The organism is Xanthomonas sp. NCPPB 3959 (genome assembly GCF_056675575.1).
Genome location: NZ_JBWWVR010000011.1, coordinates 57,672 through 114,479, shown reverse-complemented (window position 1 = coordinate 114,479; position 56,808 = coordinate 57,672). Strand labels below are relative to the sequence as shown.

52 protein-coding genes and 1 pseudogene (2 of these 53 running past the window's edge) are annotated in these 56,808 nt (G+C 61.8%); 38 read left to right on the top strand and 15 right to left on the bottom strand.

Features of this window, described 5'->3' with window-relative positions:
- The 3 genes in view from AC1KVG_RS14270 to AC1KVG_RS14260 are tightly spaced (at most 53 nt apart) and all read right to left on the bottom strand, a layout consistent with a single transcriptional unit that may run on beyond the window.
- Positions 1–1,575, bottom strand: the 5' portion of a protein-coding gene (locus AC1KVG_RS14270) for an AAA family ATPase (RefSeq protein ID WP_481094837.1). The gene continues 1,032 nt to the left of window position 1, outside the view; only the first 1,575 of its 2,607 coding nucleotides appear in the window; it begins with the start codon at positions 1,573–1,575; its stop codon lies off the left edge, out of view.
- Positions 1,576–1,628: 53 nt separating this feature from the next.
- Positions 1,629–2,033 (bottom strand): hypothetical protein, encoded by a 405-nt coding sequence (locus AC1KVG_RS14265; protein ID WP_481094836.1) that lies wholly within the window; start codon positions 2,031–2,033, stop codon positions 1,629–1,631.
- A 31-nt stretch (positions 2,034–2,064) separates the two neighbouring features.
- Positions 2,065–2,424 carry a helix-turn-helix domain-containing protein gene (locus tag AC1KVG_RS14260; RefSeq protein ID WP_481094835.1) on the bottom strand — a complete coding sequence of 120 codons (360 nt, stop codon included), beginning with the start codon at positions 2,422–2,424 and terminating at the stop codon, positions 2,065–2,067.
- A 111-nt stretch (positions 2,425–2,535) separates the two neighbouring features.
- Between AC1KVG_RS14260 and AC1KVG_RS14255 the strand changes: the two genes are divergently transcribed.
- The 3 genes from AC1KVG_RS14255 (at position 2,536) to AC1KVG_RS14245 (ending at position 4,313) form a co-directional block, all read left to right on the top strand.
- Positions 2,536–3,354 carry a hypothetical protein gene (locus AC1KVG_RS14255; RefSeq protein ID WP_481094834.1) on the top strand — a complete coding sequence of 273 codons (819 nt, stop codon included), beginning with the start codon at positions 2,536–2,538 and terminating at the stop codon, positions 3,352–3,354.
- Position 3,355: 1 nt separating this feature from the next.
- Positions 3,356–3,739: a hypothetical protein gene (locus AC1KVG_RS14250; RefSeq protein WP_481094833.1), complete on the top strand. Its 384-nt coding sequence runs from the start codon at positions 3,356–3,358 to the stop codon at positions 3,737–3,739.
- Between the two features lie 76 nt (positions 3,740–3,815).
- Positions 3,816–4,313 (top strand): hypothetical protein, encoded by a 498-nt coding sequence (locus AC1KVG_RS14245; protein WP_481094832.1) that lies wholly within the window; start codon positions 3,816–3,818, stop codon positions 4,311–4,313.
- A gap of 55 nt (positions 4,314–4,368) precedes the next feature.
- Here the strand turns inward: AC1KVG_RS14245 and AC1KVG_RS14240 are convergent, their stop codons facing one another.
- Complete coding sequence (locus tag AC1KVG_RS14240; RefSeq protein ID WP_481094831.1) at positions 4,369–5,058, bottom strand: hypothetical protein; 690 nt, start codon at positions 5,056–5,058, stop codon at positions 4,369–4,371.
- A gap of 7 nt (positions 5,059–5,065) precedes the next feature.
- Positions 5,066–6,991 carry a type 4 pilus major pilin gene (locus AC1KVG_RS14235; protein WP_481094830.1) on the bottom strand — a complete coding sequence of 642 codons (1,926 nt, stop codon included), beginning with the start codon at positions 6,989–6,991 and terminating at the stop codon, positions 5,066–5,068.
- A 166-nt stretch (positions 6,992–7,157) separates the two neighbouring features.
- Between AC1KVG_RS14235 and AC1KVG_RS14230 the strand changes: the two genes are divergently transcribed.
- The 8 genes and pseudogenes from AC1KVG_RS14230 (at position 7,158) to AC1KVG_RS14195 (ending at position 11,661) form a co-directional block, all read left to right on the top strand.
- Positions 7,158–7,352 (top strand): hypothetical protein, encoded by a 195-nt coding sequence (locus tag AC1KVG_RS14230; RefSeq protein WP_180313345.1) that lies wholly within the window; start codon positions 7,158–7,160, stop codon positions 7,350–7,352.
- On the top strand, positions 7,349–7,822 hold the full coding sequence (locus tag AC1KVG_RS14225; RefSeq protein WP_481094829.1) for a hypothetical protein: 474 nt from the start codon (positions 7,349–7,351) through the stop codon (positions 7,820–7,822). The genes AC1KVG_RS14230 and AC1KVG_RS14225 overlap by 4 nt, the downstream gene beginning before the upstream one ends.
- A gap of 197 nt (positions 7,823–8,019) precedes the next feature.
- Positions 8,020–8,604, top strand: coding sequence for a ParA family protein (locus tag AC1KVG_RS14220; protein WP_481094828.1), 585 nt, complete (start codon positions 8,020–8,022; stop codon positions 8,602–8,604).
- A complete protein-coding gene (locus AC1KVG_RS14215) occupies positions 8,601–9,179 on the top strand; it encodes a hypothetical protein (RefSeq protein WP_481094827.1) in 579 nt (192 codons plus the stop codon). The genes AC1KVG_RS14220 and AC1KVG_RS14215 overlap by 4 nt, the downstream gene beginning before the upstream one ends.
- A gap of 79 nt (positions 9,180–9,258) precedes the next feature.
- Positions 9,259–10,254: an HNH endonuclease gene (locus AC1KVG_RS14210; protein WP_481094826.1), complete on the top strand. Its 996-nt coding sequence runs from the start codon at positions 9,259–9,261 to the stop codon at positions 10,252–10,254.
- Positions 10,255–10,531: 277 nt separating this feature from the next.
- Positions 10,532–10,999 carry a hypothetical protein gene (locus tag AC1KVG_RS14205; protein ID WP_481094825.1) on the top strand — a complete coding sequence of 156 codons (468 nt, stop codon included), beginning with the start codon at positions 10,532–10,534 and terminating at the stop codon, positions 10,997–10,999.
- Positions 10,996–11,316, top strand: coding sequence for a hypothetical protein (locus AC1KVG_RS14200; RefSeq protein WP_481094824.1), 321 nt, complete (start codon positions 10,996–10,998; stop codon positions 11,314–11,316). Before AC1KVG_RS14205 ends, AC1KVG_RS14200 begins: the two co-directional genes overlap by 4 nt.
- Positions 11,317–11,384: 68 nt before the next feature.
- Positions 11,385–11,661, top strand: a pseudogene (locus tag AC1KVG_RS14195) (hypothetical protein).
- 25 nt (positions 11,662–11,686) lie between these two features.
- On the opposite strand, the gene AC1KVG_RS14190 reads toward AC1KVG_RS14195, so the two are convergent.
- A complete protein-coding gene (locus AC1KVG_RS14190; RefSeq protein WP_481094823.1) occupies positions 11,687–12,154 on the bottom strand; it encodes a hypothetical protein in 468 nt (155 codons plus the stop codon).
- A gap of 53 nt (positions 12,155–12,207) precedes the next feature.
- Positions 12,208–13,275, bottom strand: coding sequence for a hypothetical protein (locus AC1KVG_RS14185; RefSeq protein WP_481094822.1), 1,068 nt, complete (start codon positions 13,273–13,275; stop codon positions 12,208–12,210).
- Positions 13,276–14,270: 995 nt separating this feature from the next.
- Between AC1KVG_RS14185 and AC1KVG_RS14180 the strand changes: the two genes are divergently transcribed.
- From AC1KVG_RS14180 to AC1KVG_RS14135, 10 genes are all read left to right on the top strand, one after another.
- Positions 14,271–14,678 carry a hypothetical protein gene (locus AC1KVG_RS14180; RefSeq protein ID WP_481094821.1) on the top strand — a complete coding sequence of 136 codons (408 nt, stop codon included), beginning with the start codon at positions 14,271–14,273 and terminating at the stop codon, positions 14,676–14,678.
- Positions 14,679–14,708: 30 nt separating this feature from the next.
- The gene (locus AC1KVG_RS14175) at positions 14,709–15,335 is read left to right on the top strand and encodes a hypothetical protein (protein WP_481094820.1); all 627 of its coding nucleotides are present in this window, start codon (positions 14,709–14,711) and stop codon (positions 15,333–15,335) included.
- 65 nt (positions 15,336–15,400) lie between these two features.
- A complete protein-coding gene (locus AC1KVG_RS14170) occupies positions 15,401–16,579 on the top strand; it encodes a hypothetical protein (RefSeq protein WP_481094819.1) in 1,179 nt (392 codons plus the stop codon).
- Positions 16,580–16,644: 65 nt separating this feature from the next.
- Complete coding sequence (locus AC1KVG_RS14165) at positions 16,645–17,154, top strand: hypothetical protein (protein WP_481094818.1); 510 nt, start codon at positions 16,645–16,647, stop codon at positions 17,152–17,154.
- Complete coding sequence (locus AC1KVG_RS14160) at positions 17,151–20,060, top strand: TraM recognition domain-containing protein (RefSeq protein ID WP_481094817.1); 2,910 nt, start codon at positions 17,151–17,153, stop codon at positions 20,058–20,060. The genes AC1KVG_RS14165 and AC1KVG_RS14160 overlap by 4 nt, the downstream gene beginning before the upstream one ends.
- Before the next feature lie 88 nt (positions 20,061–20,148).
- Positions 20,149–20,679 carry a hypothetical protein gene (locus AC1KVG_RS14155; RefSeq protein WP_481094816.1) on the top strand — a complete coding sequence of 177 codons (531 nt, stop codon included), beginning with the start codon at positions 20,149–20,151 and terminating at the stop codon, positions 20,677–20,679.
- Positions 20,680–20,849: 170 nt separating this feature from the next.
- Positions 20,850–21,032: a hypothetical protein gene (locus tag AC1KVG_RS14150; protein ID WP_180313092.1), complete on the top strand. Its 183-nt coding sequence runs from the start codon at positions 20,850–20,852 to the stop codon at positions 21,030–21,032.
- Between the two features lie 101 nt (positions 21,033–21,133).
- Complete coding sequence (locus tag AC1KVG_RS14145; RefSeq protein WP_481094815.1) at positions 21,134–21,256, top strand: hypothetical protein; 123 nt, start codon at positions 21,134–21,136, stop codon at positions 21,254–21,256.
- Between the two features lie 144 nt (positions 21,257–21,400).
- Positions 21,401–22,912, top strand: a complete 1,512-nt coding sequence (locus tag AC1KVG_RS14140) for an ankyrin repeat domain-containing protein (RefSeq protein ID WP_481094814.1) — start codon at positions 21,401–21,403, stop codon at positions 22,910–22,912.
- Entirely contained in the window at positions 22,896–24,800 is a 1,905-nt protein-coding gene (locus tag AC1KVG_RS14135) for a type IV secretion system DNA-binding domain-containing protein (RefSeq protein ID WP_481094813.1), read from the top strand. Before AC1KVG_RS14140 ends, AC1KVG_RS14135 begins: the two co-directional genes overlap by 17 nt.
- A gap of 5 nt (positions 24,801–24,805) precedes the next feature.
- Here AC1KVG_RS14135 and AC1KVG_RS14130 read toward each other — a convergent pair whose 3' ends face one another.
- Positions 24,806–25,303: a GIY-YIG nuclease family protein gene (locus AC1KVG_RS14130; RefSeq protein WP_481094812.1), complete on the bottom strand. Its 498-nt coding sequence runs from the start codon at positions 25,301–25,303 to the stop codon at positions 24,806–24,808.
- A gap of 75 nt (positions 25,304–25,378) precedes the next feature.
- On the opposite strand from AC1KVG_RS14130, the gene mobF reads away from it, so the two are divergent.
- On the top strand, positions 25,379–28,291 hold the full coding sequence (mobF, locus tag AC1KVG_RS14125; RefSeq protein WP_481094811.1) for a MobF family relaxase: 2,913 nt from the start codon (positions 25,379–25,381) through the stop codon (positions 28,289–28,291).
- Positions 28,292–28,367: 76 nt separating this feature from the next.
- Here mobF and AC1KVG_RS14120 read toward each other — a convergent pair whose 3' ends face one another.
- The 5 genes from AC1KVG_RS14120 to AC1KVG_RS14100 form a co-directional block, all read right to left on the bottom strand.
- Complete coding sequence (locus AC1KVG_RS14120; RefSeq protein WP_180313087.1) at positions 28,368–29,069, bottom strand: hypothetical protein; 702 nt, start codon at positions 29,067–29,069, stop codon at positions 28,368–28,370.
- A gap of 256 nt (positions 29,070–29,325) precedes the next feature.
- On the bottom strand, positions 29,326–29,805 hold the full coding sequence (locus tag AC1KVG_RS14115) for a GIY-YIG nuclease family protein (protein WP_481094810.1): 480 nt from the start codon (positions 29,803–29,805) through the stop codon (positions 29,326–29,328).
- A gap of 132 nt (positions 29,806–29,937) precedes the next feature.
- Complete coding sequence (locus AC1KVG_RS14110; RefSeq protein ID WP_481094809.1) at positions 29,938–31,638, bottom strand: YadA-like family protein; 1,701 nt, start codon at positions 31,636–31,638, stop codon at positions 29,938–29,940.
- A gap of 67 nt (positions 31,639–31,705) precedes the next feature.
- Complete coding sequence (locus AC1KVG_RS14105) at positions 31,706–32,476, bottom strand: M15 family metallopeptidase (protein ID WP_481094808.1); 771 nt, start codon at positions 32,474–32,476, stop codon at positions 31,706–31,708.
- A gap of 205 nt (positions 32,477–32,681) precedes the next feature.
- A complete protein-coding gene (locus AC1KVG_RS14100) occupies positions 32,682–33,914 on the bottom strand; it encodes a tyrosine-type recombinase/integrase (protein ID WP_481094807.1) in 1,233 nt (410 codons plus the stop codon).
- A gap of 509 nt (positions 33,915–34,423) precedes the next feature.
- Between AC1KVG_RS14100 and cyoA the strand changes: the two genes are divergently transcribed.
- From cyoA to AC1KVG_RS14065, 7 genes are all read left to right on the top strand, one after another.
- Positions 34,424–35,374, top strand: a complete 951-nt coding sequence (gene cyoA, locus AC1KVG_RS14095; RefSeq protein ID WP_233367706.1) for a ubiquinol oxidase subunit II — start codon at positions 34,424–34,426, stop codon at positions 35,372–35,374.
- Positions 35,374–37,374 carry a cytochrome o ubiquinol oxidase subunit I gene (gene cyoB / locus AC1KVG_RS14090; protein WP_006450193.1) on the top strand — a complete coding sequence of 667 codons (2,001 nt, stop codon included), beginning with the start codon at positions 35,374–35,376 and terminating at the stop codon, positions 37,372–37,374. Before cyoA ends, cyoB begins: the two co-directional genes overlap by 1 nt.
- Positions 37,371–38,000, top strand: a complete 630-nt coding sequence (cyoC, locus tag AC1KVG_RS14085; protein ID WP_006450194.1) for a cytochrome o ubiquinol oxidase subunit III — start codon at positions 37,371–37,373, stop codon at positions 37,998–38,000. Before cyoB ends, cyoC begins: the two co-directional genes overlap by 4 nt.
- Positions 38,000–38,335 (top strand): cytochrome o ubiquinol oxidase subunit IV, encoded by a 336-nt coding sequence (cyoD, locus tag AC1KVG_RS14080; protein ID WP_006450195.1) that lies wholly within the window; start codon positions 38,000–38,002, stop codon positions 38,333–38,335. Before cyoC ends, cyoD begins: the two co-directional genes overlap by 1 nt.
- Positions 38,336–38,505: 170 nt before the next feature.
- Entirely contained in the window at positions 38,506–40,386 is a 1,881-nt protein-coding gene (locus AC1KVG_RS14075) for a M61 family metallopeptidase (RefSeq protein WP_317060225.1), read from the top strand.
- Between the two features lie 383 nt (positions 40,387–40,769).
- The gene (radA, locus tag AC1KVG_RS14070; RefSeq protein WP_023903137.1) at positions 40,770–42,161 is read left to right on the top strand and encodes a DNA repair protein RadA; all 1,392 of its coding nucleotides are present in this window, start codon (positions 40,770–40,772) and stop codon (positions 42,159–42,161) included.
- Between the two features lie 434 nt (positions 42,162–42,595).
- Complete coding sequence (locus AC1KVG_RS14065) at positions 42,596–42,982, top strand: DUF805 domain-containing protein (protein ID WP_023903138.1); 387 nt, start codon at positions 42,596–42,598, stop codon at positions 42,980–42,982.
- 122 nt (positions 42,983–43,104) lie between these two features.
- Here AC1KVG_RS14065 and AC1KVG_RS14060 read toward each other — a convergent pair whose 3' ends face one another.
- Entirely contained in the window at positions 43,105–43,890 is a 786-nt protein-coding gene (locus AC1KVG_RS14060) for a winged helix-turn-helix domain-containing protein (RefSeq protein ID WP_023903139.1), read from the bottom strand.
- A 923-nt stretch (positions 43,891–44,813) separates the two neighbouring features.
- Here AC1KVG_RS14060 and AC1KVG_RS14055 point away from each other — a divergent pair.
- From AC1KVG_RS14055 to AC1KVG_RS14045, 3 genes are all read left to right on the top strand, one after another.
- Positions 44,814–46,169 carry a helix-turn-helix transcriptional regulator gene (locus tag AC1KVG_RS14055; RefSeq protein ID WP_174556022.1) on the top strand — a complete coding sequence of 452 codons (1,356 nt, stop codon included), beginning with the start codon at positions 44,814–44,816 and terminating at the stop codon, positions 46,167–46,169.
- 217 nt (positions 46,170–46,386) lie between these two features.
- The gene (locus AC1KVG_RS14050) at positions 46,387–48,258 is read left to right on the top strand and encodes an ATP-binding protein (protein ID WP_481094806.1); all 1,872 of its coding nucleotides are present in this window, start codon (positions 46,387–46,389) and stop codon (positions 48,256–48,258) included.
- 24 nt (positions 48,259–48,282) lie between these two features.
- Positions 48,283–50,607: a hypothetical protein gene (locus tag AC1KVG_RS14045; RefSeq protein ID WP_481094805.1), complete on the top strand. Its 2,325-nt coding sequence runs from the start codon at positions 48,283–48,285 to the stop codon at positions 50,605–50,607.
- 1,124 nt (positions 50,608–51,731) lie between these two features.
- Here AC1KVG_RS14045 and AC1KVG_RS14040 read toward each other — a convergent pair.
- Complete coding sequence (locus AC1KVG_RS14040; RefSeq protein ID WP_481094804.1) at positions 51,732–52,832, bottom strand: NADH:flavin oxidoreductase/NADH oxidase; 1,101 nt, start codon at positions 52,830–52,832, stop codon at positions 51,732–51,734.
- A gap of 440 nt (positions 52,833–53,272) precedes the next feature.
- Here AC1KVG_RS14040 and AC1KVG_RS14035 point away from each other — a divergent pair, with 440 nt between their 5' ends.
- The 6 genes in view from AC1KVG_RS14035 to AC1KVG_RS14010 are tightly spaced (at most 1 nt apart) and all read left to right on the top strand, a layout consistent with a single transcriptional unit that may run on beyond the window.
- On the top strand, positions 53,273–54,115 hold the full coding sequence (locus AC1KVG_RS14035; protein WP_317060220.1) for an STAS domain-containing protein: 843 nt from the start codon (positions 53,273–53,275) through the stop codon (positions 54,113–54,115).
- A 1-nt stretch (position 54,116) separates the two neighbouring features.
- Complete coding sequence (locus tag AC1KVG_RS14030; RefSeq protein WP_023903148.1) at positions 54,117–54,479, top strand: STAS domain-containing protein; 363 nt, start codon at positions 54,117–54,119, stop codon at positions 54,477–54,479.
- Positions 54,476–54,871 (top strand): anti-sigma regulatory factor, encoded by a 396-nt coding sequence (locus tag AC1KVG_RS14025; protein WP_006450589.1) that lies wholly within the window; start codon positions 54,476–54,478, stop codon positions 54,869–54,871. The genes AC1KVG_RS14030 and AC1KVG_RS14025 overlap by 4 nt, the downstream gene beginning before the upstream one ends.
- On the top strand, positions 54,862–55,872 hold the full coding sequence (locus tag AC1KVG_RS14020; protein WP_481094803.1) for an ATP-binding protein: 1,011 nt from the start codon (positions 54,862–54,864) through the stop codon (positions 55,870–55,872). Before AC1KVG_RS14025 ends, AC1KVG_RS14020 begins: the two co-directional genes overlap by 10 nt.
- Entirely contained in the window at positions 55,869–56,744 is an 876-nt protein-coding gene (locus tag AC1KVG_RS14015) for a sensor histidine kinase (protein WP_104550301.1), read from the top strand. The genes AC1KVG_RS14020 and AC1KVG_RS14015 overlap by 4 nt, the downstream gene beginning before the upstream one ends.
- Positions 56,734–56,808, top strand: the 5' portion of a protein-coding gene (locus AC1KVG_RS14010; protein ID WP_481094802.1) for a response regulator. It continues 1,884 nt past the right edge of the window; only the first 75 of its 1,959 coding nucleotides appear in the window; the start codon lies at positions 56,734–56,736; its stop codon lies beyond the right edge, outside the window. Before AC1KVG_RS14015 ends, AC1KVG_RS14010 begins: the two co-directional genes overlap by 11 nt.

The following is a 56,808-nucleotide window of genomic DNA, read 5'->3' as shown; positions in this document are numbered from 1 at the left end:
AGCCTTCAGCTCGCGAAGGCGGGCTTCCTTCTCCGCACGGCCCTTGGGGTCCAGCAGGACCGCCAAGGCATTGCGCTCTGCGGTCGTCGACTTGACCTTCTGATCATAGGCGTTGGTCCACACCGACCACTCCACCGCCGGAGCCGCCGTGGCCTCGGTCATGGCTTTCAACCTTGCATGGATGGCTTTGAGAAGCTGCGTGGCTTGCTCGGTTTCCAGACCAATGGCAGCGCACTGGGCTTGCCAAGCAACATCGGCGAGGGGGGCCGGCAGCGCTTTCTTCAACGCCTCTAAGGCGTCTTCTGCTGACTTTGCTTCCGTCTGCAGCGTGTCGTTGAGGTAGTGCTCAAAGCTGGCCAGCCGTGCCTTGCCGTCGTCGCCCAACGGTTGCTGGCAAAGGACACAACAGGCCCCCTCACCGACGTGCGGGAAGGGGTGGGCAGGGTAGGCGTGACCGGTCGAATACGCCTTGGCTGCCTCCCAAAGGCTTCGCCACACCTTCTCCCCGACCCCCTCCAGCGGCAGACCGTTGAGGAAGGCCGTGGCGTAGGCTGTGGCGGCTTGGCGTTTGACCTCCGCAGCGGTGCGCGCCTCTGTAAGCGCTTTGACCTTCCCATCGCTCAGGTTGTCTTTCAGCGCCGAGAGGCTCGTGGCCATCTGCGACAGGCGCTCCAGCTCCCCGACAGCCTTGGCGTGGGCCACTTCTGGATTGGCCTGTGCCAGCGCCGTCTCCAACGCCAATCGCTCTTCATCCAAGGCGGACGGGAAGGCGCAAGCCTTGTTGACATCGTCCTCGGTCAGTTTCGCTGTCAGCTTGCGTAGCAAGGTGGCAGCGCTGCTTTGGGAATGCTCCGCCGGGATGAGGGGCAGGCTGCTGGTGAGCTTGGCTGCGCGGGCCTTCAGTCGAATGGCAATGCCATCGGAAATCTGGATGAGCATGCCCACAAACCGCATGGCGCGTGGAAGGTGGGTGGCGGTGGTGGCGGTGTCCCCGAACTCCAGCGCCGTAGCCGAATCAAAGACCGGGACCGCTTTTAGCTTCGGATGGGGGCCGTGTGCCTCTTCCCATCCGAGATCGGCAGACGCAGTGGTGCCGTCGGCCCGCGTCGCTGTGATCTTGATGAGGGCGGAAGCGGCTGCAGAGCCCTGCTTGAACACGTTCCCGTGGATGGATCCCTTGGCCCGTGCCCCGCAGACGTGTTTCATCAAGCGCGCGTAGCCCGATTTTCCGGCTCCGTTGGGCCCGTAGACCACGGTCATCTGCCCCTGGCTAAGATCCAAGGTGGCGTCTTCCCCGATGGCATTGACGCCGCGGATGGTTGAGACCGAATCGATGCGAAGATCTGCCGCCGATGGCGTTCCCAAGATGGTCCCAGGCGTCAATGGCGGGTGTGGCGCGTCCAGCGTGTTGGCTGCTTCTGCCAGGCAATGGGCAGCCAGGGCCTCCATCTCTTCTTCCGTCGGCACGTGACGGTGCTCGATGAGGATGGCCGCCGCCATGCGTAGCCAGCTTGGGCGGCCATTCAACCAATCTTCCAGCGCCGTGGGCGCAGTGGCCCCGTCCTTCTTCGCCATGGATCACATCCCCTGTGTTCGGCGGTGAGCCAGGAAGGCCCCCTCCCCCTCATTCAATGGTGACGCTGGTCAAGGCACGGGGCAAGTGGGCGTCCGTCGTTGGCGTCAGGACATGCCTTCGGCGGAGGAGAAGGGCTCAGTCCGTCGAGTGATTCGGGGAAGGAAGCAGGAGTTGTCGCATGGAGGATAGGTGCCAGCTCGCGATTCAATGCCCGGGCTTCTGCCTTCAACTTGGCCCAGTCGTGGGAAACGTTCAGGCCCTGACGCCGGAGGGTGGCCAGCCAGGCGCGAATTCGAGTGCTCACTGCCTCGTTAAACGCCGCCCGGGTCCGACGGCTGTCCAACGTGGCCAACTGGATTTCCAACAAGTTGATTTCCACCAGGGCCTGCATCTGCTCAGGAGCCATGGGGCGCGGTGGGCGTCGCTGGGACCACAAGTGCTTCAAACGATTCAACATGAGGGCTCTTCCTTGGGGCCGATGAATGCCGCTACTCGGGAGTCGGATCGACATCTACGCCATTGCTGAGCGCGTAGGCTCTGACCTTCTCCAGCAACTCACGTTGCTGGTCGGGGTTCAAGCGAGACATCACCAGCAGCGTCTCGGCCATCAAATCGTTGGCAGCATGAAAATAGGCCACTGGAAGACCCAGAGCTTCGGCCAGCTTTTCCATGCTTGCAGGATCCGGCACCCGATCGCCTCTCTCGTAACGAGAAATTCTGGGGGCAGCGGAGTTCTCCTCGTCCAACCCAAGCACGGCCCCCAGGTCCGCTTGTGTCAGCCCCTTGGCAAGCCGGGCCTCGCGTAAGCGACGACCGAACGGATGAGCAGGGGCGAGAGGAGCAGGCATGGGAGATCAACGGATCCATAACGACCCCACAGTCTGCCGCTTCCAATGCTGCACTGCATTTGCCAAAATGGCAAATATGGCCAGGGCGGCCGGACACACAGGGGGGCGTGCATGAAGCAGTGGATCGGAGGTGTGGCGATAGCCTTGGCGTTGACGAGCGGGAACGTTGAAGCCCAAGACGGTTTATTGGGAAGGATCGGCAAGGGCGTGCTGCAGGCAAGCAAAGACGCGGTGTCCGCGCCGGCGACGAAGCGTTACTTGGAGCCTGCAGGCACGTATTGGGACGACGGCGATCCCCCGGTTGTGGATGGCTACACCCGCATCCGGTGGGGCTTGGCGGCCACGGCCTCGGGCGGCTTCGGCATGTGCGAGGACGACCTCTTTACCCAAGCTAAGGCGGGCGTTGCCATGACACCGGCCACGCGCAGCCGCTGTATTGAATCGTGGGGACACCAATTCCAGCGCGTGGGGGAGCGGGGCGATCCGGCGTCCGGTTTTGAGGCCAAGGCCCAGCAGATTGCCTCCACCGATGCGTTCTACCTGAGGCCCTATCTCGACGTAGAGATCGACCCCAAGACCAACATCCTTCACGCCTACGTGCTGGTAATGAACCAGAACTGGTATCCCCGATCTCCGGAGTTTTTGCCAGTGTCTGTCATCGGTCCTTCTCCGCTGGGAAAGGGCAACGCGGTGGTTGGGGTCGAGCACGGCGGGCGCTACCACGCTGCATTGCGCCTGAAGCCGGAAGATGCAGTCGAGTTGCGACGGGTGGGGCGCGATGCCACCGGGGACCGAATCTTTTTCAAGGCGCTGAGGGGCGGCCTCCAACCCAACGGCATTCCTGACATTGTTCTCCAGATCGACCGGTTGGAGATCGGCTACAAGAACCAAGTCATCGGCATCACTCCCTCCAAAGACAAGGACGCATGAAATGAGCCGAGAGATGAAGGTTTTCGCAGCGCTCACCGTGTTGGCCTTGGCGGGGTGTTCGGGAGACAAGGGACCAACGAACCAAGACGCCGTCAAAGCGGTGGAGGCTTACTTCACCCAGCAAGGCAAGGAAGCGACGCTGCAGCGGACATGGCGCTTTGAGGTGACCGACGCAGGCGATCTGTCGCTGAAATGCGAGAAGAAGCCCAATGGCGACCACGCTTGCGACGTGTCGGGGACCGTCACCGCCTTGGGCCACTTGGGAGGGCAGCCCACGAGCCAGGAAGGAAAGAACATGAAGGTGAAGATGCACGTCACTTTCCGGCCGCAAGGCGAGGGCTGGGAGCCGGTTGAAGTGAAGGACGAAGGGACGTCTGCAGGCTGAACGTCTGGGGCGGGGGAATTGACTGCATGCGTCTTTCGATCAAGCGTGCAGCCATCTACATCAGGGGGAGAGAACGATGAGCAACTACGCACCGCACCATCGCATGATGGCTCCTCCGGGTCCGTCGCAGATGATCCTGCCCATGATCATTCTCGGTCCCCTGGGCTTGCTGGCCCTGGCCGCGGGCTTGGAGGTGATGAAGCGTGATTTCTTCGTTGGCCTGGTCTGCTGCATTCCCGGAGCGGGCATGTTTGCTTTCTTGGCCTTCTGCCTAGCGCTCCACGTTCGAGCCCAGCGGCTTTGGGGCTGGCACGTCCAAACCGGTCGTGTGCCGACGTTCCGGAACCGTAGCTTCCTGGAGGGGGCGGCGGTTGGCACGTTGCTGGGCGGCGGCTTGGTGATGTCGGCGGCGTGGCTCGGCATGCGGTTGATGGACGACCCGCTCTATGGGACGTTTGCCAACTACGCTTTTTACGGAGCCTTCCTCTACGGATTGCCGGTGTTGGTTGTAATGGCCGTGGTGGCCGGCTGGGCGAAGCGGGCGTGGGATCGCACCGCTGTTCCGGCGCTCTGATGCCTCATTCCTCACGCGACTGATAAGGGGCGGTTTTCAGCGGGGATGAGATCGACTACGGCCGCTCTACCTCAATACGGTGCCGCAGGTGATCGTGGTGGGCTGTGCGCCCAAGCCTTGCAAAGAACTCGTCGAGGAATGCGGTGGCTGAGTTGATTGCCCATGCCGCACAATCGGGCGACAGAAACCTGGGGATGTAATGCACTGTTGTAGGCAGGAACTCGAAAGCCGCCTCCAGCCGTGACTGGAGCGGGCTGCCATAGAGGCGGTTTTCACCCACCATGTTTTCAGTGCCTGCATCCAGCCAGTCGTGCTTGTAGTGGATGAGGCGGTTTCGAAGGTCGATGACGGTCTGGGCGTCCATCCAAAGGGGATCGGTGTAGTCGAGCTGCTGAGCATTGGCGTCCTCCAGCAACTCATTGAGCCGCAACAAAGACGCAGGAACACCCTTGGCGCGGTTTCGAGGGTGCGCGTCGTTCTCGGCGACCTCGTTGGCAGTGGCGTCGATGAATGCCCCAGCAGAGATAACGGCAGCGGATACGTGAGCCTCGAGCGCGATCGCCATTTCCTCCGTCCCATCTAGGTCCAAATTCCGAGACATTCGCGCGTGATAAGCCGCCATTTGCGCATGATGTAGCGAGAAATAGGAGCGCAGCAGCATTCCGGTTAGCACTGGCAGGCCTTGGAGTTGGGGCACAGAGGTATCATGCTCATCTGAATCCGGAAGCTGGGCAAGCGGCAGCATCAGCCTCTCAGGGCGCTGGCCCTCGGCAGGTGACACTAAACTCTTGCACTCCGATCCTTGGTGGGCTGTAGAACTGCCGATACCAGCGGTAAGCGATGGCTTGGCCCACGTTGCTCTCAGTGCATGCAGGCAATCCAGCTTGGCTCCCATACCCGCCGTTGGGCGTGCACCCTGGCTGACCCGTGCACGTAACGGAGGGGATGGAAGAAACCATCGCGGTGCTCGGCCACTCCCAGTGGTAGGGATTGTTTGTTTTCCCAACCAAGTCTGAGGCGCAGGCCTGGCGACAAACCGCCATGGAAGTGCCCCCACCGCTCGAGTTGTAGTCGCAGTAGTGCATGCCCATGTTGGACACGCATTCGAAGTCGTAGGAATAGGCGTAGGTGATGTTTCCAACGTCTCCCAACGCGTTGCACTGCTCTGCGTAGCTCGCTGACTCGCTGACGTTCGCCGGCCAGTTCCCTGGTATCGGGGCAGGGGTCTCCACGCGGGTCACCGGAACGTTGTTCAATGCCCATTGCAGCCGTGCACTCTCCGATGGAGTCAAACGAACCACTGCGTCTGGATACCAGTATTGGTTCGCTGAAGACCCCGACGCAGGTGGAAGATCCACATAATCTGAGGAATACCACGCCGCAACCTGTAGGCTTCCGTCACTGCACCGCGGGGTTGTGGGAACGCACGTATTGACCGGATTGCGCCGGTTGCCGGTATCCGACCAGGCGGACCATCCGCCGACGGTGGGCGATGGTGCCGTGGTGCGTCCAGCAGGGCACGCGTAGGTGATATCCCGCGAATGGACCTGCTCCCAGTCCTGCGACACGTTTCCGGTCATCCCGAAAGGGCATAACCCCGTGCGGGTGACCCACTGGGCCTGCGTTTGCCGCTCTTTGGTGGGGCATGCCTGGCAGCTGCTGGCAATCGTTGCCGTCACCACAACAGGGCTGACCCACGCTTCCGGATGCGCCCACGCCGCGTCGGTGTTGGGATCGACGCCTTCGTCCGAACAAACGGTCCGGGTCCGTAGCGTTTCCGTCCCCCACGTTCCCGCCGGGCACGTGCTCGTCTGCGTCTGTGCCTCTGCCTGCTTGCAAGGCACCAAGGCCGGTGGCAGCGGGTAGGGAAGGCCAATGGGCGAGGGCTGCGGCACCAAGGGAGTCGACGCGGCCGGGGGCAGGGCTGGGACTGCAGGAGGAGCCGGAGGCGACATGCCGGGCAAAGGAGCGCCGGGTGCGCCTGGCAACGCATCGCCCACGTCTGGCGCCGAGCCAATCGGACCAACCGGCATCGCCTGCGGGGGATCAAGGGAAGAACGGGCCGGTGGAACGGGTAGATCAATAAGGGCGGCCACAGAGCCACCGCCGGCCAGGCCGGAATAATAAAGCACCTCCAGTCGCTGGCCTCCTTCCTCACACGCGGCCGCCAGCGTTGGCACGTCCAGCTGCCCGCCCGTGTTTCGCTTCGCACTGGTGTTGTCCACGATCACGTCCAGCACGGTGGGATCACCGGCCATCGTCGAAAGGAAGGGCACGCAGGCGCGGCGAGGCACGCCGGTGAATGCCACTGTGTAGCTGTCTCCAAAGCGTCGAACGGTAGTCGGTGTGATGGCGATGGGCCCGCCCCAAGCGTTGGTCAGCGCCGACACAGACGACGCTTTCCGGAAATCAGTGGGGGCCAGGTTGTCCTCCACCACGCTTGACGCACTGACGTTTCGATAGGTGCCAATGACGCCGTAGGACCGGTCTATCGCGCTGGACAAGGCGCGCAAGTTCTCCACGTCCGTTGCTACAAACACGCGCGTTTGAACCCGGGGATAGAAGATCAGAGCTGCCGCTCCTATGGCTGCGCTTGCGCCCAGCGCGATGAGCAGTTCTACCAGGGCAAAACCGTGGGGAAGGAAGGGGCGACGGCGCTGGAAAGAGACTGTGTTCATGCTGTCCAGCATGTGACAGGAGACGGATTTGGCAAGTCCCTCCCGCGATTGGATGTTTTTAGTCAAATATCTTTCAAATCAGTGGGTTGACAATCGTTGTGTGCATGGTTGCATGGGTTGAGTCGGTTTAATGGGTAAATCGACCAACTCATAAAAAGGATGCACCATGAAGGTATTTACGATGAGCTCCATCGACGCGATCACTGATGTGGCGTCGTTTCAGCTCCTGACCCCCAGCCTGACGTGCGATCGTTCAAACGGCTTGGACCGTCTGGTCAACAAGCGGCAGCGCGTCGTCCGTTTGGCCGCCAAAGCCCGCGCCGAGCGCCGCTGGAAGAACGAACGGGAGCGGTTCGCATGAGCGCCTCAACCGAGAACCTCATCCGGGCCATCCAAACGAACGATGCGATCGCCTTCTACGGCTGGTTGCGCGCGCTCCAAGGAACCCCGGACCTGGATGCCGGCGTGGTCGGTGACCCGGGTATCACCCCCTTGGCGGTGGCCGCGGTCATGTATGCCAACGTGCTCAAATCAGACCGCCACCGAGCAGGCCGGTATGCGGCCATGGTTGCAGCGCTTCTGGATGCGGGAGCCAATCCCCTGGTGCGGATCGGTGAGCGGTTCGTCGTTAAGAGGAACCACCTTGGAAAGCTGGAACAGCGCCGTGTAGCCGATGGCAAGGCGCTGGCTGAAGTCTGCGAGGGTGTTCTCGCTCCTGCTATGCAGAGCTGGTTTGCGCAACAGCAAGCCGGGGACTGGATGAACACTGCACTTCATCGCCATCATCCGGCCTACGTTGGATCCCACCGCCACCGTGCAGAGCTCGCATGACGCAGGTGCCGGCGGCTGCTCGCCGCCGAAGAACGTAGGGGAAGAAAGGCCAGGGAGGGCCACGGCTTCCGCCAGGCCCTGGTGGCGCTGAACCCCAGACGTCTGGATGACAACACTCCACTAGCTGCACAGCGCTTGCGGGAATAGGTTTGCATCGTAGTGTGTTGCATAACCTACTCATAAAAGGAATCCGCGCGATGCGACTGGTTGTTTGCTGCTTCAAAGGGGGCGTAGGACGCACCACGCTTTCACTCAATCTCGCGGCGGCGTTCGCCGGCCAATCCCGCGTGCTGGTCAACGACCGTGACCCGCAATGCGGTTCCGTCGCATGGGCCGCGCTCTCTGACGAAACGCCGTTCACCGTCGGTCGTTCCTCCTCCCCAGGGTTTGACCTTGAGATTCAGGACCTGCCGCCCAGCGCCCCGGTCAAAGATCAGCTGCCGGATGCGGATCTCTACATCGTCCCAACCCTACTAGACGGCGGAAGCTATGTCGTTTATCTGCGGACCATCGACACGCTACAGAAGCAGGGCAAGGCGTTCTTGCCTGTCGCCAACCGGGTCAACCTGAGGCGCGCGGAGCACCGCCGCAGGCTGGAAGACCCCAGCCTGGCCGGGGCCATCGTCATCCCCGAGCGTGCGGCCTTGGCCAGCTACTACGAGCTGGGCGAAACGGTTTTTAGCATGAGGGGCGCAGGCGTGGAAAAGGCGCGGGAGGACATTTTGAGGGTAGGTGAGGCTATCCAAAAAAGGTTAGCCAACCCGGCAGGAGGGCAGGCATGATGGAGCTCCCACTGCTGCCCCTGCCTGACCTTATGGCCGCCAAGAAGTCCCCCACCCAGAAAGCTACTTCCAAGAAGGTGCCTGCCCGCAAGAACCTGGCAACCGCCGCCAAGGTGGTGCACTCCAAGCCGAAGCGGGAATACGCGCCACTCATCAACCTGAGGCAGTTCTCCGAAGAGGAGCTGGCCGAGCTGATGGTGGCCGCCGGCGATGCTTCGGGTCGCAGAACGTATTTCGACTTCGAAGAAGAGGCGCCCTACACCCGGTCGGGGCAGAAGGTCCACCTGGAGGTTGGCCGCGATTCCACCATGTTCGACTACCGCGACGAGAACGGGGCGCGGGTGGAGCGAACGATGGTCACCGTGCCGCCGAAGCTCCGCGAGCAGATTCAGGATGTCACCGGTGAAGAGCAGCCTATCGTTACCACAGCGATCATCGCGTTGGCTTCCTGGGCCTGCCAGGAGCTCAAAAAGAGCAAGCGGCGCTTGGTGGTCACAACAGCGGCCGATGACCTGGACCCGGTGCGCAAGCAGGTGCGGAAGGCCATCGTCGCAAAAAGTCGAAAAACTCGCTGATCCCTCTACGCAATGGCCGTAGTAGGCGATCGAGCCCCTCAGATGGGGGTGTCTTTAAATTTAGCAGAGGCAATGGAAGATGCTCATCAGCAATGAACCTGCGGTTGTTGCACTGGGAATGTCACCCGAAGAGGCGGCTGGGCTCGATAGGGCATTGGCTGAGGTGAGGCGGGTGCTGGGCCCGTTGGATGCCTATATGGCCACGTATGCAGGCATGCGGAACCCCACGCTTATTCTGGGCAGGAAAGCCGTTGACGCATGGAAAGGAAATCCGCTGCTGGTAGTCAGAAAAGTTCGTAACAGCCATGTGCTGGGGTTTGCCAAGTCTCAGAAAAGCGGACGTCAAGTGCTCCAGGCGTTTTTTGATGCGGGAAACTGGAACGATTTGATCAAGCAAGAGGTCTACCCTCTGGAAGCTCTTGCGAAAACGAGCTCAGTATTCGCATCAAAAATGAAACGGCTTGGCAGCTGGTTGAAGAAAGAACACGAGGATCTTTACGAAAGCTGGATCAAAGGCGAGTCGTTGATGCCATCTGACTACCTTTCGGACGATGGCCACAATGAGCAAGGCCTCCTTCTATTGCTGGAACTTCAGCAGCTTTCTTCAGAACCATCCATTACCACGCGAGAGCAACTGATCAATGCGCGGATAGGTCAAGGAAAGTTTCGGCAGGAGGTGCTTGATCGCTGGGGCCGGCGCTGTGCCGTCACTGGGTGCACAGTGGAGCCATTGCTTCGCGCCTCGCATGTTCAGCCGTGGGCATACGTGGTGAAAGCCAATCAGTCGCTACCGGGCGCGCCGGATCCACGTCTGGATCCTGACAATGGGCTGCCGCTTGTGGCGACCCTTGATGCGCTGTTCGATTCGGGCTTGATGACCTTCAACGACGATGGTCGTGCGCTTTTTGCTGACGCTTTCATAGAAGAAGAACTCATTGCAAAAAGGCTCATTCCTGCACAGGCGCGTCTGAGAAGCTTGCCCGGTGATGTGTTGAAGCACTACCTCCAAATCCATCGGGACGAGGTATTTCAACGGCCGAGGGGGAGCGCGAGGCAGGGCCGGGCCGCCGATTAAAGCCAGCTCTAGGCCGACGCGGAATGGTGGCCATGGCGAGCGCCACACCGCCGCATAGTCGGATCTCCGTGTGCTTGATGAGGTGGGTGAGCCGTTCGTTTCCGATGCCTGAGCAGCGGGGATCTCGCTCGCCGAGGCCCTACGGCAGTTGGTGGACCGGTGCCTGGACCAGAATAGGTGAACGGTCGAAGCGCGCTCATGTGCGATTGGAATGCTGAGCTATTGCTTCAATGTGCTTGGCAAAGCACGTTTAGAATATTCGAAAGGAGCATCAATCTTGGAAGATCTTCGACGACAGTTGGTAGAAATTACCTTGACCTGGGAAAGGGCATTCGGCAATGCCCCATCCATCACATCGGCTCTGTCCGAGCATGATGCTGCCGTGCTCCTGGGCTGTCCCCTGGCCGATTACTCCACAAGCATGAGGGCTGCAACGGCAGTTCAACGGGGCTACGACTTCGTCTACCGAGGCTTGCGCTACCAGGTGAAGGGGAACCGGCCGAGTGGGAAGAAAGGGAGCGCGGTGACTTGGGTTCCCAAGCCCAGAAACTACGACTGGGACCGGCTGGTTTGGATCCTCTACAACCCTGGCTACGAGGTCCAGGAGGCCTGGCTCTGGGAGGTAGAGGACTACAAGCTCCGCTTCGATGCGATCCAGCGGCTAGGGCCGGCGCACATGCGCTTGGGGAAGCCACTTGCCGATCTGATAATCTCAGGTGACGTATCATCATGGAGCGGTAGATGAGTAATCAGGTTATATACGACGAGTTGATTAAGCTGCTTAACGAGATCGACCCTTTTTATAAATCAGGGAACTCGATTCCTGCGGAAAGAGCATTCATTCCTATAGCTGTATGGGAGCGTTTCAGAGCTCTTATAGGACGCATTCAACTTGAAGAGCATACGCAACACGTTAGTTCTGAGGAGCGTCCAATTGATGCGATCAAGTTCCCAGAAAAGCCTGACATTTCTAGCGCGAACCAGCGGGCTCGAGGTGGCTATTCGGATGGCTGGAATGATGCGCTTACGGAAATCCGAAACATCAACACGCGTAGGCTCTAGTCCCATCAGCGAACGCTGTATTCCGGGTTTTTAGGTGGCGTTGCTAACACTACACGGCTGGCTACCTCATCGTGAGGGGGGGAGGCTCTGGCGAGCCACGAACCCTGGCCTAAGCGGGCCGGAAAGGGAACGCCTGGTCCACGAGTTGATGGACGCGCGGCGGGCCGTGAAGTCAGCGAAGTCCAACGGGGACGAGGAGGCACTGGCCGCCGCCCGGCGTGCCGTGGACAGCGCGAAGAGAGGCCTGGGCGAACGGGGCCGGTGTGGTGGACCGATGGGCCGCCGGATTGGAACCGGCACCTGGTGAAGAACTCGCCCTATGCGGGGGGGTTCTCTGAAAGATGAGCAGTAGCAGGTTCAGCGTAAGCCATCAGGCTTTTGGCTGGGCACTCATTTTTGACAGGCCGAAATCCATTTCAAGGTGGAGAACAACGGCGTCAGCGACGTTGGGCGTCTGGGTGGCTCCTCTGGCGAGAAGGCTTCGCTTATAGCGATCAACACAGTCCGAAACAACAACGTGTTGACCATCTTCCTCCGCAACAAGCACGACCTGTTCTAGGGCGCGATACATCAAGGCTTGGTGGCGCAAATGGTCAGGAAGAATGACGTTGGGTATCTCAATCACGGTTGGATCGACATCAAGCACCATTGCTGATGGATAGTTCGAATCATCCCTGCCTTCGTGTTTAAAGTGAAGTTTGAATAGACTGGAAGCTCCGTTCCCGCCATACGGTTGAGCCCATAGCTTCCAGGGTGAGGTGAAGTGAGGAGCAAGCACGCGCATAGCGGCAGCAACCGGCCTGTAGCTTCGATCCCTCAAGGAGATTTGTTCAACCATTGCAAGGTCCATCTATCGCTCTCGCTCCATGTTCAGGAAGCTGATACTGCGCTTCATCGCGTAGAAGCGTCAATGGCTCGTTGCTCATTCACCAGCCGCGCCCAGTCACCCCCCAGCTGCCGCACCTCATCGCTCCACGCCCGGTAGTCCTCGAGAGGCATCGCTGGCTCCATGCCGCGCTTCACGCGTTCTAGGTATTTGACCTTCCGGGCCATTGCCTCCCGGTAGCGATGTTCCGCTTCTTCCAGCTTGTCGGCCCGTTTCGCGGCACGCAGCTGGCCAAGCCGGCGAACCGAATCCGGGCTGGTGGACGGCACTCGGAGCGCATGAGGCGGCGCCGGCCCGCCAATCATCGGCACCCGCTTGTGGTTGCTCACGGGATCCTGGACGTGGTGCCGCCAGCACTCCCGCCAGTCGGTAGCATCCATCGGAGCCTCGCCCGGCAGGTTCAGCGGCACGATGATCCCGTGCGCCTCAATGAGCCGCCACACGGCATCTAAGAAGCCTTCCGCTGGCACCCGAACCAGGGTGGTCTGGCCCTCGACCAGAACCTCGCCGCCATCTCCGAAGCGCAACGCCAAGAGGCTCTCACCCAGAGCGACGGGATCACCCGCTCGGGTGCTCCAGCCCACCAAGCACACGCGCGCCCCATTGATCACTCCAGACCAGGCGTGGACGCGGAACCGGGGGCTTTGGAAACGTCCAGCCAGGTGGGCCACCACTCGCTCGCGTGTCGCGTGGCGGGAAAGCGGCGTCAGGTGGTTTTCGGCATAAAGCAACGCCGCACGCCGACGCTCCAGCAGCAGGGCCACCCGGTCAGGGTCTGCCTTCGCTTGCCATTTTGACCAACTCACGACATCGCGCAGGCCCTTGGCAGCAGCGCAGGGCCGGCAGGCAGGCACCCAGTTCTCCACCACGCCAGCGGGGCCGCCCAGTTGCGCGGGGACCAGCGACGTAGCCGTCCAGGACTTGGGAGAGGACAGGTCCAGCGGAGCGGAGCAGAAGGCGCAGGCGTTGCCGAACTCCGCCAAGCCCGCTTTGCGTTGCCACCCATTGGCCTTGCCTTCCAGCGGGGCATCGGCTCGGGCGATGGCATCCAAGAACGGGGTCAACTCAAGCATGGGAAGCCCCCAATCCGTTCAACGCAGACCCAGCACCCAGAACGCAGAACAGCTGCAGAGGTGCACTGCAGGAGCCTGAAAAAGATTTGACTAAAACGCTTTGCCGAGCCTGTCGAACGCCCCCAGCAACCGCCCAACAAAAACCAAGAGCCCGCTTCGCTGATCCGGTCCCAGGCCAGCACTGGACCTCAACACGCTGATCGAAGGCCGAGGTGCAGCGAACGGAAGCAAGGACAGGCCGCTTGACTAAAACGGCTTGTGTCAACGCTTTCAGGGCACCCAAGCAGAGCGCCGAAACCCCAGCACTCGACCACCCGAACCCCCATGAAGAGTTGACTAAAACGGATGGAGTCAGGGCTTTCCGAACACCCGAGCAGCACTGTAGAACTCCAGCACACGCCAGCCAGAACCAAAGGAATCGCTCAACGGAAACAGGGGTGACAGGTGGGGCGGGGACATGGGGGCTATCGGTGTTGCTGATACGGAAAGAGGCGGGGGGCTGATCGTCGGAGAAGAGGATGACGGGGTGCTGCGCTGGATGGGTTGCAGGGGTGAAGCGGAACGGTTTGGTGCGATGGAGTGAAGCGGGGGCGAGGGGCATTGGGGTCTCCGGGTTGCTATGAGTGATGGGCTTTCTCATACAACTACCGGGGAAAAGCGGAAGGGCAAGAGCGGTGGAGCGAAAACTGGGAGGCGATTGCGAGGAACCGATTTGTCTCCCCATTCACCGTTAAAGGTTTTCCGAAGGGTGAAGGGAGTGGGGCATACACAAGTCGCACCTCTGGTGAGTTCCGACTTGGCTAGAAACGCTGGGCGTTTCCACCCATAAACGCCTTGCTGCGCCTTGATTTACGTCTTGGCTAACAACTTGGCCAGGAGATCGGCTGGAAAATGCTGGAGAACCAGCAGAGTCAAAGTTTTCTGACGTGGCCCGCTTGCGCTTATCAAATCCTCTGCTAATCCATGGTGCATGGGTTTTCAATGCAGGAGGGTAAGTGGTTCGCCAGTCGCTTTTAACCAAGTCGTTCAACATCGCCAGCGATGAACTGGAGCGCGCCCGGTATTGCGCCAAAGAGCAGGGCGTTTCACTAAACAAATTCCTGCGCCTGGCGGTCATCGAAAAAACCCGAGGCGTTCTCCAAGGGTTGGAAGCGACGGACACACTCAACGAGATTCGAGCCACGGCTCGCGAATCCGAAGCGCGCAATGCCATGACATTGGAAAGCGCACTTGCCGACATGCGGGTTGAAGTCGCCGCTGTGCTCCAAGCGAACGAGGACTTGGTGACGAAAACCCTCCAGGCCTTCAGCCAGTTCCTGGCCCAGCCCGAACCGGATACCAAGCAGCCGGCTCCTAAGCCGTCCAGCCGCAGCGCTGCAGCGTTCCTTCCACCGAAGCCCTAACTCTTTCCCCACTGCCTCAAGGAGGTCTACATGAAACGTTTCGCTCTCACCCTCACCATCGCGGCTCTGCTGGCCCCAGGTCTCGCGCTTGCACAGGACACCACACCGCCCGAGCGGCAAAAGACCAACAAGCTGCGACTGTTCAAGGCAGGTGGCATTGGATGCGCGGCCGGCGCAGGCATTGCGTTGTTGACTGGCAAGAAAGACAAAGCCCTGACCGCTTGCGCGGCGGGTGCCGCGGCGGGTGCCGTGGTGGGCGGCATTGCGTCCTATCGAGCTCAGCTCAACGAGGCCAAGGAAGTGGCCGAAGCGGCCAAGGCGGCGGGATTGGATGCCCAGGTGCAGACCAAGACGGTGGCCACCGAGGACGGCCAGACCGAGGCCCTGAACGCGTTGACCATTCGCTACAACCCCGAGGACATGCAGGGCAGCAATCCGAAGACGGCCGTCACCCTGGACAAGTTGGCGGCGCTGCTCAAGGCCTCGAAAAACCAGCTGACGATTCGCTTTGAAGGCGGGGACCTTAGGGTGTGCCCGATCCCGGCCGAGGAGCTGCATCGCCGCGGGGCGTTGACCGGGCACCGCTCGGAAGTGGCGTGCGGGGAGAACAACGAGCCGTTCCTCATTCGGGTAACGCCGATCCCCGACGTTCGTTGATGCCAACCGTGGGCTGGGGGCGGATGCCCCTGGCCCAAATCTTTTTCAAGCGCCTGGGAGGGACCATGACACCCGAAGAACTCATCAAACAGCGCGAGCAACGCAAGCTGCTCGCCAGGGCCGCCGAGGCCAAAACCACCGAGGCATCGGACGACGAGAAGATCGTCAGCGATGCCACCAAAGAGAACCTGAAGAGCGCCGGCCGCTTGGCAGCGAGCTTCGGCAAAGCGGTGGCAGAAAAAACCAAGAACGCGGCAGCGATGGCTGCGGAGAAGAAGCGCGAGGCTCAAGAAGCCCTGGCTCGCCGTGCCGAGGAAGCCAAGGCAAAAAAGGACGCAGATGCGGCAGAGCAAGAACGACGGGAAGCGGAGCGGGCCCGAGAACGGGCCGAGCAGGTGCCGATTGCTCAGCCCGAAGCGCGGGCGGTCGAAACGGTGTCAGTTCAACCCGGGCCCATGCTCACGACTGCAGAGCCGTTGGTAATTGAGGTTGCACCCACGCCGGCAGAGGAACCGGAAGCCACCTCTGCACCCGACGCCGACCTGGTGATCAGCACGCCGGCTCCCGTTGTTCAAGAAGTGGGAGAGGCAGCGCCACCCGAGCAAGCGGTTGTCGAGCCTCAAGTCCCGGAAGTTCAGGAGGTTGCTCCAAGGAGGCCGACTCAGCCCCCGGTGAGCGCACTCAAGCCGATGCCATCCGAGGCCACGGCGAAACCACAAGCGAGTCAGGTCAAACCCGGCACGTCTTCCTGTGCTGTGTCAGCAGCGGCCAGCACCAAGCAGGGCTGGCCGCGCTTGGCCGGTGCGGGCATAGTCGTCCTGGTGCTGGCTGGCGCTCTGGCCTGGTGGTTCGCCCATCGCTCCAGCGACCCGGCTTCCGATCCCCGTATCGATACCACGGCAGGGGTGACAGCTCCTGCCCCGATCCCAGCGCGTGTAGCTCCGGTGCTACCGGCTCCACCCACGGCCGGAGCCGTTCCGGCATTGATCCCCCTGCAGGAAGAGAAGCCCCCAATGGCTCCCTCCGTGTCGGAGGTTCCCAAAGCTGCAACGCCACCCAAGGTTGAAGCGGCCGCTGTCGTTCCTGCGGTAGTGCCAGCAACCGTTACCCGGACAGATGCAACGCCGGTTTCGAAATCCAAGCCTCGGGCTACTCCAACGCCAGCGCCCAAAAGCGAACCAAAAACCGATTGGCAGGATCAGGCGAACAACGATATCGACGCCTGGGCTGAAAAGATCAGGTGATGCGCTTGCGCATTTCGAATTGCCCGCTAGAAAGAATGTGTATCCATTAAAGGATGGGAGGAAAAATGTTTGCTTGGTTGTTTACGCAGTATCGGAAGCCAGGAAGGCTCCACTTCGGATCGAAGTGGCTCAACCTGCATGGCCGTCTGCTTATCGGGAGTCCGGAGCGCTTTGGGCTTCAGGAGTGCAGCGAAAACGTGTTGACGTCTTACTACTACTTGCGCGCGGATCGAAAGATGCCGGTGACAGACGATGGCAAGTTTGATGCGTGGAGGTTGGACGCGCTGCGAGCCAGTCAGGTTCGACACGCCAGTGAAAAGCACGTCTCAAAAGCCGGGTTCATCGTGGCTTCGGCCGCGTGCTTGGCGCTGTGCTTCAGCGCGATGGTTATTCAAAAGGGGTCGTCCCTTGTTTCCTCGTCGAGCAATGCAGTCACCGCCGACCAGGTCAGGGTAGGGCGCTTAACCGTCGAGGAATGCACGGTGAAGGATTTCCGGGGGCAGCTGGTGGGCAAGGAACGCGAAGACTGTCTTGAACAGGGCAAACGAATCAAGAACAAGATGGAGGGGCGATGAGCATGTTGTTGTCAGTATTGGATTGGACGGCTGGCATTGGCCGGAAGATGTTCAAGAAGGAAGGCCAAGCGTCGAGCACGCTTGATCAGATCATCTTGGAGGGGAACGAACGTTACGAGAACCTGGTGGGCCGCTTTGACGTGAGCGACCGGGTCAAAAGCCGCGTTTTGGACGTGCCCGAGGAGGACCGAGAGCTGGCAGAGCAATGCGGCGCGGTGTGGGATGAAAAGGAAGGCGCGTTCGTCGTGCCCGAATATTTGGACCTGGACACCTTCCATGTCTGGTGGCCCAAGGTCCCCGAGGACCTGCGCAACACCCAGGCCCGGATGATCATCACCAAGCAGGGACGGCGTTCCGAAGGGTTTGTGCTCGGCGATGACATGGCATTGGGTGGGGACAGCACAGCCACCTCGCTCATGTATCTGGCTTTCCCCTTGATCGGGGCCGTGGGCTACTTCTTGAACAGCCTTATCGGATTCATGGGCTGGGCCGTGCTTCTGGCAGCCACTCCCTACTTCGTCGCCGTGAAGCAGGCCGAGGGCATAAAGGAGGCATTCAAGGGCTTGGCTCTGATGCTGATTCCTTCTTTCATCGGAACCATCGCCGCAATGCTGTCTGGGTTGTCGGGCACTGGTCTCCGCGGCGCTGCCACGATGATCGCCTATACCTTGAGCCTGCCTGTGGTTCTGTTGTTTGTGGCGTTTATCGCTGCCGCCTCGCATCCGCATCGGGGAGTGCTGGGTGGGACGGCCGAGCGTTTTATCCAAATGATGAAGTGGTTAAGCGTCATTGTGGCATTTGCCATCGTCGGCCAGATCCTGCCTAGCGGGATGGGCGTTGGCTTGGCTTATGTGGCGGCCTGCATGTATGCGTTGCAGTTCACCGAAGGCAACTTCGTCCAAACGGCAGCCCGTCTCTACCTGCAGAACAACGACAACAACCTTGCAACCCAGGGCGCGTTGTCCACATCGCACGTGAAGGCCCGCGAACAGCAGGCAGCGGAGGCGTTGCGCGACAAGACCCCGTTACTGGCCGTGGGCCGGGCGTCGGGCCACCTCAATGATCGAGGGTATGGGTTTGCACCCGACAAAGGCACGGTCATGATGCTGTCCTGGCGCGACCTCACGCAGGGCTTGATCCTCTACGGGCGTATTGGTTCGGGGAAATCCTACGGCGGACTGCGCCCCTTGGCGCGCCGTTATCGGAAGTCAGCGCTGGCGTTGGCCACCCAGCGTGGAATCGAGGGCAGTGCCGGCGGTGCGCTGATCCTTGACGCCAAGGACGGTGCGATCATCTCTGACTTGGGCGATGACGCCTTCGACATCATCGTGCGCGCAGGCATGTCGGTGGCGCCCTACGAGGGCCTGGAGCCGGATCAGATCACCAAAGCCCTGCGCGGTGCGACAGGCGGCAAAGTGGATGAGCGATCGAAGTTATGGAGCGATGGCGGCGACGCGTTTCTCTTCCACACCGGCATCATCTTGAAGGCGGCCTGCCAGCACGATCAGGCGTATCGTGACTTCTGTATCGCCAAGCTGGAAGCCCTGGAGCACGTCCGTTTGATGCTGCTGCTGGAACGGGAAGAGCTGGAGAAGCGCGGGATGGAGCTGGAGCGCCTGGACGCGGATCTGGAGCGGGTGGAAGAGCAGATCGGCACCTATGCCATCGTGGCCGAGTCTGCTCGAACCTGGTTCTACACCCCGTTCCACCATGCCAAGTTGCTGGCAATGATCGAGCGCGTGTTGCCATCCCCGGCAGGTGGCATGGCCAATCCCAAGGTGCGGGAGCTGGTGAACTGGCTGGGCTTGGAGCGCCCCGACATGTGCACGACCGACGAGGAGCGTGCGGCGTATGCAGCTTACCTGGAGGCCTGCCGGAACCGGCTTGCGACCCGTAGCGAGACAATCCATCCAGACCTGCTGCGCCCCATGTCCCAGCTGCAGAGTTCTTTGGAGTGGGCCCTACTGGAAGTGCCATCGATGGAGGCAACACAGAGGCAGTCCTTCACTTTGAACTCCCGCGGTCTCCTTGAGAAGTTGCTGCGTGGTGAGAAGCTGCGCGATGCCAACGACGTTCCGTGGCACTCGATTGAGACGGGCAAGGTGGACGTTTCGCAGGCGCTTTACGGCAAGTTCGTGGGCTTGTTCCTGCCGCCGACTCAGTTTGGCGAAGCGGGCGACATGATGCAGCGCTTGCTCAAGCAGCGCGTGATGAACGGCATTCGGGCCCGCGGCGCGCATGGCGATAAGTGGCGTGAACTATTGCCGGGCCAAACCGAAGTGCTGTTGATGATGGACGAGGCCCACTTGCTGCTGACCTCCGATGACGTGTTGCTGTTCAGCACCTCGCGAAGCTTGGGGTTGATGCCCGTGGTAGCGGTTCAAGGCCACGACAGCCTCATCAATGCCTACGGTTCCGAGAACGAGGCTGATTTGCTGGCCAACACGATGCAGTCGTTCGCTGCGCTCAGCCACTCGTTCGTCACGCGCAACTACTTGATGAAACGGCTGGGCAAGGCGGAGCTGACGACGTTCAAGCAGAAGACCCGCGGCATTGACTACGAGGGCGGGCTGGCCAACTTCCGCCACAGCGTGCTCAACGACCCCAACCACCCCTATGCGGCCGCCTACGAGCAGATGCTGATGCAGGGGGCTGGACGGTTGACCGCGTTGCGCGTGGATCCAGCCACCGGTCGCACCTGGCGCATTGGGGCTCAGGACACGCTGGGCCAGGACGAATTGGCGCGCGACATCGACATGCCCACGGGCGGCAAGCGAGAGGTTCAACCCCTTTTCTTGGAAGAGGAATACCCGGCCCTCACCACGGCGCGCGGCAACGCGATCGTGTCGCTCTGCCGGGCTGGCGTGAACCGCACCGACTTGGTTGAGCTGATGCCCAACGATTGAGCACGCGAAGTGCAAGGGTTACCCCCTTGCCCTTTTCTCAAATCGATCAATGCTGACCCTACGACCCATTCCCTTGAAGGAGGATTTCATGAGCACTGCCCCCACTGATGCAATGACCGATCTGCTGGCCGCCCGCGACCAGCGCCGAGCCAAGTTGGCCGGCCATCGACCCACCGACCACCAGCCCCAGCAGAAGGACGCCTTTGATGGTTCCTTGGCGAAGGATCAATCCGCGATCCAAGAGAAGCAGCAGGCGGTGCTGGATTGGGCCAAACAAGCCAAGCCCGAAGAGATCGCTGCTTTCCGCGACCAGATGGATTCGCAGGCCAAGGAACGCGCCCAGGCCGTCCCCGAAGACAAGCATGCCCAAGTCATGTTCGGCACCATCGACGAATGGCGCCAAAAGCGCCAGCAAAAGGACGAAGGACAGCAGCAGGAGGAAGCCCCGCCCATGCTGACTGCTGCGCAACGTCAGCAGCCCATGGGCCCCGGTAAGTTGGGCTACGCGAACTTCGCGGCGACTGCAAAGAAAGAGGCCGAGTTCATGAAGAACTATGAAGCCAACTACGACTGGAACAAGCAGGAGGCTCAGTCCCAGAAGAACATCTACCGCCAATGACCGGCAGTCACACCGACACACACACCTCAGGGCTCCTACGGGGCCCTTAGCTTATACAGCGTCGAATCGTGTATGAGTCGACCTACCCATAAAAGCAACATCAAAAGCGGCTCAAAGCAACAGCATGGGTGGGGGTTTGACAAAGGGAAACGCGGACGCATGCTGAAACAATGAACAACAACAACCCCAAGCGATTTGCCAGGCCCAAACGAACCGCCGTGCTCAATGCACGGGTGGAGCCCGAGTGCCGCGAAGCCCTGGAGGCGTATGCGCGCAAACACGGTTATTCCCTGGCAGACGCTCTCTCCCGGCTGATCAAAGCCCATCTCATCAAGCAACAACCAACGAGTTGACCAAACAGAAAAACTGCCGGGAATTTCGCATTTTTGCGCTTGCCAATGTGTGCATTTGTGTTTGACTGGGTTTACACAAAACACAACCGGGGGAGGTCCCTATGTATATTTTCGCTGATGCTTACGAATATTCCGTGGATAACGTGGGAAATCTGTTGCTCACGCTGGGCGGATTTTCCGTCGTGAGCTACATCGCTGCCAACGTGATCGGCTTGCTGGCATGAAGGCCTGGCTTCGGGAGGACCTGAAGAAGATGGATTTGCACAACGTCTCGTTTGTCCTTCAAGCAGGCTTGCTGATCGGCATGGCCTAGATCATTAAGATTTACAGCTGATTGCCAAACTGAAAAAAAACGGTATGCAATGGGGATGGAACCCCACATCGACAACCAGGCAAACCCGAGCGGGGACGTTTTTTTGAATCGTCCCCACGAGCCGTTGCTCCACCCCATCCTCCACCCACTGACCCTGGCCCGGTTCTACGGCAAGCACCACGAAGCGCTCGCCACCGCCGATGCCCGGCAGGCGCTCGCCTTGGCCGAGAAGTTCTGCCGCGAGGACCAAGTGGCAGGCTTGGATACCTCAACCCGGGCGGGTTTCGACTGGGTCATTCGATCGAACGACCGGTCCGGGGGGATGGATTTGGAATTATGGAAGAGTGCATCTGTAGCACTTATCCACGTCACCGATCCCGCAGCGCTCGAGCAGGTGCTCGATAGGAGCGCTTTGCAGCACCCGGTATTGGCCCATGCATACACGAATCTACTCGACGACCAACGGGCCGGACTGCTGTCGGAGCTCCGCGAATCGATCAATCAGGTTCAGGCCAACCGCACCGCAGCTCACCGGCTTCGGGCCATGCGGGCCCAGCCTGAGCTCCCCTCGCTACCCCTACCACCCCTGGACATCGCCGGGCTGCTTCAGCGCTACGAAGTCCCAGAGGACCAAGCCAAGGCCACCGAGCAGCACCTCATCCAGACCCACGGCGGCGCGCTGACCACGATGCACGGGAGCGAGGTGCTGGCTGCTGCTTTTCAGCACTGCCAGCACTCCGGGCTGTTCGGGGCGCCGTGGCAGACCTGGCTTTGCGAAAACGCCACGCTGGGAAACCTGGCCGCGGTGGACGCGTGCTTGGGCATGGGCGCCGATCCGAACTGCCCCAATGCCCGTGGGTTGATGCCCGTCCACTTGGCCGCACGGCAAGGTGAGGGCGCCATCGTCCGGCGCTTGCTCGAGCACGGTGCTGATCCCGCGATTGAAGGGCCCTCCGGGACGAGGACGCTCGATATGGCAGCCGGGCAGTTGGTGGCCCAGACCTACGTTGCGCTGGGCTTGGCAAAACGCGTGAGGCACTTCCCTGCTGAAGAACTGGAGCGCTACGGGGTAGACCCCGTGCAAGCCGCTGAACTGGAACAGCGGCTAATTGCTTCTCATGGTGTCCAGCTTGCTCGCTTCCACGAAGCCGAGGTTCTTGCATCGGCGCTCGCGCTTCGAACCTATCTGCCGATCCGAGCGCCCCTCCAGCGCTGGTTGGAGGAAGGAATTTCGCTGGAGTCACCGGAGGTTATCGACGCTGCGCTTTTCTTGGGGGCGAATCCAAACCTTGCGAATGAGTCGGGAGATCGTCCTCTTCACCAGGCTGCTCGCATGGGCGCCCACGCCATCGTTCGCCGGCTGATCGAGATTCAGGCGGATCCTTCGCTCACCAATGCCTTTGGCGAGTCCCCGCTTCACTTGGCCGCTCAGCACAAGCATGCGCGCGTCTGCCTGGAGCTGATGGCCGGGGGAGCTGATCCCAATCAGCGGGACAGCGGCGGCCGCAAGCCGGGCGAGATCCACCGGGAACACAAGCTGGAGAAACGACGTGTCATCGATCTATGACTGCTGGTCGTGGCAGGTCCCGAGCCACGTCGCGCCAAGCACGGACGTGCGCCACTGGCCCCAGGCCCTTCTGTCTGGGGCCTGCGTTGCGGCGCTGACCTACCCAGCTGCGTTATGGCTTGGCTGGCAGGTGACCAGCAGCCACTCCCTCATGACCTACAACCAGGCGCTCACTGGTAGTGTCGCTGCCCTGGTCAACGCCGCCACGGCCACCATGTCCCTGCGTGAGCCAGCCGCAGCCTGGTGGGACCTGGCACGCGAGCAGGCGACGGTCGGAACCCTGGCCCGGGTGGGCATCGCGGCTGGAGTGGCTTGCTCGGGGGCTGCCTGGGTGACGCGTCGCGGCCTGATTCCCCGGTCCAACACTTGGCACGTTTCTGGGGCGCAACTGCTCCAGGGCAAAGAAGCGCTGGCTGAAGCTCGCCGCCGGTCGTTGACCAAAAAAGAGCTGGAAGACGAGGTGCATGCCTTGTCGTTGCACCCCGACTGGATGGTCTCCAAGAAGCTGTTGGCCCGCCACATGTTCCTCTACGGCAGCGTGGGCTCGGGCAAGTCCGTGATCCTCAAGCACCTGCTTGAGCAAGTGGTGCGGCTGGACAAGAAAGCCTTCGTTTACGACATCAAAGGCGACTTCACCTCGATCTTCAAGCGCCCGGTGATCGTCTGCCCGTTCGACAAGCGAAGCTGGATTTGGGACGTGGGCCGGGACGTTTCCACTGTCACGCAAGCCGCTGCCTTCGCGCAAACCATCATCCCGCCCGAAGAAGGGGCAGGAGCATTCTGGGCGTCTGCCGCTCAGGCAATCGTTGAAGGCTGCGTCCGAGAGCTTCAGGCGACGCGAGGGCAGGCATGGGGGTGGAGCGAACTGGCAGATCGACTGGCACGAGACGCGATAACCATGCACGCCGCGCTCTCTATCGCTTACCCCCGCGCCGCTGTCTTGATTTCTAATGTCGAAAGCGGCACGACGAGCAGTGTGATGGCATGTGTCGCGAACGGAACAGCGATCATCGAGCGCCTGGCGCTTGCCTGGCCGGAGCGCAACCCAGATCGCATGTTCTCCATGCTGGATTGGATCCGCGACGACTACACCGGGCGCAAACAGGTCATCGTTCAATCCGGCCCGGATGAAGTCCTGGCCCGCAGCTACATCTCCGCCATGATCAATGTCACGGTGCCGGAGATCATCGGGCCAAGCCTGCCGGACGACGAATCCGGTCGCTTCATGGGCTTTTTCTTTGATGAGTTGACCTCTGCCGGCAAGCTCAACATCGAGCCGCTGCTTGCGTTGGGACGCAGCAAAGGTGTGGTGGCGTGTATGGCGGTTCAGGACTGGAGTCAGGTTGAAAAAGTCTACGGCGACAAAACCGCCCAAGCCTTTTCTGGGTTGGTTGGAACACACATTATTTGCCAGCTCCAGGTTGGCGAGACGCGGGAGAAGATTTCCAGGAACCTGGGCAAGCGCACCGTGGCTTGGCGCACACACGACGACAAAGCGACGATCCACGAGGAGAGCAAAGCCATTGTGGCACCAGGTCGGCTCACCGATGACTTGGGGTTCCGGAAGGGCAAAGCCTACGGCCCAGAGCGCTGGGGCATCCGTGCCATCGTTCAGACGACCGGAGACTTGCTCCTGCTGGACTGGCCGGGGGTGAGCTATCCGAAAGTGCGGGAGGGGCAGAAGCGGGCCAAGTGGACAAAGCAGGGCGCCAAACCGGTGGAGCAGAAGCCCATGCCCCCAAGCGACGCGCAAAGCGCAGTAGAGGTTCAGCGCGTGCTGAAAATGACCGCCGCCGGAGCCGCCTCAGAGCTGGAGAAGCGGGGCGTTGCGTCCCCGAAGCTGCGCGCCGTCAGCAACGACGAGCTGGAAGCCATCTTCAAAAAATGACCGGATCAGCGGCCTTCTTCGTCCTCTTCCTCTGGTGAGAGAAAGTCGAACGAAGTAAACGCGCCGCAGTTGATGCAGTGATACATGCTCGACGCGTCCTGGAAGTGGAGTCCGCAGAAGCAGCCGCAGAATGGGCAGCATTCCTCATGCTCGAGATCGCCCCACTTCCATACGCCCATGTATTCGGGCACGCCATCGCGATCGTAGCCCGTCACTGCAAATGGATCGTCAGTGGTTCCAACGAAGCCATCGATGCCAAATCGGGACAGGATGGGAAGCACGTCGGCTGGTTCAAGGTCGAACCACTCGCCGCGACCTCGCCGAACCTTCAAGTGTTCGTGGATCTCTCTCTCCACGCGGACGTCGTCGTTGGTGCGGATCCAGCCGAGCAGCAACAGCTTGCGATGGTTCCCGGTCTGTAGATTTCGACGGCGCCGTTCGATGTCTTTGGCTCGACCAATCTTGACCAGCTCGTCGGTGTCCTCAATGAAGAAATAGATCATCCCCGCCTCCGATTCCCATTGCCCATTCTTGCTTTTTTGCTATGCATGAAGGAACACCAGTAAAGGAGAGGCCGTATGATCAACGTGACGCCATTGACCGCCCAAGGCAAGGACAGCAAGTCCGGCGCAGCCGTGGTCGAATACCTGATGGCCACCGAGTATTACCTCAACAAGGATGGCCATGCGAAGGAGGCCATGGCATGGGGCGGCAAGATGGCGGCCCACCTCAATCTTCTGTCCTCGGCGGTGACACGCGAGCGCATGACCAAGCTGGCCGCGGGCTTCGACCCAGTGACGGGAAGGGCGCTTTGCCAGAACGCCGGGGAGAAGGGGAAGCTCAAGCCCAAGGTGGACAAGCACGGAGCCCCTGTAGTGGACGACAAGGGCCAGCCAGAGGTTGTCGTGGTAGGCGGGCACAGGGTCGGCTGTGACGTCACCGTTTCCGCCCCCAAAGACGTGGGCATTGCTTTCGCTTTGGGCACGCATGAGGAACGCGATGCGATCCTTCAGGCCCACCAAGCCGCTACGGCATTGGCCATGGGGCGCTTGGAAGCCCAGGTGGAAACGCGGCGAGGGAAGGGCGGGAAAGACGTGATCGGCGTGCAGGGCTTGGTGTGGTCCAGCCACCAACACTTCGCCGGACGCGACTTGGACATGGACTTGCACGCCCACCACTTGGTGTATGGGGTGGCACTGGGCGATGACGGCAAGGAATCCACGTTCGACGCGGTAGAGATTTGGCGGAACGCCCGATCGGTCGATGAGGTCTACAAGCTGGAGCTCTACAAAAACCTGCAGGCGCTGGGTTACCCGGTTGAGCACGTCCGGGAACTGGACGATGAGGGCCGGGAGACCAACCGCACCTTCGCTCGCCTGGCCGGCGTGGACCAGGAGGTGATCGACGCCTTCAGCAAGCGCCGAAAGGCGTTGCTCGAATACGCGGAGCAGCATGGCGTTAGCAAGCAGCAGGCGAACAAGGCCACGCGAAAACACAAGGATGAGCCCACCTACCAGGAGCTGGTGGAGCATTGGCAAGAAGCGCTTAAAGACTTCAACGTAAGCACAGAGACGTTGAAGCTTGCTCAGGGCAATCTGGACACGGTGAAGCACAAGAGCGACGCAGAGTTGTTGGAGCTGTTGCATCAGAACGAGGCGGTATTCAACGACATCGACTTGGTGCGAGTGCTGGGGATGGAATACGCCGGCAAGGTGGATGCGGAAGGGCTCGAAGCCCTCATTGAGAAGTTCAAGACGGACAACGGCTTGGTGCTGGTCAATGCCGAGCGCCTCGCCGAAGAAGACCGGGGGGCCACGCTCGCTCGCAAGCACAGAGAAGATCGCTTCTGCGCTCCTTGGATGCTGGAAGCCGAGCGGTCGGTCGTGGACATCGCCAACCGCCGGGCGAAGGAGACCCAGCACCACGCCAGCCCGGAGACCGTGAAGCGTGTCATTGCGGACTACGAAGAGGCCAAGGGCTTCCAACTGTCGCAAGAGCAGCGGGTGGCCGTGGATCACATCTGCCTCAAAAGTGGCGCGGTGGCCAACTTGAGTGGCTTGGCAGGCACAGGAAAAACCACAATCTCCGAGCTCTACAAAGAGGCCTTGGAATCCGAGGGCATGGTGCTCTTGGGGGTGTGCGTGTCGAACAAGGCCGCCCAGAAGCTGGAAACCGAGAGCGGCATGCCTAGCGTTTCAATGGTCCAGATGCTCCATGATCTTGCAGAGGGCAAGCGAGAGCTCCAGCCCAACGACGTGCTGGTCGTTGACGAGGCCGGAATGGTGGACACCAGAGACACGCAGGCTTTACTGATTCATGCCGAGAAAGCGAAGGCCAAGGTCATTCTCCAAGGCGACGCTGAGCAGCTGCAGCCCATCGGCGCCGGCTCAGGCTTCCAGCTCACCAAGCAAGCGGTGGGCGACGTGAAGCTGACCGAGATCCGTCGGCAGGCGAGGGTGGAAGACCGAGAGCTGGCGATGGCGTTTTACGCCAAAGACGAGCACGGCGAGATCATCGATCTGAAGAAAGGCACGCGCAGCCGTCGGAAAACTCTAGAGAAGGGCGACGAGCTCAAAACGATGCTGCTGAATTCCATCGTAGAGGCCGAGTCGCAGGAGAAGAGCATCGAGCGGCTGGTGGCCGATTACTTCAAGAATCCGGCGAAGCTGGACGACAAGCTGGTGCTGGCCCACAGCCGAGCCGAGGTGAGCGCGCTCAATGCCGGGATACGCAAGGGGCTGAAGGAACGCGGTGAGATTGGCGCGAAGGAGGTGACTGTTGAAGGACGCTACAACGGTCGCAAATTTGACCTAGCCCTGGTGCAAGGGGATCGGGTGATGTTCACGGCGAAGAACAAGGACCTGGGTGTGGTCAACGGCACCCAAGCCACCATTCAGTCGATCAAGCCTTCGCGGTCAGGCGGTTACGACATCGTGGGCACCCTGCGCTCGGAAAACTCGAAGGAGAACTGGCGTAAGGTCGTCTGGAACACGCACGAGCACAAAGCGCTGGTCCACGATTACGCGGTGACGGTCCACAAGAGCCAGGGGCAGGGAAAGCGCGAGGTGTTCCACCTGATGAACCTAGGAATGACGGACAACGCTAGTTCCCTGGTGGCCTTCACTCGGCTCACGAAGGGCTGTTACAAGCTCTATGGAACCTACGACGATGTAGAGCGACTCAACGAGCGCCTGGGGTTGGAGCGATTGAAGGCCAATGTGCTCGATGCCGGGGTTAGGGAGCAGCCCGCTGCCAGACCGCAAGCCCAGCGTCCTAAGGCACAGGCCCAGGTTCTTCAAAGTAAGCTCGATGCGCTATTCCACGATCACAAAGAAGGGCAAGGAACACGCCGTGCAATGACTGACAGCGAGCGCAAGGCGCACCGTTTGCTGGAGGTATTGGATCTGGCTGGACGCCAAGCGACGTCACAGGTGTTTCATGTGGAGCATGTGCATTCAAACATGCCTTCCAGGCAGAACATGGTTCGTTAACGACGCCACAAACCCAATCACCAGTGAAACTTGAAAAGCCAGCTTGGCCGTGCGCGGCCAAGCTGGTGTGTAACGGTCAGGCGTCCCTTTCCATACGCTCGGCGAACTGCACGTCTAGATCGTCAGAATCGTCATCACGCCAGTCGTCGTCTAACGCTGCGTCCTCCTTGCTTTCTTCAAAAATCAGCCCGGATCGACCCGCCTTTATGTAGGAGAGCTCACCCCAGACCTCCAAAGTGTGGCCGTTGAACATGCGGTCACCGTCAGGGTCATACTCTCCACTCATGGTGCCAGTCGCCTCGATGGCCCACCTATCAGTGCTCGCCCACAGATCGCCAGTGTCTTCTGGCGGTTCAAGGTCGGGGGAGTCGGGGAAAGCTGCATTGCACCCGGCCATGGCGGCGGCCGTGTTTTCGCCATCTGCGATTTCCCCTTCGAGCAGCTCGCGTGCGTGGCTATCCCAGAACTCATCGATGCCGTCATAGACGGGAACGGGGAAAGTTGACACGACGGCGGCCTTACACGCATCCAGGGACTGCGGCACACCAAGCTTGTTCGCACGGTCCTCGGCCAACGGCATGTTGAGCACGTAAAGCTCTGCGTCGGCCAAGTGATTGTCTAGAGCCATGTCCGCCTCTTCGACGCAAAGCGCGGCAAAGCTTCGGTAGCCCAACATGGCCGAGATCACCTCCACGAGGTGGGAACGCTTAATCGCGTGGCCCGCGTGAGACATGGTCTGGGAAGCCGCAAAAGCGGCAGAACTAATAAAGGATTTCATCCGTATGCTCTCGTAACTGCTCGGTGCGCTGGACCTTTTGTCGCCTATCGAGCAGCCGGCATGCCGGAAAGGATAGGAAGATCAAAAGCGGAACTACATGTCTCAACTGCTGCCTTTTTCAAGCGGTCCAAAGCTTCGGCGGGCGCCTACCTAAGATCCTACTTCGCGCCAAATCAGTCCGCAAGTCCCTAGAGCTGTCTGGTCGCCCCCCATCTGGCACCCGGGATGCGCCCGACCCCTCGGGTGCTTAAAGCGTCTAGCGCGACGCCAGCACAACGAGCATTAGGAACATTGGGCAGAGGAAGAGCCATTTGAGTGCGGATTTGAGCAGGCTGACACCGCTCGCAGAGGTCGTGACGGCCGACGGTGCGCGGCCGGGGACGTTGCCAGGCCAGGTGTAACTCGCAGCAAGGCGCTTCATTGCCCACGATGTCCGACGTCGCGGGTTGCGGATGAGGATGCCCGGCGGCTTGGCGTAAATGCACCACCCCTTCAGAAACGCTTTGTAGCGCCACGCGTATTCGTGTAACTCGGCGTCGGCTTGGGTGCCCGTCGTGAGGCCCAGTGGGACAAAAGCAAAGGATTTCCCTTGCCAACCCCCGCGGCTGCTCCGGTGCTGCTGTTCGCGTTGCTTGAGATCAACGGTTTGCCCGACGTAACAGCACCCGTTGTTAAAGAACAGGCCGTAGAGGTGCCGAGGGCGGGGCAGGTGTTTTTGATTGCGTTTCCAGCTCAAGGGTCCTCCATAAATGGGTATTCCTATATACCCATAGAAGAGAAGATCAGTTCGTCAAGGGTCATCAACGAACAAGGGCCCCGAAGGGCCCTTGCCGAGATACGATCACCTCCTCTCGCTGCTACGAATGCGTTACCGCCCCAAGTTGATGCTCACCCCAAACCCGGCCACCGGCTTGTTCCCGGAGCCGAAGGACAGGCCGGCAGAAACGCTGGTGCGCTCCGAGATACGGGCACCCCAGCCGACGCTCACCGCCGCCTCGCCCCCAGAGAAGCCGACGCCCATGTTGAGGTTGACTTGGCCCACAGCCGTTCCGCCGTTCTGTGCTGCAGCAACCGCCATCTGGCTCATAGCGCCCAACTGCGCCCCGAGCCCATTGATCCGTCGATCCTGATGGCGCACGCGGCGGTCGGTGTCCGTCCAGCTGTCGTTCCAGGCTTGCTGCGCGTCCCAGAGTTGACCGCCGTTGACCGCGTCCGTCGAGCCACGCTCGACCCGGCCCGCTTGAACGTTGGTCACGCGTTGATTGCCGGCATTGACCCCGGCAGTGGTGAACGAGGGGCCCCCTTGAATGGAGACGCCTTGGGCGTTGACCGTGGTCGCGCCGACGCTCACCGATCCGGTGTCCGACAGCTGCACGTTGTCGCTGACCGAAACGGTCTGGGTGCTGTCCGCGTTGGTGGTGACCTCAACGTTTTTGCCCGCCTTGGCCACCGAGCCGGAACCGGTGCCTGCGGTTCCGTCCACGCCATCGTTGCCGGCCGGCCCCTGCGCGCCGGACTCGCCCTTCAGGCTCGCCAGCCAATCGCTTTCATTGCCTTGGAAGCCGTTGGTCAACGCGACCTCGTAAGCGCTCAGACCGTCTGCGCCGCGTGGCCCAGGAATGCCAGAGCCGCTACCCGGGGTCTGTTCAACAGCAGTGACCCGCCCATCGAGGTCATCGAGAGCGGCGCCAACCGTTTGGTGAGTCGCACCGCTGCGAAACTGGTAGATCGGCGCCACGAAGTTACCGTTAACGAAGGTAGCGCCCCCGCCGAGGGATTGAACCGCAGTCCTCACCTGGCCCAGGTTTGCCGCATCCGTGTCCGACGTCCCTGCTCGAAGATTGGTGACCCGTCGGGTGCTCTGGCTCCCGCCCTCATAAGTGGAGCCCACGCTGACTTCATCGCTGGCCAAGCACCGGCTAAGAGAGCCCAGGGCGACACAACCTTGAGCGCTGGCCTCCGCCCCGTAGCCCATCGCAACCGATTGGACCTGCGACGCCTTTGCGCCGTAGCCGAGGGCAGAAGAAAGGTTGCCTTCCGCCGACGCAAACGTGCCAACCGCCGTAGCGTTCGTGCCTGCGACAGTCGCCGACCCCAAGGCCGTCGCGTAGTCTTGTTGCGCCTGAGCGTTGTTGCCCACTGCGGTTCCGGCGGTTCCAGTGGCTTGCGCGCCTTGTCCTACGGCCGCGCTGACATAGCCTGTGGCCTTGGAGCCCGCACCAAAAGCCTGTCCGCCTTGCGTGGCCCGCGCTTGCGCGCCGACGGCAGAAGAGTAGGTGCCTTCGGCCGACGATTGCATGCCAACAGCCAGGGTAGCCCCGCCTTGGGCACTAGCTTCCGAGCCAATGGCCGTCGCAGCGCTCGAATCGGCGGAGTTTGCCCGAGCGTTCGGACCCACCGCCACGTCCCCTGGCCCGTTGGCTTGCGCCGCATCGGAGCTGTCGGACAGACCGTTGGACTGAAAGTAGGGGGTTTCAGTGCTGTTAGTGGCGGTTTGCGCATGCAGTGCAGACGCAAACAAAGCAGCGCTGACCACAGCGGTTAAAATGGAACGACGGCATAAAGACATGGAAACCCTCCCGAGTTATGGATTAATACTTAAATCCATAGCAGGGGATTTCATTTGCGCAAGGCGATCAGGTGATCTTTTTCGGGTTGTTAGGAAAGGTGGCCAGACAAACCCGAGTAGGCGTGGCCCACTTCCATGCCAAAGGGTTTTCAAGTCCCCAGGCCGCGCACGCCCAGCCCGTGCCGGGAGGGCACCAGCTCGGCGCCAGTGCTTGGGCAAGCAGATACGAAGAGGGTTCCTCGTCCGCCACTTCGAAAGTGGGAGGCTTTCGGCCCTGGCGATAGGCCCACTTTGCTTGCCCGCATTCGGCTTTCAGTTCCACGTGCGGGTAGTCCTTGGGGCTGGTCCATCGCCCGCCCCAGTTCAACCCCACGATTTCTGACAGCTCCCCGAAGCGCAAGTAGCCGGCCATGACGTGTGGATCTTCCAGGTTCCAGCTGGGCTCCCCGTCGACAAAAACGGCTGCGTCCAACGCCAGGCCGTAGTTGTGACAAGAGGACCAAGCCCCAACACTCGTGACGCCGCTGGCCGACGCCATCAAAACCGCTTGGCGCTCTGGGCTTCGATACCCCTCCACTGGCCGCACTTCAAACCCCTCTGCTGCCAATTGGGCCAGGACGGCTTCTACCTTTTCCCGCAACGAGGGCGAAACCCCTTTCCAGATTCGCTCTTGCTTGGGATGAAAGAGACGGTAAACGGGGCCGTGTTGCTTTGGGGTTGTCCAACCAAGAGAGAGTGGCGTTGGATTAGAGGGGGCGGGTTTGATGGTTGAACAACCGGCCACCGCCATTAAAGCGATTGCCGCTGACACGGGAAAATATTTGCTGCGGGATTTCATGCTTTCCTCCCAGAAAGATATGGATGCTTTCAGGGGTATTGGATTTTTAGAAAAGCGCAAGAGGCGAAAAAAGAAAAAGCCCCCAGGAATAGGTTTCCAGCTTCCTGAGGGAGGAGGTCAGAACGCCGGAAGCCTGGGGGCTTAGTGAGCGGGGAAGGAATGAAACCCGGGCTCGTTTAAGTTCATAGCATGTAAAAGAACGAAGTCAACCGGTCTTCCTAGAGGTCTTTTTGATGTAGTCTCGCTGGGCTTTTTCGGCGGCAGCTCTGGTTACTTCGAAAATCTCACCCAGTTCTTGCATGTCGGGATTGTAATAACGCGTCAGCATTTGCGTCGTCTTATGACCTGAGATCTTCATGACTTGATGGATGGGCAGCAGGTTTGCCAGCTCCGTAATCCGGGTGTGACGAAGATCGTGCAGCGTGGCTCCGCTGACCCGAGCAGCCTCGCAAGCCCTACCCCAGGCTTGAGTGACACTGTCCGCCGCTATCGATGTCTTGCCTTCGTCCAGACTGAACACGTAACCAGAGCTGGGGCGCATCGGAGGCGTCTTGGGGCAAGGTGGGAGGCCCTCGCTCTGCAACTTGGCTTCGTGAAGCTCCTTCGTCAGGACGTCCAAAACGGAAGCAGCTTCGGGCGTCAAGAAGATGGTTCGGTTGACGGCCTTCCCACCCTTGGGATTCTTGGTATCTCGGAAGGTGGCCTCGGGAGACTTCTTGTCGAAGCTCAAATTCTCCCAACGAAGCTTGATCGCTTCGCCACGTCGGGCCCCGGTCCAACGCAAGAAAGCGATGGCGGCTCGGGTGGCAGGGCGCATGGGGGCAAGAGAAGCCAGGACGGCGGCCCATTCCTTGTCCGTGACCACTCGCTCTCGCTCGTTGCTAACTGAGGGCTTGAGTGCGACACGGATGGGGTTGTCGATCTTGAAGCGCCAACGCCTGGCAGCAGTGGTGAAAACGCTGGAGAGCATGGCGAGGTTGCGGGTGATGGTGGCAGGGGCGAGGTGATAGTCCTCTTGTAAGGAGTGGGCCATGCCCCCGTCCGACAGATCGAAGTCTTGGGGCTGGAGCCTGCCGACGGGTTTGCCGCAAGTGGCAGGAAAGCGCTCCTTTACTAGACGCAACAGCCGGGCATCCCCATCCCCGCCCTTTTTGAGAGGGCAGACCTCTAGTATGTAGCGGTCAATCCAGGCGCCCAAGGTCTGGTTGCCCAGAAGGCTGGAGGCCGGCTGCTTTTCTTCATGTAGGGCAGCGCGCTCGGCCGACGCGAACGCCTCAGCTTGAGCCAGAGCCTTGGCTCGGGTCGCTTCGCTGTAAGGGAAGGTGCGGTTGATGGTGTGCAGATTGCCAGCCGCGTCCTTGCGCTTGATCTTCACCTGCCAAGCCGAACCCCGGTCGTAGACCCCCTTGGTGCGAACCGCTTTCTTGGGTCGTGCCATGCTCTATCCCGCATCCGTTGCAATGCCTCAAATTTCCCAATATTTTCCCATGGTGTCAATAAGTCATTGTTTTTACTTGAATAATATGAGAATCGTTCGCATTCGTAATGCGTAGGTCGTAGGTTCGATTCCTATTTCCGGCACCATCGCTTCAATACTGGGTCGGCCATTGGTCGGCCCAGTTGCGTTTTGGACGGATGCACGTACACCTCACCGCACGCGCAGCCATAGACGCTGCACATCACGCAGGCCTGATTGTGCAGGTCCGCAATCGCATCGTTTCTGCCGTGCGCAGCGCTGCGACAACATGTCGCATACGTTTGCGCGCATTAATTGCGGCAGATCATGGCCGATGGGTTTCGTGCAGGTGCAGCAAAGTTTAAAATTAGGGAGCTAACCCGTGTCTTCGGTCTGCGCGGTCATCTTTCTTCAGAAAGAGCGCTGCCGGACATGTCCCGAAAGGGAATGCGACGCATGAGGCTGGCGTTCCTTCGCACTTGGATCGACCGATGATTCCGTTGAAACATCTCGGGCGTGTACTTCGTCCAGGCCTGATGTTGCCGTTCCTGCTGTTGGCAGGCTGCAACTCGGCCATCCTCAATCCGAAAGGCCAGATCGGCCACGACGAAAAGCAACTGCTGATCACCTCGGTGGTGCTGATGCTGATCGTGGTCATCCCAGTGATCGTGATGACGATCGCGTTCGCGTGGAAATATCGCGCGTCCAACACGAAGGCGCGCTACGAGCCGGATTGGTCGCACTCCACCGCCATCGAAGTGGTGGTGTGGTCGATCCCGTGCGTGATCATCCTGGTGCTGGCAGTGCTGACTTGGCGCTCCTCGCATGCGCTGGATCCGTACCGGCCGCTGGATTCGGACGTCAAGCCGCTCAACATCGAAGCGGTCTCGCTGGACTGGAAGTGGATGTTCATCTACCCGGATCAGAACATCGCCACGGTCAACGAAATCGCCTTCCCGGTGCACACGCCGCTGAACTTCAAGATCACCTCCGACACGGTGATGAATTCGTTCTTCATCCCGCACCTGGGCACGATGATCTATGCGATGGCCGGCATGGAAACCAAGCTGCATCTGGTAGCCAACGAGCCGGGCGAATACTTCGGCCTGTCCACCAATTACAGCGGTCACGGTTTTTCGAAGATGAGCTTCAAGGCGCATGCGGTCGATCAGGCCGGCTTCGATGCATGGGTGGCCAAGGTCAAGGCATCGCCGAAGGCGCTGACCGCCGCCGAGTACCAGGTGCTGGCCGCCAATCGCAACGATAAAGAACAGTATCCGGTCACCTACTACTCGTCGGTGCAGGACGGCATGTTCCGCTCGCTGGTCGACAAATACATGAATGGTCCGGGTCACGGTCCGCAAGGCCATGGCGAAGGCCACGGCGACCATCAGGCATCGGCTGCAGAGCCGGTTGCCATGTGCACTTCTGGAGACAAGTGATGCTAGGCAAACTTACGCTCGAGGCGGTTCCGTACCACGAGCCGATCATCATGGTCGCTCTCGGTGGCGCCGGCCTGCTCGGCCTGCTCATCGCGGGCGCCATCACCAAGTACAAGCTGTGGGGCTACCTGTGGAACGAGTGGTTCACCTCGGTGGATCACAAGCGCATCGGTGTGATGTACATCATCGTGGCGCTGGTCATGCTGCTGCGCGGCTTCGCCGATGCGGCGATGATGCGTGCCCAGCAGGCGTTGGCGGGTAACGGCGGCGAAGGTGTGCTGCCGCCACATCACTACGACCAGATCTTTACCGCGCACGGCGTGATCATGATTTTCTTCATGGCCATGCCGTTCATGACGGGCTTGTTGAATCTGATCGTGCCGCTGCAGATCGGCGCACGCGACGTGGCGTTCCCGTTCCTGAACTCGCTGAGCTTCTGGCTGTTCGTAGCCGGTGCGGCGCTGATCAACATCTCGCTGGGTGTCGGTGAATTCGCGCAGACCGGCTGGTTGGCGTATCCGCCGTTGTCGGGGCTGGAATACAGTCCAGGGGTCGGTGTCGATTACTACATCTGGGCGTTGCAGGTCTCAGGTTTAGGCACGTTGCTGACCGGCATCAACTTCTTCGTGACGATCATGCGGATGCGCGCGCCGGGCATGACCCTGATGCGCATGCCGATCTTCACCTGGACCGCGTTGATCACCAACATCCTGATCATCGCCGCGTTCCCGATCCTGACCGTGGCGCTGGCGTTGCTGGGTGCCGACCGTTACCTGGGCACGCACTTCTTCACCAACGACGGTGGCGGCAACGCCATGATGTACGTCAACCTGATCTGGATCTGGGGCCACCCGGAAGTCTATATCCTGATCCTGCCGGCGTTCGGCATCTTCTCCGAGTTGATCGCGACCTACAGCCGCAAGCGGCTGTTCGGCTACACCTCGATGGTCTACGCCACCTCGTGCATCGGCGTGCTGTCGTTCGTGGTGTGGTTGCACCACTTCTTCACCATGGGCTCGGGTGCCAACGTCAATGCCTTCTTCGGCATCACGACGATGATCATCTCGATCCCGACCGGCGTGAAGATCTTCAACTGGCTGTTCACCATGTTCCGCGGTCGTGTGCACATGACCTCTCCGGTGCTGTGGACGATCGGCTTCATCATCACCTTCACCATCGGCGGCATGACCGGCGTGATGCTGGCGATTCCGGCGGTGGACTTCGTGCTGCACAACAGCCTGTTCCTGATCGCGCATTTCCATAACGTGATCATCGGCGGCGTGGTGTTCGGTTACCTGGCGGGTCTGACCTATTGGTTCCCGAAGGCGTTCGGCTTCAAGCTCAACGAGAAGATCGGCAAGGCCTCGTTCTGGTGCTGGATCATCGGCTTCTTCGTGGCCTTCATGCCGCTGTACGTGCTCGGCTTCATGGGCATGACCCGCCGCATGAACACCTACAACCACCCCGAGTGGGCGCCGTGGCTGTACGTGGCCGCTGCGGGTGCTGCGATCATCGGCATGGGCATCTTCCTGAATCTGGTGCAGATCGGTTACAGCGTGTGGAAGCGCAAGGAGCACATGGACTACACGGGCGATCCGTGGGATGGCCGTACGCTGGAGTGGGCCACCTCTTCGCCGCCGCCGTTCTACAACTTCGCCGTGCTGCCGCATATCGACGACCGCGATCAGTTCTGGGCCGACAAGCAGAACGGCAAGGGCTGGGTGCGTCCGTCCAAGTACGAGGCGATCCACATGCCGCGCAACACCGGTGCAGGCGTGTATATCGGTGCCTTCAGCGTGCTGATGGGCTTCGGATTGATTTGGCACATCTGGTGGCTGGCCATCATCGGCCTGGTCGGCATGATCGGCAGCTTCATTGCGCGCACCTTCGATGACGACATCGATTACTGGGTGCCGGCCGACGAAGTGGAGCGCATCGAAAACGCGCGCTTTGCCCTGCTCGAACAGCAACATGCGGCGCAGGCCGCGAAGGTGGTATGACCATGTCTTCCTCGACCACGCTTGACCACGCCGCCCACGCGGGCGGCCACGACGACCACGAGCATCACGACGCCGGTGGCAACACCGTCTTCGGGTTCTGGGTCTACCTGATGAGCGACTGCCTGCTGTTCGCCGGTCTGTTCGCCACCTATGCGGTGCTCTCGGGCGCCACGGTGGACGGACCGACGGCCAAGGAGCTGTTCGATCTGAAGTTCGTGCTGGTGGAAACCTTCCTGCTGTTGTTCAGCAGCTTGAGCTTCGGCGTTGCGATGATCTCCGCGCACAAGCGCAGCATGACCGGGCTGTATGCCTGGTTGGGCGTCACCGCGCTGCTGGGTATCGGCTTTCTGTGCATGGAAGTCTGGGAGTTCAACCACCTGATCCATGAAGGTGCGGGCCCGGGGCGCAGCGCGTTCCTGTCGGCCTTCTTCACCCTGGTGGGCACGCACGGTCTGCACGTGGCCTCGGGTCTGTTGTGGATGGCAGTGCTGGTGATCCAGATCTCCAAGAACGGCCTGACCCCGCGCAACAGCACGCGTCTGGCCTGCCTGAGCCTGTTCTGGCATTTCCTGGACATCATCTGGATCGGTGTGTTCACCGTCGTCTATCTGCTGGGAGCGCTGTAATGGCCAATCACCACGCGCATGAAACCGCCGCCGACGCACATGCCGGCGGCCTGAAGTCCTACCTGATCGGCTTTGTGATGGCCGTGATCCTGACCGTCATCCCGTTTGCGATGGTGATGAGCGGGGCGTTCTCCAAGGGCGTCACCGTCATCGTGATCTCGCTGATGGCCGCCGTGCAGATGCTGGTTCACATGGTGTATTTCCTGCATATGGATCGCTCGCCCGAGCAGCGTTCCAACGTGCAGGTGGGCCTGTTCTCGCTGCTGATCATCGGCATCGTGATCGTCGGTTCGCTGTGGGTGCTGCACAACATGAACGTCAACATGATGCATTGAGACGGCGCCACGCCGGATCGCGTCATGCTGTTATGAAGAAAGCCGCCAGCGATTGGCGGCTTTTTTTTGCGCATGAATTTGCCTGCGGCATGACCAATGGCATACGGGGAAGCCGTGGTGGGCGCTTAGCATCGTGGGCTTGCCTGTTCCAGGTCACCTGCGGAGTTGCGATGAAGATGCCCACCCTGTTGTCCGTGTCGCTGCTGGCAGCGCTGTCGTTGCCCGCCGCCGCGCAAACTGCGCCGCCGCAGGACGTGCCGTTCGAAGGCAGCTTGAAGATCGATGTCGATGCCACCGATCTGGCGCACCGCATCTTCAAGGTCAGGACCACCATGCCGGCAAAGCCCGGCCCGATGACGCTGCTGTATCCGCAGTGGATCCCCGGCAATCACTCGCCGACCGGGCCGATCGACAAGCTCGCCGGTCTGGTGATCAAGGTCGATGGCAAGGTGGTGCCGTGGACGCGCGATCAGTTCGACGTGTATGCCTTCAAGATCGATGTGCCGCAGGGCGCCACCGAGCTGGTAGCCGAGTTCAAGTTTCTCTCGCCGCAGGCCAGCAACCAGGGCCGGGTGATGATGACCCCGGAAATGCTCAACCTGCAGTGGAATACCACCGCGCTGTATCCTGCCGGTGTCTTCGCACGCAACATCAAGACGCAGGCCAGTGTGACCTTGCCCAAGGGCTGGGACTACGCGACCGCGCTGGAAACCCAGAGCCGGGTCGGCGACACGGTGACCTTCAAGCCGATCGACTTCGACGACCTGGTCGACTCGCCGATGTTTGCCGGCAAGTACTACAAGCGCGTGGAGCTGAGCGGCGGCAAGCAGCCGGTCTACCTCAACGTCTTTGCCGACGAAGCCAAGTCGCTGGACGCCAAGCCCGAACAGATCAAGGCGCATGCGGCGCTGGTGCAGCAGATGGACAAGTTGTATGGCGCGCGGCATTTCGACCATTACGAATTTCTGCTCGCGCTGACCAAGAAGCTGGGCGGCATCGGCCTGGAGCACCATCGCTCCAGCGAAAACAGCGGCGTGCCGACGTATTTCACCGAGTGGGACAAGAGCTGGACCGGGCGCGACCTGCTCGCGCACGAATTCAACCATTCCTGGAACGGCAAGTATCGCCGCGGCGCGGATCTGGCCACGCCTAATTTCAACGTGCCGATGGGCGACAGCCTGCTGTGGCTGTACGAAGGCCAGACCCAGTTCTGGGGCGAAGTGATGGCCGCGCGCTCGGGCCTGTGGACGCAGGATCAGGCGCGCGACATGCTGGCCGGCGTGGCGGCAAGCTATGAGCGTGGCCGCCCCGGCATGGCCTGGCGCACTGTGCAGGACACCACCAACGACCCGACCATGTCGATGCGCCGCCCGAAGGCGTACCGCAGCTATCAGATGAGCGAGGACTATTATTCCGGCGGCCAGATGATGTGGCTGGAAGTGGACAGCAAGCTGCGTGCGCTGACCAACAACAAGCGCTCCATCGACGACTTCGGCAAGGCGTTCTTCGGCATGAAGAACGGTGATTGGGACGTCAATCCGTACACCTTCGACGACATCGTGACCACGCTCAACGGCGTGGCCGCCTACGACTGGGCGAGCCTGTTGCGCAGCCGCATGGACGGGCACGGGTCGTTGAACGGCGGCATCGAAGCCAATGGCTGGAAGCTGGTCTACAACGAGGAGCCGAACCTGGCCACCAAGGCCGACGAGAGCGACGACAAGGACGCCAATCTGGCCTATTCGCTTGGCGTGTCCTTGAAAGCCTCTGGCGACATCGGTGATGTGCTGTGGGACGGCCCGGCCTTCAATGCCGGCCTGATCGCCGGCAACACGATCGTGGCGGTCAACGGCCGCGCCTTCAGCAGTGAGGTGATCAAGGACGCGATCACGGCGGCCAAGGGCACCACCGCGCCGATCGAGCTGCTGGTCAAGCGCCTGGATCGCTACGACACCGTGCGCATCGATTACCACGGCGGCCTGCTGTATCCGCATCTGGAGCGCATCGCCGGCAAGCCGGATCGCTTGAGCGAGTTGTACAAGGCACGTTGATGGGCGCTGCCCGCTCGAAGCTGTTCGAGCGGGCAATGGCAGGAGCCGGAGCTGCATGGTCGGCTGCGATCGATCATGCAGCTTCGGAGATTGCTCTTCGTCGCTGCCGATGCCGACTGATCGATATAAAGATAGTGCGCTAGCCAAGTGGCCGGCCTCGTCGATGCCTCCCACGTAGAGCGTCGTTGTTGAAATTTCCAGTTGCACGCAATCCAACAGCGCGTCAGCTTTGACGATTCCCGATTCCCGATTCCCGATTCCCGATTCCCGATTCCCGATTGCCGAATCCCGAATCCCGAATCCCGAATCCCGGCGCCCGCGTCGCGCATCCTGAGACCGGCGGCGACTATGCTGTCGCTCCAGAAACGATTGGCTAACTGACGATGGCGAAGGCAAAAATAGCCTATGTCTGCGGCGAGTGTGGCGCCGAATACAACAAGTGGCAGGGGCAGTGCACCGAGTGCGGAGTGTGGAATACGCTCAGTGAAATCGTGCTCGAAAGCGCAACCCCCGGCGGCAAGGCATCGCCGGCGGCTTCGCGCCGTACCGGTTGGTCGGGCAAGACCGAGGCGCCCAAGATCACCGCGCTCAAGGACGTGCGCCAATCCGAACAGTCGCGCGTGTCCACCGGCATCGGCGAGTTCGATCGGGTGCTGGGCGGCGGTCTGGTCGAAGGCGCGGTGGTGTTGATCGGTGGCGACCCCGGCATCGGCAAGTCGACGTTGTTGCTGCAAGCATTGGCCAGCATGGCCAGTACGCTGCCGGTGTTGTACGTGACTGGCGAAGAATCGCTGGCCCAGGTCGCAGGACGTGCGGTGCGCCTGGATCTGCCGTTGGAAGGCCTGAATGCGCTGGCCGAAACCGGCATCGAAAATATCCTGCAGCACGCCAGCGTGGCGCGGCCGAAGCTGATCGTGGCCGATTCGGTACAGACCTTGTGGACCGAATCGCTGACCGCAGCGCCGGGTTCGGTGAGCCAGGTGCGCGAGAGCGCGGCGCGGCTGGTGCGCTATGCCAAGGAAACCGGCACCGCCGTCTTCCTGGTCGGCCATGTGACCAAGGAAGGCGGCATCGCGGGGCCGCGCGTGCTGGAGCATATGGTCGATGCGGTGCTGTACTTCGAAGGCGAGAGCGGCAGCCGGTTTCGCTTGCTGCGCGCCTTCAAGAATCGCTTCGGTGCGGTCAACGAGCTGGGGGTGTTCGCGATGGGCGAGAAGGGCCTCAAGGAGGTCTCCAACCCGTCGGCGATCTTCCTGTCCGGCGGCAGCACCCAGCAGCCCGGCAGTTGCGTGATGGTCACCCGCGAAGGCACCCGGCCGTTGATGGTGGAAGTGCAGGCGCTGGTGGATGCCTCGCCGTTGTCCAATCCGCGCCGGGTCGCGGTAGGCCTGGAACAGAACCGGTTGGCGATGCTGCTGGCGGTACTGCATCGCCATGGCGGCATCGTGGTGGGCGATCAGGACGTCTTCGTCAACGTGGTCGGCGGCATCCGGGTGCAGGAAACCGCGGCCGATCTGCCGGTGTTGCTGGCAGTGTTGTCCTCGTTGCGCGACCGGCCATTGGCCGAGAAGACGATCGCCTTCGGCGAGGTGGGGTTGTCCGGCGAGATCCGGCCGGTGCCCAACGGCGAGGACCGCCTGAAAGAAGCCGCCACCCATGGTTTCAAGCGCGCGATCGTGCCCAAGGCCAATGCACCGAAGACCACCAGCATCAAGGGCATGGAGATCATTGCGGTGGAGCGGCTGAGCCAGGCCTTGGAAGCGGCGGCTGACTGAGGTCCACGCAGATCGGCGGGCGCTGCGCTGAGCAGTGTCGAACGTGGCGGCAGCATCGCCTCGACCACGTCAGGCAGCCGCATGTTGCGCTCGTCCCGACCGTCGATGAGCGATCGGACGCCCTGACGATCGCCTCTCAAGAGCGCACGCTTGGCCAGAGTCATCGTTGAAAACCTGGCAACCTTCAGTGCGCGTCACGAGCTGCGGCGGCGACGTGCCGTGTGCACAACGTCAGCCGGTCTGGTTGGTGCGTTGACCGCGCCCCTCCGCTGCGACTGAGCACTGCAAACCGTCTGTCGGATAGACGGCTGTATTTGCATTTGATTGTCGAGAAAACGTTTTCAGAAAGAGTGCGGCTATGGCACCATGCGCGGCCCGTTGCACCGTGCACCGGATCACAGACACCGCTGACTGCTCTTACCTGGAGAATCACAATGGAATGGATGTTGTTGCCGCTCAAGCGCTACGCCGACTTCACCGGTCGCTCGCGTCGCAAGGAATACTGGATGTTCTTCTTGCTGCAGATGATTGTTCTGCTGGTGCTGGGCGGCATTTTCGGCGTCGCGGCGGCGATAGGCGGCGGCGACAACGGCCCCGGCCCGCTGGCGTGGGTGGTGTTTGCCATCATCATGATCGTCGGCCTGGCAATGATCGTGCCGGGCATTGCAGTGACCGTGCGTCGCCTGCATGACCAGGGCAAGTCCGGCTGGTTCTATCTGATCAGCCTGGTGCCTTACGTGGGCGCGATCGTCCTGCTGGTCTTCATGTGCATGGACGGCACCCCGGGCCCGAACGAATACGGTGAAAGCCCCAAGCAGTAACCGGACGCACTGATCTATCGAACAACGGCGCAGGGTAGTCCCTGCGCCGTTGTCGTTTGTGCAATTTTATTAGCTTGAAACAAGCCTTGCGTCGGCACGCACCACGTCAAGACGCGTCTGGATCAGCACGCCGCAGCGTGGCTTGCCGCGTTCTGGGGTGTGAGCTTGCCCGGGGTCACTGCATCTGTGTCATGCAGTGCAAGTTCCAGCTTGTAGCCATGCGAATACACGGTTCTGATGCGCACCGCGCCACTGTGATTGCACAGCTGTAACTTCTTGCGCAGCTTGTAGATGTGCTGCTCCATGGTGCGGTCGGTGAACTCGGTATGGCTGCCCCATACCGCCTTGGCCAATTGGCAGCGGCGGAAGCACACACCGGGGCTGGAGAACAGCAACCAGGCAATCGAAAACTCGCGTGCGGTGAGCACGATCGGCTTGCCGTGCAGATACACGGTGTTCTCGTCGCGGATCAACTGGTAGGGCCCAACGCTAAGCTGCTGCGTTTCAGGGCATGCCTGCGCCACCGGCGAGATCGCCAATGCCGCGCGGACATGCAACTCATGCGAATTGAACGGCAGCGCCAGCACGTCCTGCGCACCGGCGCGATACCAGGCCAGGATATCGTTGGGGCAATCGAAGCGCCCCAGCACGATCAATGGTGTTGGATGGCCGCTATGGCAGCGCTGCCAGGCCAGCAGCGAACTATCGTCGGAGGCAACGCAGGTCGCATCGAACACCAGCAGCTCGCAAGGGGAATGTCGCAGCGAGCGCAGAAGTTCGAGTTCGTCGGAAAAGACTGCAAAACTCGGCGCGAGCGGTGCGAGGCTCGCGTTGACCTGCGAGGCCAGACGCGCATCCTGCGTCAACAGGAAAGCCGATCCTTGCTTGCCGGAAGCGTTGGCGTACATCAGCCAGCCTTCCCATGTCGGCATGCGTACCAGTCGTATGTCGGATGCCTGTGACGGGCAGCCGGCGCCAATACAAAACCCACGTGTATAGATAAGTACATCGCCAAACCTTTCGGCTGCCAGGGAGGGTCTGACCGAGATCAGACAAATGGTATGTACCATTGGCGAGGCAGAAAGTTTCACTGCTGCGTACTTTTCTTCGGCTTTGCGTGGGTTGGCTTTAACGTGCGCTCAGATAGGCGTAACGGAGCTCTTACATTTAGGCATGGATGCGCCGGAAATAACAAAATTACGACATTGCTGCGGCGGATGGCGCTGCAGAAGCCCCAGAAAAATGCCTGGGCCCGCAGACATCCAGACCAATTGGTCAGGTATAGACCAAGGTATTGCAATTTATTCGCTGTTATAGCGCTTGTGGAATATGTCGGCGGTTTATCGACGCGGCGGATCGCCGAAGTTTCTATTCGCGGCGACTGCGTCTGTTACCACACGCAACCGACATGCAGTCATTGCCACGACATGCCTCGACAACGCGGAGCTGCGCGTGGAAGCGAGGTGTTCCGAGACGTTCCGGCACCGCCAGGGTCTTGCTGCAGCAGTCGATGTCTTCAATACGCAATCGCATGTCGTGCGATGTCCTGTGCACGACATCGGACCTGGAGTGCAAAAAATGCCCACATGCTCTGCGCGCTGCGCGCCTGGCACGGTTCGACACAGAGTGAGAATTTTTGATTTTCTTAGTGCCCCAAAGTGAGAAATTCCATTGGATCCGCTGCATACAATCGATTGCGCCAAAAGACCGGCGAAATTGGTTGTTTTTTGCTCATCCCCCTAAGAGAGAGCCTGGCATGATCCTTTCCACCTACCTCGCAGCGATCTCTGCGTTGTCGTACGCAGACCGTCTTCCTACCTATACAAGCAGGATGCTGGTTGGTGCCTGGCCGCAGGGTCTGCAACACCTTCAACAACGCCGCGACGGGCAGGCCGCCTCGGATGGCGGCGACGATGAAGTCAGCCTGCTCGGCGCCAGTGGTGACGCGCTGTTGATCCTGGAGTATCAGGAAGAAGCCGAAGATGCGTATCGGCATGCATTGAAGGCCATGCGTGGGCATCAACGGCAGTTGCGGCTGTTGTCGTGCCGCAACACCGCCTGGTTGATGCTGAGCCAGCGCCGGCTCAGCGCCGCGTTAAACTGTTTTGCGCAGCTGGCGATGGACCGCGAGACACCGTCCTGCCTGTGCGGCGAGAGCCTGTTGGGCAAGGCGTTGACGCACTTCCATCTGGGCCAGAGCACGCTCGCGCTACAGACGCTGGAGCGCGCCAACGAGGTGCTTTCGGAACTGGAGACCGGTGCGAGCGATTGGCTGCGGATCGCCACCGCGCTGCGCCTGGACATGATTGCGCAGCTGCGCATCCGTCGCTCCGATCGCATGAGCGACCACGTGTTCTGGCAGGCCACGCTGCGCCAGGAAGATGCGGCGCATGCCTTCGAGCCCAACGAGCTGCGCGCCTGCATCGCCGATCTGGCCGAGAGCATGCCGGTGCTCGCCCAGCGCATGCGGCATGTGCGCAACCTGCTGCGGATTGCCGGTGGCGATACCTTCGGTTTCGATGCGCAGATCGATGCATTGCCGGCTGCGGCCACCGGTTGCCCGCCCTGCGCCCGCCAGGACGCGCAGGTGGAACTGGCGCTGGCTGCGTTGGCGGTGGGGCGTGCGGATCTGGCCGAGCGTGCGTTGGCCGGTGCCGGCCGGCACCATGCGCCGCGCTGGAATCTGGAGTTCGAGTATTGCCAGGCCAAGATCAGCCAGGCGTTGGGCAAGACCGAGCAGGCGTTGTTGCTCTACAACCGGTATGCGCTGGGTGCGGTGCAATGCCTGCGCAGCGAGGTGCAGGCGCCGCGCCTGCTGGAAAGCGGTACCCCGGCGCATGTGAGCGACGACATCTCGGCGCGTCTGCCGGCCAAGTACCGGCGTGCCTACACCTACATGATCACCAATGCGCATCGCTCGGATCTGTCGATCAATGAAGTGGCTGCGCAGATCGGGGTGACCGGGCGTGCGTTGCAGCAGGCGTTCAAGTCTGCCACCGGGCTGTCGCCGACCCAGGTGCTGCGCCGTTACCGGATGCAGAGCATCCGCGACGAACTGCTGGCCGAAGGCGGCTGCGGCAGTGTGCTGCAGGCGGCAAGCCGTTGGGGCGTGGGCAGCCGCTCGGCGCTGGCCAAGGGCTACCGCCAGCACTTCAATGAGGCACCGATGGAAACCTTGCAGCGATAATGTGTCTGGCGCCACGGCTGTGCAGTCATGCAGGCCGTGGCGCTTCGTTTCCGGTGGGTGATGCAGCAGCGATGTCCGGTCGCAGTGCGGTGGAGGGATCCGAATTGAGACGTGCGTGCGTGCGGCGTGGCTTGCGGCTATGCTTTCCGGCTCGCATTGCCACCCAGGTAGGCGCGTCCGAGGATGGGCGTGGCCGCCAAGGAAACGACAGACGATCATGCAAGATCACACCTCCGAGGCGACGGACGCCTCTCAGATCCGCCGTGCAGGCGTCGATCTCAACGGACTGATGTCCGTCCTCAGCAAGCACCTCTATTCCACACCGGTGGTCGCGTTGCGCGAGTTGGTGCAGAACGCGCACGACTCGATCCTGCGCCGCCGCCTGGAACAACCCGACTGGCAAGGCGAATCGCGCATCGAAGTGCATGCCGATGCGGCCCAGGGCATCGTGCGCATCGTCGATACCGGCGCAGGGCTGACCCAGCAGGAAATTCACGATTATCTGGCCACCGTGGGCGTGGGCTACACCCGTGGGCTGCGTCAGGGCGGGCACGAAGACAGCGGCCTGATCGGCATGTTCGGGCTGGGGTTTTTGTCGGCCTTCGTGCTGGCGCGCCGGGTCACCGTGCGCACCACCTCGTACCAGAGCCCGACGTTGGGGCATTGCTACATCTCCAGCAATGCAGAGCAATACACGGTCAGCCCGATCCCGGCGCGTGCGCAGGTCGGCACCGAAGTGGTGCTGGAACTGCATGAGGACTATCTGTCGTTGGCCCAGGAAGGGCGGCTGCGCGAGATCCTGTCGCGCTACTGCGCGCTGTTGCGCGAGCCGATCTGGATCGGTGGGGATGCGCAGGCGATCAACCCCGAGCCGCCACCGTGGCGCATGCACGATGCGGTGCCCTTGCATCCGGTGCAGGCCTGGCGGCGGCAACGCGAGTTTGCCGCGCGCTTCGAGCGCAACTTCGAACCGCTGTGCTGCATGCCGGTGCGCACGGAGGAGGGCAGCGATGCGGTCGGCTTGCTATGGGTACAGGACGGGGCGACCTACGGCACCAGCGACAACCGCAATCTGTCGGTGTTCCTGCGCGGCATGCTGTTGGACGACAACGCACGCGAGCTGCTGCCGCCGTGGGCGGGCTTCATCGGCGGGGTGATCGAATCCAATCGGCTGACGCCCACTGCCAGCCGCGAAGATCTGCAGCGCGACTCCACCTACACGGCGGTGCAGCATGCGCTGTCCGAAGCGCTGGTACAGGGCTTGGCCGATGTCGCACGTCAGCAGCCGGAAGCCTGGCGGCGCATTCTGCTGCGCCACAACGAGGCCTTGCTGGGCGCGGCCTTGTGCGACGAGCGCTTGTTCGAGTTGCTGATGGAACACGTGCGGGTGCCGACCTCGCAAGGCGATCTGCCGGCGCAGCAGTTGCCGGCGCGTGGCGCAGTGCATGTGATCCTGGATAGCGACAGCGGTTTCGAAGAGATGCTGTTCCGCGCGATGGGCGTGCCGGTGGCCTACGGAAATCGCTATGCGGTGGTGCCGTTCCTGCGTCGCTGGGCGCAGGCCAAGGGCGTGCGGCTGGTGGAGCTGGGCACCGAGCAGGGCAACCGGCAGTTGTTCCAACTGGACGACAGCTTGCCGGCCGACGAACTGGCCTGGCTGGAACAGCATCTGGGCGATGGCGAAGCCTTGGTGCCGGCGCATTTCAGCCCCGAAGCATTGCCGTTGGTGGTGGTGCCCGACCGTGAGGCCGAACTGAAACGCCGCCTGGAGCAGGACGAAAACGACAAGCGCGTGTCCACCGCTGCGTTGCGGCTGGCCCGGCAGTTCACTGCGGGGATCGAAGCACGCCAGACCCAGCGGCTGTATCTCAATCTCGACAACCCGGCGCTGCAGGCATTGCTGGCGGCGCAGCGCGCCGGCAATCCGCAGGCGGCGGTGGCGGCGCGGCTGCTGCGCTCACTCAAGGTGATCGTGTCGGCGCAGGGACGCACCCAGCCGCAGCCGGGCGCCAGTGCGTCGGGCGGATCGGATTTGAACCGGGCTTTCGGCGATCTTGCCGAGGCCGTGACCCAACTGCTGGCGCGCTGAGCGCCGCATCGAAGGAGCAACAGGATGGAAATCTGGAACTGGGTTGAAAAGTTGCAGGACGATCTGGGCGAAGCCGGTCAGCCGCAGAACGCGCAACTGCTGACGCGCCTGACCGACCATATCTGCGACCTGCAGATCGAACGCGCCGAAGCGCTATTGCCCGAGGCGCGTGCGCTGGGCAAGACGCTGGCCAATCCGTGGCTGGAGGTGTTCGTCGGGCATTGGGAAATGCGCAACCGGGTCGGCAATCTGTGCGAAGGCGAGCGTGCGCTGAGCGATGCCGTGACGCTGTTCGAGCGCGCGCATCGCGCCGATGCGGTGGAGTGCCCGCAATCGGTGTGCGTGACCCAGGATCTGGCCGCGTGCTACGCCAATATCGACGGGCCGGGCTGGGTGGAAGAGCGCATCGAAGTGTGCGAGGAAACGCTGGGCCGCATCGATCCGAGCTGGTCGTGCTACCAGTGTCTGAGCTGCGAAAAAGCCGACGCCTTGCTCGACGATGGGCGCGGCGAGGCGGCACTGCATTATCTGGAAGAGCAGTCGCAGACCATTCTTGCGCATGGCGGGCAGATCTACGACGGCGTGCCGGACATGCGCATCTCGATCCTGCTCTCGCTCGGTCGTGCAGAAGAAGCACTGGCGCTGATCGAACAGCGCGAACGCGAGGCCGCACGCGAAGGTGCAGAGTGGGCCAACTGCAGCCAGCCGCGGCGTTTGCAAAAGGCGCGCGCATTGGCGCTGTTGCATCGCGACGATGAAGCGCTGGAGGCATTTCTGCCGTGGCGCGAGGTTGCGCCGCGCTATCGCATGCACTGGTTGCGTGCAGTGGTGGTGCTGGTGTCGCGCACGCCGGAGCGCAACACCTGGGATCTGGGCAGCCGCTTGCAGGTGATGCTGGATCATTACGCGCAGGTCGGTGCGCATCGCATCCTGATCGACGCGGCCGAGATGGCGATCGAGCTGGCGTTGCAGCGTGGTGCGGTGTGGACCGCGCGGCGGCATCTGGCGCTTGCGCGTGCGCATGTGCCCAAGTTGCGTCAGGACCGTGGCGCCACGCAATTGCTGGACCGTTTGGCCATGCGCATCGAGACCGCACCGGCGGGCGAGGCGGCGCCGGTGCCTGCCGCGCAGTTGCTGGAATGGCTGGAGGCGCAAGCCGAAGACGTGGTGCGCAACCCCGAGCGCGAAGCGCAATGGTTGCTGCAGGCAGTGGCCGAGCGCCCCGACGATGCCGAGTTGGTGGACACCACTGCGTCGGCCTTGAGCGCGTGCGCGGCCGACGATGAGGCGATTACGCTGCTGTGGGCATTCGTGCAGCGGCATGCCGATCGCGAGACCAGCCCGACCTTCCGGCTGATGAATCTGCTGCTGGGCCGTGGCGACGACGCCGGCATGCGTCGGCTGGCGCAGCTGTATCGCCCGCTGGTGCCGGTGGCGGCGCTGTGGTGCGAAGCGCAGCTTGCCCAGCGGCTGGCCGATTGGCCGGCGCTGGAACAGGCCTGTACCGCGTTGCTGGAATTGTCGCCCGGCTCGCATGGCGCACGCGGTTTGCTGGGGCGCATGTATCTCAACACCGGGCGGTTTGCCGAAGCGGCCGAGGTCTACCGGCAACTGACCGAGTTGATGGAAGAACCGCGCTCTGCGCATTGGGATCATATGACCGCGGCCAGTGCGGCGCAGCAGTGGGAAGCGGTGCGTGCCTCGGCGCTGGCGATCGGCATGGAGCTGAGCAGCACCAGCGGCGTGGTCGAAGAGAACTGGGGCTGGGTGATCGTGCGTTGTGTGGACGACGGCGAGGCGGCCGAGTATTACGCGCGCCGCACCGGCCCGGTCACCGCGCGCATCCTCGAAAACGCGCCTGCGCATCGGCGTCAGCATGTCGGCGATTGGGTGGTGTTCGATGCGGAGTTGCTGTATCCGCCACCGGAAGACGAGGCCGAGCGCGAGCGTTTCGTCCCGACCTACGCGCAGGTGCATGTGTTGCAGGCGGGCGGTTACGGCAGCAGCTGGCTGGTGGATGGCGTGCATCCCGGCGAGCCGGCGATCGAGGCCTTGCGCGAAGAGATCGAGGCCCGCGGCTGGAAGCTGTGGGTGCACAGCCGCGACGATTACCACGTGATCGATCCGGAACATCCGGACGCGTTCGACCCGGAAGACGCAAGCACGGGCCTGCCCGGCGTGTTGTTCACCGTGGCGCTGCCGGAAGCGGCGGCGCCGTTGGAATTGCATCGGGCCTTGCTTGCCGCTACCGCGCAGTGGCCGCACACAATGTGCTGGCTGCGTTTGGCCGAGGCCTGCGATCAGGATCCTCGCCCGCATCTGGAAGCAGTGGAGCGTTATGGGCTGTAAGGGCGACCATCAATATCATCGCTGAGCCGCTTAGGTCGTGTGCGGGGATAGTCGATGCGCGGTACTGCATCCGGTGTCCTACTGCGGTACGCGTGCAAGCGCCTGCAGCGAACCGAAGCATTCCCACGAAACCTGCTGACTTCGTGTGCGTGGTCGGCTTGCGCGCGGCGCCGCATCCGTTGTCGGGACACGCCGCAAGTACGTCCATGTAGGCTCGGTGGCGGCATCCATGCCGCCACACGGTCCCGCCCCCGGATGCGTCACCGCGCTCCGACTCTTCGCGGTTGCTGATCGGCAGGCGTGACTTGATGTGTGTAACGCCTGTGGATTCCGCAGTCGATAGTCAATGCAGTCTTTCGTCTATCGCTTTGCGATGACTTCGCAGCGAAGTTCTCGCTCCAAGGCACCATCAATCAACCAGGCAACGCTGTCCGATCAGCTACCGACAACGGCCGGAGGTGCTTGCGCGCGTACCGGCGTGGGACCTTACGCGGCATGGATGCCGCGTAAGAGCCTACATGGACGTACTTGCGGCGTGTCCCACGCCGGTACGCGTGCAAGCGCCTGCAGCGAACCGAAGCATTCCCACGAAACCTGCTGACTTCGTGTGCGTGGTCGGCTTGCGCGCGGTGCCGCATCCGGTGTCGGGACACGCCGCAAGTACGTCCATGTAGGCTCGGTGGCGGCATCCATGCCGCCACACGGTCCCGTCCCCGGACGCGACACCGCGCTCCGACTCTTCGCGGTTGCTGATCGGCAAGCAATGGCTTCAGGCAGGCGTAGTGCCTGCGGATTGCAAAGTCGATTTCCGTAGTCGATGTGGTTGGCATCAATCCATCGTTTCGCCATTGAAGGTCACGATCCGAGGAAGGGTCCGTCAACCAGTCGCCGCTTTCCTATCGCCACCAATCACGTGTGGTGGTGCTTGCGCGCGTCCCGGCGTGGGACCTTACGCGGCATGGATGCCGCGTAAGAGCCTACACGGACGTACTTGCGGCGTGTCCCACGCCGGGACGCGTGCAAGCGCCCTCAGTGACCGAAGCATTCCCAAGAAACCTGCTGACTTCGTGCGCGCGGCCGGCTTAGCGCGCGGTGCCGCATCCGGGCATGTCGCGTGTGTCCGATCAGCTGCGCTTGCCGTAGCGCTCCAGCCAATGCGCGTACGATGGCGGTAGCACCCACGACGGGCGTTCTTCGCCCAGCGCCAATGCGGCGTGATACGGCCAATGCGGGTTGGCCAGGTGCGCGCGGCCGATCATCACCAACTCCATCTGCCCGGCGGCGATCACGCGGTCGGCTTCCAGCGGGTCGTCGATATTCCAGGACGAGGCCACCGGCAGCTGTGCCTCGCGGCTGACGCGCTCGGCGAACGGCGCCAGCAATGCCGGGCCCCACGGAATCTGCGCGGTCGGGGTGCTGAAGCCCATGCTGACGTTGAGCAGGTCCAGGCCGCTTTGCTTGAAGTTGCGGGTCAGTGCGATGGCTTCCTGCAAGGTCTCTTCATCGCGGCCATCGAATTCGATCACGCCAAAACGCGCGGTGAGCGGCAGATGTTCCGGCCAGACCGCACGCACGGCTTGCAGTGTTTCCAGCAGGAAGCGACCACGATTTTCGGCAGTACCACCGTACTGATCCTGGCGCTGATTGGCGTGTACCGAGAAGAAGCTCTGCGCCAGATAACCATGCGCAAAATGCAGCTCCAACCACCGGAAGCCGGCATCGCGCGCGCGCTGTGCGGCGGCGACAAAATCGCCGCGCACGCGGGCGATGTCGTCCAGCGTCATCTCGCGCGGCAGTTTGGGCAGGCCGCCACCGAAGGCGACAGCCGAGGGCGAGATGGTGTCCCAGCCACGTGCGTCGCCGTCGGCGATGTGGTCGTCGCCTTCCCACGGCAGGTTCGCGCTGGCCTTGCGCCCGGCGTGACCGATCTGGATGCCGGGTACTGCGCCGGCGGCGCTGATCGATGCTGCAATACGCGCCAAGCCTTCGGCCTGGGCGTCGTTCCACAGGCCCAGGCAACCGGGCGTGATGCGTCCTTCCGGCGACACGCCGGTGGCCTCGACGATCACCAGGCCAGCACCGCCGCGCGCCATGCTGGCGTAGTGGACCTGATGCCAGTCGTTGGTGAGGCCGTCCACGGCGGTGTATTGGCACATCGGCGGAATGGCGATGCGGTTGCGCAGCGTGAGGTCTTTGAGTTGATACGGAAAAAACAGCGACGACATGGGGGAGCCTGAGAAAAGTCTGGGCGCGATCAGAACACGCCCGGCCACAGCCCGACACGCCGCTGGTGGCACAGCGCGTTGCACGCACTGGCGGTTGCCCACAGGCGGGCTTGTTCGGCGTGCGCGTATCACCTCGCTTCGATCAAACTCCCCAGCACGCTTTGCGGCAGCGTCCGCCATCGGTCGGCGGCACTCAGACCATCACCGCCTGCATCCGCCGCCTGCATCTGCGCAGGCGTGGCAGGGCGCACGTTCGCCATGTGCGCTGCAATGTCAAACTGCAGGGTGTAGTGTCTGATGACTGCTACAGGTTCGTCGTTGGTTGCCGAATCTGAATTGTTTTATTCTGCTGCGCTTCGGCGTGGGGGCGCCGCGCCAACCACGGGCGCAGTCCAGCCCGCATGCCCGGCCTTTCTTCTCTTTACTCGGCGGGTGATCTCATGGTGGCATTGCAGCAGCGCTCGATCGATGCGATTCGTGGGCAGGAAACAACGTTGTTGACCGCGTGGCTGGGTTCCAGCTTCGGTAGCGACGTGCGTATTTCGCGGCAGGAAATCGAAACCCAGGGCGCGGAATTCCTGCGCTTGCTGGTGGCCTCGTTGAAAGACGGCGGTAGCAGCCTGGACAGCGCCGAATGGAGCGAGGTGCGCCGCTTTCTGGAGACGCTCTCGCGCGACCGCGCCACGCGCGGCTTCGATTCGCAGGAAACCGCCAACTTCATTTTTTCGCTCAAGCGCGTGCTGTTCGAGCTGGTGCAGCGCGAGTACGCCAGTGCGCCGGAGGAGTTGGGCCTGCAGTTGTGGGCGCTGTCCGAATTGCTGGATCGTCTGGGCCTGTACACCGTCAAGGCGTTCCAGAAGACCCGCGAAGACATCATCGTGCGGCAGCAGGAAGAGATGCTGGAACTCTCCACCCCGGTGGTGAAGTTGTGGGACGGCGTGCTGGCGCTGCCGATGATCGGCACGCTGGATTCGCAACGCACCCAGGTGGTGATGGAATCGCTGCTGCAACGCATCGTCGATACCGGCTCGGAGATCGCCATCATCGACATCACCGGCGTGCCCACCGTGGACACCTTGGTTGCGCAGCACCTGCTCAAGACCGTCACCGCGATTCGCCTGATGGGCGCCGATGCCATCATCAGCGGTGTGCGCCCGCAGATTGCGCAGACCATCGTGCATCTGGGGCTGGATCTGCAGGGCATCGTCACCAAGGCCAACCTGGCCGACGCATTGGCGCTGGCGCTCAAGCGCACCGGCGTGACCGTGAGCAAGGCGAGCTGACATGGAGCGTATCCCGATCCTGCGGATGGGCGACCTGCTGCTGGTCACCATCCAGGTGGACATGCACGACCAACTGGCGATGACGCTGCAGGAAGATCTGTCGGAAAAAATCAGCGCCACCTCCGCGCGCGGCGTGCTGATCGACATCTCCGCACTGGACATCGTCGACTCCTTCATCGGCCGCATGATCAGCACCATCTCCGGGCTGGCCGCAGTGATGGACGCCAAGACCGTGGTGGTCGGCATGCAGCCGGCGGTGGCGATCACCTTGGTCGAACTGGGCCTGACCCTGCCGTCGGTGCGCACCGCGCTCAATGTCGAACGCGGCATGCGCCTGTTGCAGCAACCCGATCGCGATTCATGACCACAGGGTCGCAACCGGTACGCACCGAACAGGATGTGGTGCTGGCCCGGCAGACGGTGCGCAAGCTGGTGGTGCAGTGTGGCCTGCGTCTGGTCGACCAGACCAAGCTGGTCACCGCGGCCAGCGAACTGGCGCGCAACACCGTGATCTACGGCGGTGGCGGCGATATGGACTGGGCACTGGTGGAAAACGGCATCCGCAAGGGCGTGCAGCTGACCTTCCGCGACGAAGGCCCCGGCATTCCCGATCTGGATCTGGCACTCACAGACGGCTGGACTTCCGGCGGCGGACTTGGTCTGGGCCTGTCCGGCAGCCGGCGGCTGGTGGATGACTTTGTGTTGGACACCACGCCGGGCAAGGGCACGCGCATCACCATCACCACATGGAAGTGACGGTTACCGGTGACGTGACCCGCCTGTTTCGCGTCGACGAAGCCAGCCAGGTCGGGCAGGCGCGGCGTGAATCGATGGCACTCGCGCAGACGCTGGGGTTCGACGAAGCCGCCTGCGGTCGCGTTGCGCTGGTCGCCACCGAGCTTGCCACCAACATGCTCAAGCATGGGCGTGGCGGCTGCTTTCAGTTGTCGGGCGTGGCTGCGCGCGAGGGCATGGGCGTGGAGATCTGCGCCATCGACGAAGGCCCGGGTTTTACACTGGAAGATGGCCTGCGCGATGGCTATTCCACTGCCGGCACACCGGGCACCGGGCTGGGCGCGATCAAGCGCAAGGCGCAGGTGCTGGATGCGTACTCCGATGCCAAGGGCGCGATCGTGATGGTGCGGCTGTTTGCGCAACCACGCGCCGAGCTGGACCTGCCGTATGGCGCGGTGCGCGTGCCGCTGCATCACGAAGTGGTATGCGGCGACGCCTGGCAGTTGGCGATCCGCGAGCAATGGGTCACCGTGACCTTGATCGACGGCCTGGGCCACGGGCAAGGCGCGGCCGACGCCGCCGATGCCGGTACGCGCGCGCTGGTAGCGGCCAGCGGCGAGCCCGGCGAGCTCATCGCACGCCTGCATGCCGGCATGTCCGGCACCCGCGGTGGTGCGGCGGCGGTGACGCAGTTCGACAGCCGCACCGGCCAGGTGCGCTTTGCCGGCGTCGGCAATATCGTCGCTTCGCTGTGCGATGGCGATGGGGTACGCGGCATGCCGTCGCATCCGGGCATCGTCGGGGTGCAGTTTCGCAAGGCGCAGCCGTTCGATTTTCCGAATGCGACCGGCAAGCTACTGGTCATGCACAGCGACGGCCTGCAAACGCGCTGGAATCTGCGCGATCACCCGGCGCTATTGTCACGCCACCCGCGTATTGTTGCGGCGGTGCTGTTGCGCGATTACGCGCGCGGCCGCGACGATGCCTGCGTGTTCGTCATGCGTTTGGGAGCCCTGCAATGAAGTCATCCGATGCCGCATCGGCAGCCGATCCGCTGGCCGAACTCGACGCGCTGCGGCAGCAGAACCAGGCCTTGCGCGAGGAGTTGGAAGAAACCAACCAGGGCGTGCTGGCGCTGTATGCCGAGCTCGATCAGCAGGCCGAACAGCTGCGCGATGTGTCCGAGCTCAAGAGCCGCTTTCTTTCGTACATGAGCCATGAGTTCCGCACGCCGCTCAGTTCGATCCTGAGCATCACCCGCCTGCTGGAAGACGGCATGGACGGGCCGCTCAACGCCGAGCAATCCAAACAGGTGCGCTTTGTCAGCGCCTCGGCGCGCGAGCTCACCGAGATGGTCGACGACTTGCTGGATCTGGCCAAGATCGAAGCCGGCCGCATCGCCATTTCGCCGGGCTGGTTCGACCTGATGGATCTGTTCTCGGCGTTGCGCGGCATGTTCCGCCCGCTCACCGATGCCGGCAGCACCACGTTGATCTTCGAAGATCCCCCGGCGCTGCCGATGCTCTACACCGACGACAAGAAGCTGGCGCAGATCCTGCGCAATTTCATCTCCAACGCGCTCAAGTTCACCCCGCAAGGCCACGTGCGCGTGTTCGCGCAGCTGGAAGGCGACACCCATGTGCGCTTCGGTGTGCAGGATACCGGCATCGGCATTCCGGCCGAGCTGCACGAGGCCTTGTTCGAGGATTTCGTGCAGGTGGATTCGCCGCTGCAAAAACGCCTGACCGGCACCGGCCTGGGGCTGGCGATCTGCAAGCGCTTCGCCGAGCTGCTCGGTGGCAGGGTGGGGATCAATAGCGTGGTCGGCGAAGGTTCCGAATTTTTCGTGGTGCTGCCGGTGACGCTGGCGGCGGAGAATGCACTTGCCCAGTAGTCATCGCATTCTGGTGGTCGACGACAACGCGGTGACGCGTTATTCGGTGCGGCGCGTACTCGAA

Bases quoted from the DNA above. Each gene is read 5' to 3' on its own strand.
- AC1KVG_RS14265 (WP_481094836.1), bottom strand. From the start codon at position 2,033: ATGTTGAATCGTTTGAAGCACTTGTGGTCCCAGCGACGCCCACCGCGC.
- AC1KVG_RS14260 (WP_481094835.1), bottom strand. From the start codon at position 2,424: ATGCCTGCTCCTCTCGCCCCTGCTCATCCGTTCGGTCGTCGCTTACGC.
- AC1KVG_RS14255 (WP_481094834.1), top strand. From the start codon at position 2,536: ATGAAGCAGTGGATCGGAGGTGTGGCGATAGCCTTGGCGTTGACGAGC.
- AC1KVG_RS14250 (WP_481094833.1), top strand. From the start codon at position 3,356: ATGAGCCGAGAGATGAAGGTTTTCGCAGCGCTCACCGTGTTGGCCTTG.
- AC1KVG_RS14245 (WP_481094832.1), top strand. From the start codon at position 3,816: ATGAGCAACTACGCACCGCACCATCGCATGATGGCTCCTCCGGGTCCG.
- AC1KVG_RS14240 (WP_481094831.1), bottom strand. From the start codon at position 5,058: ATGCTGCCGCTTGCCCAGCTTCCGGATTCAGATGAGCATGATACCTCT.
- AC1KVG_RS14235 (WP_481094830.1), bottom strand. From the start codon at position 6,991: ATGAACACAGTCTCTTTCCAGCGCCGTCGCCCCTTCCTTCCCCACGGT.
- AC1KVG_RS14230 (WP_180313345.1), top strand. From the start codon at position 7,158: ATGAAGGTATTTACGATGAGCTCCATCGACGCGATCACTGATGTGGCG.
- AC1KVG_RS14225 (WP_481094829.1), top strand. From the start codon at position 7,349: ATGAGCGCCTCAACCGAGAACCTCATCCGGGCCATCCAAACGAACGAT.
- AC1KVG_RS14220 (WP_481094828.1), top strand. From the start codon at position 8,020: ATGCGACTGGTTGTTTGCTGCTTCAAAGGGGGCGTAGGACGCACCACG.
- AC1KVG_RS14215 (WP_481094827.1), top strand. From the start codon at position 8,601: ATGATGGAGCTCCCACTGCTGCCCCTGCCTGACCTTATGGCCGCCAAG.
- AC1KVG_RS14210 (WP_481094826.1), top strand. From the start codon at position 9,259: ATGCTCATCAGCAATGAACCTGCGGTTGTTGCACTGGGAATGTCACCC.
- AC1KVG_RS14200 (WP_481094824.1), top strand. From the start codon at position 10,996: ATGAGTAATCAGGTTATATACGACGAGTTGATTAAGCTGCTTAACGAG.
- AC1KVG_RS14190 (WP_481094823.1), bottom strand. From the start codon at position 12,154: ATGGTTGAACAAATCTCCTTGAGGGATCGAAGCTACAGGCCGGTTGCT.
- AC1KVG_RS14185 (WP_481094822.1), bottom strand. From the start codon at position 13,275: ATGCTTGAGTTGACCCCGTTCTTGGATGCCATCGCCCGAGCCGATGCC.
- AC1KVG_RS14175 (WP_481094820.1), top strand. From the start codon at position 14,709: ATGAAACGTTTCGCTCTCACCCTCACCATCGCGGCTCTGCTGGCCCCA.
- AC1KVG_RS14170 (WP_481094819.1), top strand. From the start codon at position 15,401: ATGACACCCGAAGAACTCATCAAACAGCGCGAGCAACGCAAGCTGCTC.
- AC1KVG_RS14165 (WP_481094818.1), top strand. From the start codon at position 16,645: ATGTTTGCTTGGTTGTTTACGCAGTATCGGAAGCCAGGAAGGCTCCAC.
- AC1KVG_RS14160 (WP_481094817.1), top strand. From the start codon at position 17,151: ATGAGCATGTTGTTGTCAGTATTGGATTGGACGGCTGGCATTGGCCGG.
- AC1KVG_RS14155 (WP_481094816.1), top strand. From the start codon at position 20,149: ATGAGCACTGCCCCCACTGATGCAATGACCGATCTGCTGGCCGCCCGC.
- AC1KVG_RS14150 (WP_180313092.1), top strand. From the start codon at position 20,850: ATGAACAACAACAACCCCAAGCGATTTGCCAGGCCCAAACGAACCGCC.
- AC1KVG_RS14145 (WP_481094815.1), top strand. From the start codon at position 21,134: ATGTATATTTTCGCTGATGCTTACGAATATTCCGTGGATAACGTGGGA.
- AC1KVG_RS14140 (WP_481094814.1), top strand. From the start codon at position 21,401: ATGGAACCCCACATCGACAACCAGGCAAACCCGAGCGGGGACGTTTTT.
- AC1KVG_RS14130 (WP_481094812.1), bottom strand. From the start codon at position 25,303: ATGATCTATTTCTTCATTGAGGACACCGACGAGCTGGTCAAGATTGGT.
- mobF (WP_481094811.1), top strand. From the start codon at position 25,379: ATGATCAACGTGACGCCATTGACCGCCCAAGGCAAGGACAGCAAGTCC.
- AC1KVG_RS14120 (WP_180313087.1), bottom strand. From the start codon at position 29,069: ATGAAATCCTTTATTAGTTCTGCCGCTTTTGCGGCTTCCCAGACCATG.
- AC1KVG_RS14110 (WP_481094809.1), bottom strand. From the start codon at position 31,638: ATGTCTTTATGCCGTCGTTCCATTTTAACCGCTGTGGTCAGCGCTGCT.
- AC1KVG_RS14105 (WP_481094808.1), bottom strand. From the start codon at position 32,476: ATGAAATCCCGCAGCAAATATTTTCCCGTGTCAGCGGCAATCGCTTTA.
- AC1KVG_RS14100 (WP_481094807.1), bottom strand. From the start codon at position 33,914: ATGGCACGACCCAAGAAAGCGGTTCGCACCAAGGGGGTCTACGACCGG.
- cyoA (WP_233367706.1), top strand. From the start codon at position 34,424: ATGATTCCGTTGAAACATCTCGGGCGTGTACTTCGTCCAGGCCTGATG.
- cyoB (WP_006450193.1), top strand. From the start codon at position 35,374: ATGCTAGGCAAACTTACGCTCGAGGCGGTTCCGTACCACGAGCCGATC.
- cyoC (WP_006450194.1), top strand. From the start codon at position 37,371: ATGACCATGTCTTCCTCGACCACGCTTGACCACGCCGCCCACGCGGGC.
- cyoD (WP_006450195.1), top strand. From the start codon at position 38,000: ATGGCCAATCACCACGCGCATGAAACCGCCGCCGACGCACATGCCGGC.
- AC1KVG_RS14075 (WP_317060225.1), top strand. From the start codon at position 38,506: ATGAAGATGCCCACCCTGTTGTCCGTGTCGCTGCTGGCAGCGCTGTCG.
- radA (WP_023903137.1), top strand. From the start codon at position 40,770: ATGGCGAAGGCAAAAATAGCCTATGTCTGCGGCGAGTGTGGCGCCGAA.
- AC1KVG_RS14065 (WP_023903138.1), top strand. From the start codon at position 42,596: ATGGAATGGATGTTGTTGCCGCTCAAGCGCTACGCCGACTTCACCGGT.
- AC1KVG_RS14060 (WP_023903139.1), bottom strand. From the start codon at position 43,890: ATGTACGCCAACGCTTCCGGCAAGCAAGGATCGGCTTTCCTGTTGACG.
- AC1KVG_RS14055 (WP_174556022.1), top strand. From the start codon at position 44,814: ATGCTGGTTGGTGCCTGGCCGCAGGGTCTGCAACACCTTCAACAACGC.
- AC1KVG_RS14050 (WP_481094806.1), top strand. From the start codon at position 46,387: ATGCAAGATCACACCTCCGAGGCGACGGACGCCTCTCAGATCCGCCGT.
- AC1KVG_RS14045 (WP_481094805.1), top strand. From the start codon at position 48,283: ATGGAAATCTGGAACTGGGTTGAAAAGTTGCAGGACGATCTGGGCGAA.
- AC1KVG_RS14040 (WP_481094804.1), bottom strand. From the start codon at position 52,832: ATGTCGTCGCTGTTTTTTCCGTATCAACTCAAAGACCTCACGCTGCGC.
- AC1KVG_RS14035 (WP_317060220.1), top strand. From the start codon at position 53,273: ATGGTGGCATTGCAGCAGCGCTCGATCGATGCGATTCGTGGGCAGGAA.
- AC1KVG_RS14030 (WP_023903148.1), top strand. From the start codon at position 54,117: ATGGAGCGTATCCCGATCCTGCGGATGGGCGACCTGCTGCTGGTCACC.
- AC1KVG_RS14025 (WP_006450589.1), top strand. From the start codon at position 54,476: ATGACCACAGGGTCGCAACCGGTACGCACCGAACAGGATGTGGTGCTG.
- AC1KVG_RS14020 (WP_481094803.1), top strand. From the start codon at position 54,862: ATGGAAGTGACGGTTACCGGTGACGTGACCCGCCTGTTTCGCGTCGAC.
- AC1KVG_RS14015 (WP_104550301.1), top strand. From the start codon at position 55,869: ATGAAGTCATCCGATGCCGCATCGGCAGCCGATCCGCTGGCCGAACTC.